Annotated in this window: 50 protein-coding genes (1 of these 50 cut by a window edge); 26 read left to right on the forward strand and 24 right to left on the reverse strand. The window is 59.3% G+C overall.

What is annotated here, in order from left to right; genetic code table 11:
• On the forward strand, positions 1 to 1,014 hold a 1,014-nt coding region (locus G518_RS38805; protein WP_051237431.1), incomplete at its 5' end, for a YadA family autotransporter adhesin.
• Between the two features lie 323 nt (positions 1,015 to 1,337).
• Positions 1,338 to 1,958 carry a Pr6Pr family membrane protein gene (locus tag G518_RS0126420; protein WP_051237432.1) on the forward strand — a complete coding sequence of 207 codons (621 nt, stop codon included), beginning with the start codon at positions 1,338 to 1,340 and terminating at the stop codon, positions 1,956 to 1,958.
• Positions 1,959 to 2,151: 193 nt separating this feature from the next.
• On the opposite strand, the gene G518_RS0126425 is transcribed toward G518_RS0126420, so the two are convergent.
• The gene (locus tag G518_RS0126425) at positions 2,152 to 3,036 is read right to left on the reverse strand and encodes a DMT family transporter (RefSeq protein WP_028605042.1); all 885 of its coding nucleotides are present in this window, start codon (positions 3,034 to 3,036) and stop codon (positions 2,152 to 2,154) included.
• A gap of 159 nt (positions 3,037 to 3,195) precedes the next feature.
• On the opposite strand from G518_RS0126425, the gene G518_RS37125 reads away from it, so the two are divergent.
• The 8 genes from G518_RS37125 to G518_RS37135 all read left to right on the forward strand — a co-directional run bounded on the left by G518_RS37125 (position 3,196) and on the right by G518_RS37135 (position 12,336).
• The gene (locus tag G518_RS37125; RefSeq protein WP_036596290.1) at positions 3,196 to 4,338 is read left to right on the forward strand and encodes a DUF2827 family protein; all 1,143 of its coding nucleotides are present in this window, start codon (positions 3,196 to 3,198) and stop codon (positions 4,336 to 4,338) included.
• Entirely contained in the window at positions 4,335 to 5,447 is a 1,113-nt protein-coding gene (locus G518_RS0126435; RefSeq protein WP_028605043.1) for a DUF2827 domain-containing protein, read from the forward strand. Before G518_RS37125 ends, G518_RS0126435 begins: the two co-directional genes overlap by 4 nt.
• Positions 5,448 to 5,505: 58 nt before the next feature.
• Complete coding sequence (locus G518_RS37130) at positions 5,506 to 6,066, forward strand: hypothetical protein (protein WP_245598139.1); 561 nt, start codon at positions 5,506 to 5,508, stop codon at positions 6,064 to 6,066.
• A gap of 44 nt (positions 6,067 to 6,110) precedes the next feature.
• Positions 6,111 to 7,310, forward strand: coding sequence for an FAD-dependent monooxygenase (locus G518_RS0126445; protein ID WP_036596292.1), 1,200 nt, complete (start codon positions 6,111 to 6,113; stop codon positions 7,308 to 7,310).
• A 113-nt stretch (positions 7,311 to 7,423) separates the two neighbouring features.
• Positions 7,424 to 8,089, forward strand: a complete 666-nt coding sequence (locus G518_RS0126450; RefSeq protein ID WP_028605045.1) for a DUF3348 family protein — start codon at positions 7,424 to 7,426, stop codon at positions 8,087 to 8,089.
• The gene (locus G518_RS0126455; RefSeq protein ID WP_028605046.1) at positions 8,089 to 11,112 is read left to right on the forward strand and encodes a DUF802 domain-containing protein; all 3,024 of its coding nucleotides are present in this window, start codon (positions 8,089 to 8,091) and stop codon (positions 11,110 to 11,112) included. The genes G518_RS0126450 and G518_RS0126455 overlap by 1 nt, the downstream gene beginning before the upstream one ends.
• Before the next feature lie 22 nt (positions 11,113 to 11,134).
• Positions 11,135 to 11,791: an OmpA family protein gene (locus tag G518_RS0126460; protein WP_028605047.1), complete on the forward strand. Its 657-nt coding sequence runs from the start codon at positions 11,135 to 11,137 to the stop codon at positions 11,789 to 11,791.
• Entirely contained in the window at positions 11,788 to 12,336 is a 549-nt protein-coding gene (locus G518_RS37135) for a DUF2894 domain-containing protein (RefSeq protein WP_051237433.1), read from the forward strand. The genes G518_RS0126460 and G518_RS37135 overlap by 4 nt, the downstream gene beginning before the upstream one ends.
• 9 nt (positions 12,337 to 12,345) lie before the next feature.
• Here G518_RS37135 and G518_RS0126470 read toward each other — a convergent pair whose 3' ends face one another.
• The 6 genes from G518_RS0126470 to G518_RS0126495 all read right to left on the reverse strand — a co-directional run bounded on the left by G518_RS0126470 (position 12,346) and on the right by G518_RS0126495 (position 19,902).
• Positions 12,346 to 13,575: a DUF1501 domain-containing protein gene (locus G518_RS0126470; protein ID WP_028605048.1), complete on the reverse strand. Its 1,230-nt coding sequence runs from the start codon at positions 13,573 to 13,575 to the stop codon at positions 12,346 to 12,348.
• Between the two features lie 32 nt (positions 13,576 to 13,607).
• Positions 13,608 to 15,059 (reverse strand): DUF1800 domain-containing protein, encoded by a 1,452-nt coding sequence (locus G518_RS37140; protein ID WP_169458015.1) that lies wholly within the window; start codon positions 15,057 to 15,059, stop codon positions 13,608 to 13,610.
• A 140-nt stretch (positions 15,060 to 15,199) separates the two neighbouring features.
• Positions 15,200 to 15,646, reverse strand: coding sequence for an EF-hand domain-containing protein (locus G518_RS37145; protein WP_051237436.1), 447 nt, complete (start codon positions 15,644 to 15,646; stop codon positions 15,200 to 15,202).
• Positions 15,643 to 16,584: a 5'-nucleotidase gene (locus G518_RS0126485; protein ID WP_028605049.1), complete on the reverse strand. Its 942-nt coding sequence runs from the start codon at positions 16,582 to 16,584 to the stop codon at positions 15,643 to 15,645. The genes G518_RS37145 and G518_RS0126485 overlap by 4 nt, the downstream gene beginning before the upstream one ends.
• 11 nt (positions 16,585 to 16,595) lie before the next feature.
• Complete coding sequence (gene gspF / locus G518_RS0126490; protein ID WP_028605050.1) at positions 16,596 to 17,819, reverse strand: type II secretion system inner membrane protein GspF; 1,224 nt, start codon at positions 17,817 to 17,819, stop codon at positions 16,596 to 16,598.
• A 43-nt stretch (positions 17,820 to 17,862) separates the two neighbouring features.
• Positions 17,863 to 19,902 carry a TonB-dependent copper receptor gene (locus tag G518_RS0126495; protein WP_028605051.1) on the reverse strand — a complete coding sequence of 680 codons (2,040 nt, stop codon included), beginning with the start codon at positions 19,900 to 19,902 and terminating at the stop codon, positions 17,863 to 17,865.
• 537 nt (positions 19,903 to 20,439) lie between these two features.
• On the opposite strand from G518_RS0126495, the gene G518_RS37150 reads away from it, so the two are divergent.
• Complete coding sequence (locus G518_RS37150; RefSeq protein WP_051237437.1) at positions 20,440 to 22,029, forward strand: collagen-like domain-containing protein; 1,590 nt, start codon at positions 20,440 to 20,442, stop codon at positions 22,027 to 22,029.
• 409 nt (positions 22,030 to 22,438) lie between these two features.
• On the opposite strand, the gene G518_RS41615 is transcribed toward G518_RS37150, so the two are convergent.
• From G518_RS41615 to G518_RS0126520, 4 genes are all read right to left on the reverse strand, one after another.
• Positions 22,439 to 22,819 carry a GFA family protein gene (locus G518_RS41615; protein ID WP_028605052.1) on the reverse strand — a complete coding sequence of 127 codons (381 nt, stop codon included), beginning with the start codon at positions 22,817 to 22,819 and terminating at the stop codon, positions 22,439 to 22,441.
• A gap of 70 nt (positions 22,820 to 22,889) precedes the next feature.
• A complete protein-coding gene (locus G518_RS0126510) occupies positions 22,890 to 23,423 on the reverse strand; it encodes a hypothetical protein (protein ID WP_028605053.1) in 534 nt (177 codons plus the stop codon).
• Positions 23,424 to 23,642: 219 nt separating this feature from the next.
• The gene (locus G518_RS37155; RefSeq protein WP_051237439.1) at positions 23,643 to 27,641 is read right to left on the reverse strand and encodes a translocation/assembly module TamB domain-containing protein; all 3,999 of its coding nucleotides are present in this window, start codon (positions 27,639 to 27,641) and stop codon (positions 23,643 to 23,645) included.
• Positions 27,641 to 29,557, reverse strand: a complete 1,917-nt coding sequence (locus tag G518_RS0126520) for an autotransporter assembly complex protein TamA (RefSeq protein ID WP_028605054.1) — start codon at positions 29,555 to 29,557, stop codon at positions 27,641 to 27,643. Before G518_RS0126520 ends, G518_RS37155 begins: the two co-directional genes overlap by 1 nt.
• Positions 29,558 to 29,708: 151 nt before the next feature.
• Here G518_RS0126520 and G518_RS0126525 point away from each other — a divergent pair, with 151 nt between their 5' ends.
• Entirely contained in the window at positions 29,709 to 30,260 is a 552-nt protein-coding gene (locus G518_RS0126525; RefSeq protein WP_028605055.1) for a hemerythrin domain-containing protein, read from the forward strand.
• Between the two features lie 193 nt (positions 30,261 to 30,453).
• Here the strand turns inward: G518_RS0126525 and G518_RS0126530 are convergent, their stop codons facing one another.
• The 4 genes from G518_RS0126530 to kynB all read right to left on the reverse strand — a co-directional run bounded on the left by G518_RS0126530 (position 30,454) and on the right by kynB (position 34,601).
• On the reverse strand, positions 30,454 to 31,641 hold the full coding sequence (locus G518_RS0126530) for a vWA domain-containing protein (RefSeq protein WP_028605056.1): 1,188 nt from the start codon (positions 31,639 to 31,641) through the stop codon (positions 30,454 to 30,456).
• 104 nt (positions 31,642 to 31,745) lie between these two features.
• Positions 31,746 to 32,585 carry a tryptophan 2,3-dioxygenase gene (kynA, locus tag G518_RS0126535; protein ID WP_028605057.1) on the reverse strand — a complete coding sequence of 280 codons (840 nt, stop codon included), beginning with the start codon at positions 32,583 to 32,585 and terminating at the stop codon, positions 31,746 to 31,748.
• A 31-nt stretch (positions 32,586 to 32,616) separates the two neighbouring features.
• Positions 32,617 to 33,945, reverse strand: coding sequence for a kynureninase (gene kynU / locus G518_RS0126540; protein ID WP_028605058.1), 1,329 nt, complete (start codon positions 33,943 to 33,945; stop codon positions 32,617 to 32,619).
• Positions 33,942 to 34,601 (reverse strand): arylformamidase, encoded by a 660-nt coding sequence (kynB, locus tag G518_RS0126545; RefSeq protein ID WP_156909558.1) that lies wholly within the window; start codon positions 34,599 to 34,601, stop codon positions 33,942 to 33,944. The genes kynU and kynB overlap by 4 nt, the downstream gene beginning before the upstream one ends.
• A 157-nt stretch (positions 34,602 to 34,758) precedes the next feature.
• Between kynB and G518_RS0126550 the strand changes: the two genes are divergently transcribed.
• From G518_RS0126550 to G518_RS37160, 3 genes are read left to right on the forward strand one after another with little or no spacing between them, the layout of a single operon-like run.
• Positions 34,759 to 35,076 (forward strand): FeoA family protein, encoded by a 318-nt coding sequence (locus G518_RS0126550; RefSeq protein ID WP_028605060.1) that lies wholly within the window; start codon positions 34,759 to 34,761, stop codon positions 35,074 to 35,076.
• Complete coding sequence (gene feoB, locus G518_RS0126555; RefSeq protein ID WP_028605061.1) at positions 35,073 to 37,007, forward strand: ferrous iron transporter B; 1,935 nt, start codon at positions 35,073 to 35,075, stop codon at positions 37,005 to 37,007. Before G518_RS0126550 ends, feoB begins: the two co-directional genes overlap by 4 nt.
• Positions 37,008 to 37,027: 20 nt before the next feature.
• The gene (locus G518_RS37160; protein ID WP_036596295.1) at positions 37,028 to 37,234 is read left to right on the forward strand and encodes a hypothetical protein; all 207 of its coding nucleotides are present in this window, start codon (positions 37,028 to 37,030) and stop codon (positions 37,232 to 37,234) included.
• Positions 37,235 to 37,261: 27 nt separating this feature from the next.
• Here the strand turns inward: G518_RS37160 and G518_RS0126565 are convergent, their stop codons facing one another.
• The 4 genes from G518_RS0126565 to G518_RS0126580 all read right to left on the reverse strand — a co-directional run bounded on the left by G518_RS0126565 (position 37,262) and on the right by G518_RS0126580 (position 40,629).
• Entirely contained in the window at positions 37,262 to 37,951 is a 690-nt protein-coding gene (locus G518_RS0126565) for a DUF899 domain-containing protein (RefSeq protein ID WP_051237441.1), read from the reverse strand.
• Between the two features lie 125 nt (positions 37,952 to 38,076).
• A complete protein-coding gene (locus G518_RS0126570; protein ID WP_028605063.1) occupies positions 38,077 to 38,385 on the reverse strand; it encodes a YkgJ family cysteine cluster protein in 309 nt (102 codons plus the stop codon).
• 94 nt (positions 38,386 to 38,479) lie between these two features.
• Positions 38,480 to 39,421: an ornithine carbamoyltransferase gene (gene argF, locus G518_RS0126575; RefSeq protein WP_036596297.1), complete on the reverse strand. Its 942-nt coding sequence runs from the start codon at positions 39,419 to 39,421 to the stop codon at positions 38,480 to 38,482.
• A 5-nt stretch (positions 39,422 to 39,426) separates the two neighbouring features.
• Complete coding sequence (locus G518_RS0126580) at positions 39,427 to 40,629, reverse strand: aspartate aminotransferase family protein (RefSeq protein WP_028605065.1); 1,203 nt, start codon at positions 40,627 to 40,629, stop codon at positions 39,427 to 39,429.
• Positions 40,630 to 41,147: 518 nt separating this feature from the next.
• Between G518_RS0126580 and G518_RS0126585 the strand changes: the two genes are divergently transcribed.
• Positions 41,148 to 41,465 carry a DUF3579 domain-containing protein gene (locus G518_RS0126585; protein ID WP_028605066.1) on the forward strand — a complete coding sequence of 106 codons (318 nt, stop codon included), beginning with the start codon at positions 41,148 to 41,150 and terminating at the stop codon, positions 41,463 to 41,465.
• A 209-nt stretch (positions 41,466 to 41,674) separates the two neighbouring features.
• On the opposite strand, the gene rpsT is transcribed toward G518_RS0126585, so the two are convergent.
• A complete protein-coding gene (gene rpsT, locus G518_RS0126590) occupies positions 41,675 to 41,977 on the reverse strand; it encodes a 30S ribosomal protein S20 (protein ID WP_028605067.1) in 303 nt (100 codons plus the stop codon).
• Between the two features lie 293 nt (positions 41,978 to 42,270).
• Between rpsT and murJ the strand changes: the two genes are divergently transcribed.
• Both murJ and G518_RS0126605 read left to right on the forward strand, forming a co-directional pair.
• Positions 42,271 to 43,824, forward strand: coding sequence for a murein biosynthesis integral membrane protein MurJ (gene murJ, locus G518_RS0126595; protein WP_028605068.1), 1,554 nt, complete (start codon positions 42,271 to 42,273; stop codon positions 43,822 to 43,824).
• A gap of 195 nt (positions 43,825 to 44,019) precedes the next feature.
• Positions 44,020 to 44,871, forward strand: a complete 852-nt coding sequence (locus tag G518_RS0126605; protein WP_028605070.1) for a SirB1 family protein — start codon at positions 44,020 to 44,022, stop codon at positions 44,869 to 44,871.
• 75 nt (positions 44,872 to 44,946) lie between these two features.
• On the opposite strand, the gene G518_RS0126610 is transcribed toward G518_RS0126605, so the two are convergent.
• From G518_RS0126610 to purM, 3 genes are all read right to left on the reverse strand, one after another.
• Positions 44,947 to 47,259, reverse strand: coding sequence for an Ig-like domain-containing protein (locus tag G518_RS0126610; RefSeq protein ID WP_028605071.1), 2,313 nt, complete (start codon positions 47,257 to 47,259; stop codon positions 44,947 to 44,949).
• 728 nt (positions 47,260 to 47,987) lie between these two features.
• The gene (locus G518_RS37165) at positions 47,988 to 48,950 is read right to left on the reverse strand and encodes an AI-2E family transporter (RefSeq protein WP_084652382.1); all 963 of its coding nucleotides are present in this window, start codon (positions 48,948 to 48,950) and stop codon (positions 47,988 to 47,990) included.
• 84 nt (positions 48,951 to 49,034) lie between these two features.
• On the reverse strand, positions 49,035 to 50,075 hold the full coding sequence (purM, locus tag G518_RS0126620) for a phosphoribosylformylglycinamidine cyclo-ligase (RefSeq protein ID WP_028605072.1): 1,041 nt from the start codon (positions 50,073 to 50,075) through the stop codon (positions 49,035 to 49,037).
• 105 nt (positions 50,076 to 50,180) lie between these two features.
• On the opposite strand from purM, the gene hda reads away from it, so the two are divergent.
• The 6 genes from hda (at position 50,181) to G518_RS0126655 (ending at position 55,955) form a co-directional block, all read left to right on the forward strand.
• Complete coding sequence (hda, locus tag G518_RS0126625; RefSeq protein ID WP_028605073.1) at positions 50,181 to 50,867, forward strand: DnaA regulatory inactivator Hda; 687 nt, start codon at positions 50,181 to 50,183, stop codon at positions 50,865 to 50,867.
• Positions 50,868 to 51,056: 189 nt separating this feature from the next.
• Positions 51,057 to 51,725, forward strand: coding sequence for a histidinol-phosphatase (locus tag G518_RS0126635; protein ID WP_028605075.1), 669 nt, complete (start codon positions 51,057 to 51,059; stop codon positions 51,723 to 51,725).
• Between the two features lie 2 nt (positions 51,726 to 51,727).
• Positions 51,728 to 53,314 carry a polynucleotide adenylyltransferase PcnB gene (pcnB, locus tag G518_RS0126640; protein ID WP_028605076.1) on the forward strand — a complete coding sequence of 529 codons (1,587 nt, stop codon included), beginning with the start codon at positions 51,728 to 51,730 and terminating at the stop codon, positions 53,312 to 53,314.
• 38 nt (positions 53,315 to 53,352) lie between these two features.
• Positions 53,353 to 53,934 carry a 2-amino-4-hydroxy-6-hydroxymethyldihydropteridine diphosphokinase gene (gene folK / locus G518_RS0126645; protein ID WP_342663784.1) on the forward strand — a complete coding sequence of 194 codons (582 nt, stop codon included), beginning with the start codon at positions 53,353 to 53,355 and terminating at the stop codon, positions 53,932 to 53,934.
• A 305-nt stretch (positions 53,935 to 54,239) separates the two neighbouring features.
• Entirely contained in the window at positions 54,240 to 54,887 is a 648-nt protein-coding gene (locus G518_RS0126650) for a DUF47 domain-containing protein (protein WP_028605078.1), read from the forward strand.
• 57 nt (positions 54,888 to 54,944) lie between these two features.
• The gene (locus G518_RS0126655) at positions 54,945 to 55,955 is read left to right on the forward strand and encodes an inorganic phosphate transporter (RefSeq protein ID WP_028605079.1); all 1,011 of its coding nucleotides are present in this window, start codon (positions 54,945 to 54,947) and stop codon (positions 55,953 to 55,955) included.
• Positions 55,956 to 55,997: 42 nt separating this feature from the next.
• On the opposite strand, the gene G518_RS0126660 is transcribed toward G518_RS0126655, so the two are convergent.
• Entirely contained in the window at positions 55,998 to 56,447 is a 450-nt protein-coding gene (locus tag G518_RS0126660) for an NINE protein (protein ID WP_028605080.1), read from the reverse strand.
• Positions 56,448 to 56,715: 268 nt separating this feature from the next.
• Between G518_RS0126660 and rpsP the strand changes: the two genes are divergently transcribed.
• Entirely contained in the window at positions 56,716 to 56,979 is a 264-nt protein-coding gene (gene rpsP / locus G518_RS0126665) for a 30S ribosomal protein S16 (protein ID WP_028605081.1), read from the forward strand.
• Between the two features lie 13 nt (positions 56,980 to 56,992).
• On the forward strand, positions 56,993 to 57,221 hold the start of the coding sequence (gene rimM / locus G518_RS0126670) for a ribosome maturation factor RimM (RefSeq protein WP_036596299.1). The gene runs 341 nt beyond the window's last position; only the first 229 of its 570 coding nucleotides appear in the window; the start codon lies at positions 56,993 to 56,995; the stop codon falls past the right edge of the window.

Raw genomic sequence — 57,221 nt, forward strand, 5'->3', positions numbered from 1 at the left:
ACGAATAGCTCGGTGGCCAGCTTGAGCACAGGACTCGTCAACACGAATAGTTCGGTGGCTTCGCTGAGTACTGGGCTTGTGGGCACGAACAGTTCCGTGGCCAGCCTCTCGACGTCGCTGGCGCCGTTGACACAGGCTCAGGACGTCGCTGCTAACCGTGGTGCCACCATCTCGGCCACGATTTCGGGTGGGGCGACTTCTACGCTGGGTGTTGTTCAAACTCAGGGTCGCCGGTTCGATAACACCACCCTGTCTACGATCCAGGCGTCTGATTGCCTCGTGGCGAACGGGGTTGACACGACCGCGACTGGAGCTTGCGCCAGCGCAGGCACCATGATCGGGGTAAACGGAGCAACGAGTACTACTGTGGCTGCGGGGGCTACTGCTTATGGTGCGCAGTCGCTGGCTCAAGATACCAATACCACTGCGATCGGCTTCCGGGCTACTGCAACCTATGAAGGTTCAGTGGCGATCGGCTACCAGGCGCAGGCCATAGCCGATCCGGCTACCGCAGTGGGTTGGAACTCCCTGGCTTCTGGCAACAACTCAGTCGCTTTGGGTGCAGCGGCGCAAGCTACGGCTAACAATGCCATGGCACTGGGCGCAGGAGCGCAAGCTACAGGCGCGAATTCGGTTGCCCTGGGTGCCAACTCAGTGGCAGATCAGCCGAATACTGTCTCTGTTGGGTCGCCAGGATCCGAGCGTCGTATCACCAACGTTGCACCCGGTGTGAACAGCACAGATGCCGTCAATGTGTCGCAGCTTAACCAGGTGGCGCGCATTGCGTACTCAGGTGTAGCAATGAGCATGGCTATGGCGGGCACCTACATGCCTACGCTCTATGCTGGTGAAAAAGCTCTGGGGATCGGGCTTGGAAACTACAAGGGCTACGGCGCTGTTGCGGTGAACTTCAAGTCTCTCAGTGAAACCGGCGCTATGTCATGGGGTGTGGGCGTTTCCACTACTGGCAAGGAGTGGGGTGTCAACGTGGGTATTGGCTGGAAGTGGAAGTAACCCATGGGACGACCGGTGAGCTATCTCCTCGCAAGGGGAGGTGGCTGCCGGTTGTCGGGCAAGTTTGAACTGCTATGCAAGCGATTTAGCGGGTGCGCACGTAACCACCTTCATCTCGAATGTCGGAGCGGGGGCTGCGCAGGGGCCTGAAAACGTATGAACGAATTTTGCGCTATCGACCAGACGCGAACACTCGGAGCGTCAGGTATGGGCAAGCGGTCGTCTGCGTGTCCTATGAATTGACGAGTTGAGTGCATCGGTTGCGCCATTTCGGCCACGCGGCCGTTTGATCGCCACCAAGATCGTTGTCTTCCCGAACCATCATGAACCCAACGCCTCTTACCGCCGTTCTCCGCCTGGCCTTCGCCCTCCTTGCACTCGCTGCCATCGGCTGGCAACTGTCGCTGCATGTGGGGCTGAACTACAGCGTACTCAACTTCTTCAGTTACTTCACCAACTTGTCGAACCTGCTGGCCGTGGGTGTCTTGATCGCTGGCGCATGTCGTCAATGGATGCAAGCGCGACCCTCAGCAGCTTTCGAATCACTGCGCGCCGTGACCACAACCTGCATGCTGGTGGTGGGCGTCGTGTTCGCGCTGCTGCTGCGCGACGTGGACCTCGGCGCGCTGAGTCCTTGGGTAAATTCGGTCGTTCACCATGTGATGCCCGTCGTAGTGCTGCTTGACTGGTTGCTGTGGCCGCCGCGCCCGGCTGTAGGCTTGCGGCCCCTGCGCTGGGTAGTCGCGTTTGCGGCGTTGTACCTCGCCTATTCGATGGTGCGCGGCGCTGTTGTTGAGTGGTATCCATACCCTTTCCTGAATCCGGCGAACGTGGGCGGGTACGGCGGCGTGGCTATGTATGCGGTGGGGATCGCGGCCATCGTCGTGGTCTCAGGGTGGGCGCTGCTGGCCTGGGCAAGCCGGCGTGTGCGGGTGGCAATGTAGCGTTGGAATTGCCGAACCGTGTGTAAAGTCCCATCGCTCTGAAAATCCATCAGACCTGCGCGCCATCTTTTTCTCGGATTCGTAGCTTGCCTGCATGACGGCAGCGAACGCGATGCCGAGTTGACAATCCGCGTTAGAGCGACGTCTTGTCCGGCGCCGGTATCTGCGATAGGTATTGCTTAGCGATGGATGGTCAGGGCGCCGGCAACGCGCGGCGAAATGGATTGAACCCCGTGATCAGTGCCGTGGCAATCAGTACCAGCAGGCAGCCCGGCAGCATCCCCGCCGTGACCGGCTCCCCCAGAAACAGCCCACCCCAACTCACGCCGAACAAGGGAATCATGAAGGCCGATGACGTTGCGGCGCTGGCCGAAATCTCGCGCATGAGTCGCATGCTGATCAAGTACATGAAGCCCGACGTCACGATCCCTAAGGTGGCCAGCGCCAGCACTGCGCCGCTCGTTGGGCGCATGGCAGGGATCGATGCGCCCATAGGCAGCATTAACACTGCAGCGGCGGCGACGTGGATGGCGGCTGATGCAGGCAAAGGCTTGTGGGCTATCGTCGCTCGCCTCATAAGGATGGCACCGAAGCCGAAACTGGCTGCCGCAACCGTGCAGGCCAAGGCCGCGAGTACTACGGGACCCGTCACCGCCACAGGCCCAAGCTGCACCAGCAGGGCGACGCCTGCAAAACCCAGGCCGCAGCCGAAGATACGCCGCAGCGTCATTCGCTCCTCGCCAACGATGGCGGCCGCAAAGACACCGAATAACGGTGCGGTTGCGTTTAGCACTGCTGAATAGCCGGATGGCAGCACGAGCCCCGCCCAGTTAAACAGCACGAAAGGTGTGACCACGGTCAACACCGCAGTTGCCGTCAGCATGGGCCAAGCTGCGCGCGGTGGCCAGCGGTGGCGCAATACGGCTATCACGAGGCATAACACGATCGCGGCGAGCAGACAGCGCAGACCGGCCAAGCCGAAAGGCCCGAAAGCAGGTGCGGCAATACGGATTAGCGGGAAAGATGCACCCCACAGGGCCGACAGGGCGACGAGCTGGGCGAAATGTAGTGCCTTCATAGTACGCGCATTCTCGCTGGTGTGTGCGGGCCGAATTGGTCCTGCTGTTCGAAAGCATTCAGATCGGTGGTTCCCATTCGCTTTATGAGCGTGTTCCAAACGTGCTGAAAAGTCACGGTATGCTCTCGCTACCACGAAAGTTTTTTATTAAGAGGCGTGATGCGGATCGGGATTTCGGCCTTCAGCCATAAAAATCAGAATATCTGGTCGAATGGACTGGGCCAGAACGTCATGTTCCTGGTGCAGTCCCTGCGCAAGATTTCATTTGTGCGTGACGTGGTGTTGATCGATGCAGGCAGCGAAGAGGCCTTAAGCGATCAAATCGATCTTGACAAGTTCGGCACCCGGATCATGCGTCAGAAAGACGCTACTGATCGTGTGGATGTCGTGATTGAGCTTGCGGGTGCGCTAGGGGTGCCGTGGCTTGATTTGCAGCGCGCGCGCGGAAAAAAGGTGATTTATCACTGCGTTGGCCAACCTCATTCGAGCATGGTCGACACCGCCATTTTTAACCGCAGCGGTTTCTTCTTGCGGCCGGATCGCTTCGACGAGGTTTGGCTGCTTCCTAAGGACGCTGTCTTCGCGCCCATGATGCGCACCCTCCATAGGTGCCCCGTTCAGGTGGCGCCGTATCTCTGGTCGCCGCACTTTCTGGAGAACCGCATCCGGGAGCTGGAGGCCATCGGTCATGCCTACGGGTTCAAACCGGTTCAACCGGGGGAGGGCTCCATAGGCTGGCGTGTGACGATGTTCGAACCCAACCTGGCGCCCATCAAATCTTCGCTCATTCCCATGCTCGTCTGCGACGTAGCCGAGCGCCGTTGGCCGGGCACGCTTTCCATGATGTATGCGCTCAACACGGGGCATCTGGTCAACCATCCCACCTTGCTGCATCTCGCGAATTCCCTCGATCTGGTCAAGAGTAGTCGCGCCGTGTTCACCGGCCGACACGACATAGCTGGTTTCATGTCACAACACGGCTTGGATGCCGCAGTGGCCCACCAATGGCAAAACGATCAGAACTACAGCTACCTGGACGTGCTTCACGGAGATTACCCGCTCATTCACAATTCGCCGTGGCTGAAGGAGGCCGGATACTACTATCCGGATTTCAATATAGAAGCCGGGGCTGCGCAGCTCGCGCTGGCCAAGGAGCACCATCAGGAATCACTTCCTGATTACCGCGAGCGCTCGCGCCGGGTGTTCAAGGCGGTTGACCCTGACAGCGAAGACAATGCGCGTGGCTACGCCGAGCTGTTGATGTCTCTGGCCAAAGACCGCCCGGAGTGGTTGACAGCATGAATTTGAAACCTCTACGCATTGGCGTCACGCTGCTGGTCCGCGACGGGCAATCCCTGTGGGAAAACGGCATTTTTCAGAACTGCATTTTCCTTGTGCAACTGCTTAGGCAGTGCCCGGGTGTTGTGCAGGCCTACATCGTCTTTGTTGGCGATGGCAGTGCGCAGGCTAAGCGCGAGTTGCTGCAAGACACCGATCTCGCAGCGATGGACTTGAGCGATGCCGCTGGTCAGCTCGATATGGTGATTGAGATGAGCGCTCAGCTTTCCGCCGAGTGGACCATTGCCTTTCGCGAGCGCGGCGGCAAACTGGTGAGCATGTGTGTGGGCAACGATTTCGCCATTGATGCCGAGCGACTGGGTTACGACCTGCCCGCAGGCCGCTTGGTGCCCCACCATCCGAGAGACGCCGTATGGACGTTGCCGGAGTATGAAACAGTGGGTGCGCCCTACTATGCGGCTACTTTTCGCGCGCCGGTTTCCATTCTCCCGCACTTGTGGAGCGCGGAGTTGCTTGAAGCCTCCCTGCGTAGGCGGGGGGATGGTGTTCGGTTTGGGTATGAGCCCGGCCGGCGCCGTTGGCGCTTGGCCATCATGGAGCCCAACCTCAGTATCGTGAAGACTTGCGTTATACCGTTCCTGGTGTGCGAGGCTGCGCATCGGGCGGATGCGGACAAGATCGAATACCTGCACGTTTTCAACACTGAGCAACTCAAATCCAACGCCGTATTCAGCGGAGTGTTTTCAAGCATGAATCTCACACGGCATGAACTGGCCGGCTTCAATGGTCGTCATACCATTGTTGAAGTACTGACCGAACATGCTGATGCGCTTGTCTGCCACCAATGGGAGAACGCCCAGAACTACCTCTATTACGAGGCGCTTCACGGTGGCTATCCGTTGATTCACAATTCGCACCTGATCGCTGATTGCGGTTGGCGTTACCAGGGGTTTGACTGCGAGGAGGGGGGGCGTGTGCTGCTTGAAGCCATAGCCGGGCACGATCACAATCTGCAAGACTATCGCCGCAGAGCAGATATTTTTCTTCGCACTCTTCACCCGCTGCATGAGGCCAACATTCATGCCTATAGCGAGGCGATCAGGCGGGTATAACGGTGGTTAAGAGGGTGGGTATGAGGGAGGTGTGGCCTTTTCTTCGGGAATCCTGTTCATGATGAAGCGACTTATCCGGTTTTTTCAATACCTTGTGCTGGTGTTGAGCGTGCCTTTGGTGGCGCAGGCGCAAGCTGTGTTTGAGAATATTCCTCGGCCTGCTGCGGCGCCGCAAAATGCACTTTCGGTAGCTTCGCAAAACGTGGGTGTCAAAACCTGCCGGCCTGCGCTGGAAAGGCTTTCTGCACTGGCCGTGAACGGTACGCGCGGCAACGATGTGCTGCTCGATTGGGACCGCCAGCGCGTGGACGCCGGCCCTGTGTTTTCTCTGATTGGCCTGGAATACGCCAATGGGGGCGCTGCCATGTCAGTCACTGCAGTTCCTGGGCTCAATGGCGGTTGCTCGGTATCGGCTGAACGCATCTCGTCTGCGCCGTTTTCTTGTCAGGCTGTGGCTCAACAGGAACTGAAAGGCATGACCGCCACCCGCCTGCTGCCTACTTTCACCGTGTTCACTGACGCCAAGGACCCGACCGCCACGGTCTCACTTATCGACGCACCTCCTGGCTGCTTGGTGATTCGCCGCTATGTAGAGTTCAATTGGAAAGCTCCGCGCTAAGAAGGTCCGAACGAATCCGTCATGCCCGCACTGATCTTTGTCAAATGGCGCCCAAGCAACTGCTGATCGCAGGCGGCGGCATTGGTGGCCTGGCCGCTGCTCTGGCCGCAACGCGGGCTGGCTGGGAAGTACGTGTTTTCGAGCGGACGCCGCAGTTCAGTGAAGTGGGGGCGGGCATCCAACTGGGGCCCAATGCCACGCGCATCTTGCAGAGTTGGGGGCTGGGCGATGCGCTAAGCGCTGTAGCGGCCTTTCCTGAACGCCTGCAGGTTCGCAATGCCTTAAGCGGAGAGTTGCTGGGGGGGATGCCTCTGGGTGAACGCATGCGAACACGGTATGGCGCATCCTACGCGACGATTCATCGCGCCGACATCCATGGCTTGCTCGCCACGGCGGTTCAGCAGCAGGCGGAGGTTCACCTCAATCTTGATCAAGGTTTGAGGGAGTTCGCTGACGATGGATGCTCGGTGACCATCACCACAGAGCAAGGCTTGCAAGTGGAGGGTGATGCATTGATCGGTGCCGATGGGGTTTGGAGTGGTACACGCCAGCAATTGCTGGGCGACTCTCCGCCTCGGGTGACCGGTCACCTTGCCTATCGAACCATGTTGAGGCAAACATCGCTGCCTGAGCGGCTTCGCAGTGTTCAGGTGACGGCGTGGCTCGGTCCGCGCCTGCACGTTGTTCAGTATCCAGTCCGGGGTGGTGAATGGATGAACGTGGTGGCCATTGTTCAAGGCGTGCCGCGGGCGGACGCGCCGGGCTGGGATCAAGAGGCCCATGTCTCTGATTTGCAGCGAGCCATGGGTGCCACCTGTGAACCGTTGCAATCTCTCATTGCTGCGGTTCCGGCCGCCTCTGTTAACGAGCATGCCTGGCGCTTGTGGCCCCTGTCTGACCGCGCGCCTGTGTCGGGGCCTGGGCAGATGGCTGGCGGCCTTGTGGGGCTGTTGGGCGATGCGGCCCACCCCATGCGCCCCTATATGGCCCAGGGGGCGGGCATGGCGATTGAAGATGCCGCCGCACTGGAGCGCGCGCTCGCTATGAACGCGGTCGACGTACCCACGCGACTCAGACGATATGCCTTGGAGCGCTGGCAACGCTGTGCTCGTGTGCAGGCGCGCTCCATCCGAAATGGCCAGATTTTTCATTCCACGGGCCTTATTCGTCTGGGGCGTGATGTGTCGATGCGTTTACTGGGAGAACGCCTTCTCGACGTGCCGTGGCTGTATAAGTCCTCCTAGAGCACGCTTTTAGGGTGCTTACGAGCCCTTACCAGCCATTTCCCATATCGTGAACTCGTTCTCAGGGGAGAACTCCGTATCGCGGTAGACTGCTAGGTTTTCTACCGGGCGACATGGCCAAGCAAAAATCAGTGCAGACCAGCCTTACGGGCGCGGCGCTGGTGCGTCTGCTCGAAGCGCTTGCCGACTCGCGTGTACGCGTGCGGGACGCGCGCACGGGGTTTGCCGATGGATTAGTGCAGTGGGTCGGTTGGGCGGATGCCATTGAGTTGTCTGCCGCTCTCGAACGACCGCTTGCAGACCAGGCCTTGAATGAGGCTGACTCTGATGAACGAGCCGAATTCGGGCGCCTTCGTACAAGCTTGGAGCAAGGATTGGCCCGTGCCATGGCGCCTACGGGGCATTCGGTCATGGAAGCTGAGGTGGGCTACGGATCATTGCGCAAACGCTATGTGATGCAGCAACAGACCATGGAAGTGGCCATTGGCACTCTGCGTGAGCGGGTTCGCGCTGTGGTGGCAGAGCGCTCGCCCGAGATGGCTCGGCTGGCGGCGTTGGACGCGGTGATGGACCAGGTGCTGAGTGTTCAGGAGCGGCGGTTGTTAGCCACCGTTCCGGGGCTGTTGGAAAGGCATTACCGGCGCTTGCGGGACGAATATGAGGGCAGTGGCGACTGGGTGAAATTGTTTCACCAGGACATGCACACGGTGTTGCTGGCCGAACTGGATCTTCGATTGCAACCAGTAGAAGGGCTCCTTGATGCCCTGGATGAAGACTGATGACGAAACTGATATTTAGCGCTGCTTTCGTGGCGGGCCTGGCTACCTTGTTCTGGGTGGGCGCTGGCTATGTGGGCGGATACTTGCTGGCGCTCGGCGTCACCTTGTTGATAGCGGCGTTTTTTCTGGCTGGCTCCTGGGAGCTGGTTCATTACCTGCGTGCCACCAAGGCCCTGGCTGAATCGCTGCATGCGCTGAGTGCTTCTCCGGCCAGCCTGGACAGCTGGATGACATCACTGCCCGCCTCGCTACGGGTCGCAGTACGCCAGAGAGTGGAGGGTGTGCGAGCGAGCTTGCCTGCTCCCGTGCTGGCCCCGTATCTCACTGGGCTGTTGGTGCTCCTGGGCATGCTGGGTACTTTTCTTGGCATGGTGGTGACGCTTCACGGTACCGGCGCGGCTCTGCTAGGTGCAGAGGGGTTGCAGGCCATCCGTGACGCGCTGGCTGCTCCTGTGCGCGGTCTGGGGCTGGCCTTTGGCACATCGGTGGCAGGCGTGGGCGCTTCGGCAGCCCTAGGGCTCATGGCGGCAATGGCGCGCCGTGACAGGTTGGAAGTGGGGCAGCAGCTGGATGTGGCCATTGGCAGCATGTTGCGGCCTTTCACGCAGCAGCACCAGCGTGAGGCTTCGCTGCGCCTGATGGAGCAGCAGGCCGGGTTGATGCCAGAGTTGGTAGAGCGCATTAGCGCATGCATGACCGCATTGGAGCGCCAGCAAGCGGCGCTGAGTGAGCGGCTTGGCGCTGAACAATCCAGGTTCCACGCGGAAACTGAATCGGCTTACACGGCCTTGGCCGCCTCGGTCGAACGCACACTCACTGCCACTGCCGCTGAAACCGCTCGTCATGCGGGTGAAGCTATTCAACCTGCTGTGCAAGCTGCGCTGGCCGGGCTGGCCCGTGAAGGCACACAACTACAAGCCGCACAGGCCGAACAGGTTCGCCTCCACCTTGATGGCATGACAGCCCGATTTGGCGATGCCACGACCGCCGTCACCAGCCAGTGGACCAGTGCGCTCGAGACTCATCAGCAAACCAGCGCGGCGATGGGGCGCGCCATGAGTGAAACGCTGGAAGGATTCAGTCAGACTTTCGACGACCGCAGCACCAAGCTGGTCGACGGTCTCGCACAGCGGATGGACCACCAGGCACAGGCCCTTGCTGCACACTGGGGCGAAGCCTTGGCTTTGCAATCGCAGAGCGGTGCGGAGCAAGCGGCCCAGCAGCGGCAAGCGCTGCATTCTGTGGCAAAAGATATGGAGCAAGCCCATTCGGCATTGCAAAGCCACTTCGCGGAGCAGGAGCAATCCCGGCAAACCGCCTGGACGGCCTCGTTGCAAACTCTGGCGAGCACGTTGCGAGACGAATGGCAGCAAGCGGGCGAGCGCAGTGCCGAGCAATGGCAGGGATTGGGCGAAACCCTGGCTCAGACGGGTGCCGGCATCACGCAGCAACTCGAAACCCAGGCGCGCAATACTTTGAGCGAAATTGGTACGCTGATGCAGGCTGCTTCAGATGCACCTCGTGCAGCAGCCGAAGTGATCGGTGAACTGCGTCAGCAATTGGCTGATAGCGTGAAGCGTGACAACGCCATGCTGGAGGAGCGCAGTCGCAGCTTCGCAGAGCAGGAAGAGTCCCGGCAAGCTGCATGGACTGCATCTTTACAAACTCTGGCTACCGCACTGCGAGACGAATGGCAGCAGGCGGGCGAACGCAGTGCTGAGCAGTGGCAAGGCCTGGGCGAAACTCTGGCCCAGACGGGTGCCGGCATCACGCAGCAGCTCGAAACCCAGGCACGCAATACTCTGGGCGAAATCGGCGCGTTGATGCAGGCCGCCTCTGAAGCTCCCCGCGCGGCCGCTGAAGTGATTGGCGAGCTGCGTCAGCAATTGGCTGAGAGCGTAGTACGTGACAACGCGATACTCGAAGAGCGTAATCGGAGTTTTGCTGCGCAAGAACAATCCCGGCAGCTCGCTTGGACCGAATCCTTGCAAACGCTGGCAACCGCGCTGCGAGACGAGTGGCAGCAGGCGGGTGAACGCAGTGCCGAGCAATGGCAAGGGCTGGGTGAAACACTGGCCCAGACGGGCGCCGGCATCACGCAGCAGCTTGAGGCGCAGGCGCGCAATACCTTGGGCGAAATCGGTGCGCTGATGCAGGCGGCCTCGGAGGCCCCTAGAGCAGCCGCCGAGGTGATTGGCGAGATGCGCCAGCATCTGGCAGAAAGTGTGTTGCGTGACAACGCCATGCTGGAAGAGCGCAATCGCAGCTTGGCAGAGCAGGAAGAATCTCGGCAGGTCGCCTGGACTGCATCGTTGCAAGCCCTCGCTACCACGTTGAAAAATGAGTGGCAGCAGGCAGGCGAGCGCAGTACTGAGCAATGGCAAGGGCTGGGGGACATGCTGACAAAAACGGGCGCCGGCATCACGCAGCAGCTCGAAACGCAGGCGCGCCATACCCTGGGCGAAATCAGCGCGCTGATGCAGAGCGCTTCAGAGGCGCCTCGAGCGGCCGCTGAGGTGATTGGCGAGATGCGTCAGCAGTTGAGCGACAGCATGGTGCGCGACAACGCCCTGCTTGAAGAGCGCAGCCAAATTTTGAAAACCCTGTCTACTTTGCTGGAAGCTGTGAACCACGCCGGGGAAGAGCAGCGTGGCGCTATCCAGTCATTGGTGGAAACGACGTCCGGATTGATGGAACGTGCCAACAGTCGTTTTGCTGACACGCTAGACACCCAGCTGCAACGCATAGACACCGCGTCGGCGCAACTCACTGGCAGCGCTGCGGAGGTGGCCAGTTTGGGGGAGGCATTCGGTACAGGCGTGCAACGTTTCGGCGAGACCAACGAACAGCTCATGGTGCAGCTGCAATTGATAGAGACATCACTGTCGAAATCGCTGGCGCGCAGCGATGAACAGCTCGACTACTACGTTGCCCAGGCGCGTGAAGTGATTGAACTCAGCACCGGCGCGCAAAAGCAGATCATCGACGAGCTGCGGCAACTGGCCGTTGCCCGCGAGGTCTAACGTGCATCACTCTGACCAACTTATGCCGAGTGACGATTTGTCGCTCGACTCTGGCGAGGGGTCTGTACCCGTATGGGCGGTGTTCGGCGATCTCATGGCGGGAGCACTGGGCGCCTTTGTGCTCATACTGGTGGCCGCGCTGGGTATGCAGATGGAGCTCACCGAGCGATTGAAGACCGAGCAGCACGCGCGCCAGGAACAAACCCAACGACTTCAAACTTTGGAACAAGCGCTGGCCGCACCACTGGCGGCGGGACGGGTTACCTTGACAGATGGTCGAATCGGAATCAGCGGCAGCGTGCTCTTTGCCTTCAATTCCGACGAGCTGCAGCCGGAGGGCCAGCAATTGCTTCAAAGCTTGGCCACACCGCTGACCAACTATTTGCGTGAACGTGGGGAAATCCTCATGGTGAGCGGCTTCACAGACGACCGGCGTATGCGGCAGTCACGCGATGCCAGCGCTGGGAAGTTTGCCGACAACTGGGAGCTTTCGGCGCAACGCGCGCTCACTGTGACCCGTGCGCTGATTGAAGCAGGCGTGCCGGCGGGCCATGTTTTTGCGGCTGCATTCGGTTCTGAGCAGGCGGTGGCTTCCAATGCGGATGCCGCGGGCCGTGCTCGCAATCGCCGCGTGGAGATGGCTCCCATGGCGCGTCCCAAGCGCGGCCCGGGCTCATGACCTTGTCCGTGCGTGAGGCGTTCATTGCCGCGCTGGCTCGCCGTGTCGATGACCATCAAGGCGCTGCGCGTGCCTTGCTGGAAGCGCGGTTGGCAGCCTTAAGGGCTGAGAGCGTTTCGCAACCTGCTATGTCATCCAGACCGGGTGGCCAGGCGGGCACACGCGGACCTTTGGGGCAGCTGGCAGACGGGATCGCTGCCCGCCACGCCGCGAACGAGCCGCCGGTCACACAGGCTGCCGGGCTTACCTCCGCATCTCCCGCACAACGCGAGCTTGGCACGCTACGCCAGTTTCGCGGTGCGTGGTCTCGTTTGTTTGCCGAGCAGCGCCTGCGTCAAACTCTGGCTCAAGTGCCTCCGCAGGCCGGCCCACTCAATTCGCATCACTTGGTGCATCGCGCGCTGGCCGTGATGCAAGATATCTCGCCCGCCTACCTACAGCGCTTCGTTACCCAAGTTGAGGCGCTGTTGTGGCTGGAGCAGCAGCAGACATCTGTTGGAGGCGTTCCCCAGCGGCTGGATAAGAAGCGAAAGAGCGGGCGATAAGAGGTTTCTTCAGGCGCGCCGCATCAACCCGTTGAGTTGGCTATCCCAGTTGGCCCCCGGCAGCACGCGGGCCAATTGGCTGTCCGGGAGGGCAAAACAAGAGCGTAGAGCTTGCGCCATGACAGCCCGAAAATCGTGGTGCACTGGTAAGTCGCGGTTTTCGTGCAGATTGGAGGGAGACAGGCCTGCCCATTGGCCGTGCCACCGTCCGCCGTTGACTCGGTTACCGAGCAGCCAGATCGCATTGCCGTGGCCGTGGTCTGTACCACGGCTGCCATTTTCAGCCGTGGTACGCCCAAACTCACTGGCTACGATGATGACGTCATTGTCCTGATTGAAATCCCGGCGGAGCTGAACCAGGGCGGCGGAGAGTCTGCGCAGGTTGTTAGCCAGTTGTCCGGTGACGGCGCCCTGATTGGCGTGGGTGTCCCAGCCACCCGCGGACAGGAAACCTATGCGGAGTGAGCGCTCTCGCCGCATCAGTGTTCCAAGATTGAGCGCATCGCCTTCCAGCGCAGCTGCGGGAGCGGCGCCGTTGTCAGCGGCCTGCATTTCACGGCTTAAGTCTTGCGCCGTTTGCAGCCGACTCTCGGCACCTTGGCGGAAAGCAGCTGAGAGCTTGTCCGGGCCGTCGTATAGCGCCATAAACGCTTCACGCGTGCGCTGGTTTTCGAGCACACCAGCACGTTGCGCAGATTTGCCGCGCGCCACCAGTTTGACCGCTTGCGCGCCAGCCAATACGCGCGGGTTGGCTTCCCCGACCCCCAAGGCATGGGCTGAGTTGTTTGATTCGCCAAAGCCGGCTAGCGTATTGAGCCAGCCAGGGGCCTCGCCAGTGCGGCCGGGGCGCGCGGTTTCCCATTGGTATTGGGCTTCGAAATGCGAGCGCGTGGGATCCGGTGAGCCCGCGGCTGGCACGACGGCAAGCACCCCCTCTTGCCATAGAGGAAGGAGTCCAGCCATCGCGGGATGCAACCCAAAGCGGCTGTCCAGGTGGATGGCGGTTTGGTCTGTGCCATCGGGTTGGGCGATGGCGATGTTGGGCCGGACGCGAGCGTACTCGGGATCTGACCAAGGTACGAAAGCGGAGAGACCGTCATAGGCGCCCCTTAGAAAGACGATGACCAGGCGACCATCGCTCTTGGCCGCCGGCATGGTTTGTGCCCATGCGCTGGGAAAGGCAGCTGCGGCCGCGCTTGCGAGCATGGCTCGGCGAAGAGGTGAGTGGTGTGCAGTCATGGCTGGCCTTTGTCAGGAGTTGGAGTGCTGCCTTACTTGGCCATGAAGTCAGGGCTCGCCAGCATCAAGCCTGCGCGGAGTTTTGGGGGCTGCGCGTTGATCCGCTGCATAGTGGCGGGCTGTACGAAGGCTGCCAGGTAGTCCACCGGCGGCTCTTTTCGGGCGATCGCCATGGCGTAGTCAGCGCGGCGGGTGAGTGCTTCTGGAGCTAACCAGGTGGCTGTATCGGATTTGTAGCCATCGGGCGTGGGCCAGCGATGAATGCCTTGGCCGGCACCGTTGAGCGCCCCAAGCGCCAAGCTGATGTCGCGATCATTGTGCGCGCCGCCGGTGGCCGCAAGCACCGAGCAAACATAGTCGTAAGGCGTTTTGAAAAGCTTGTTCGCTGGATCCCAGAATGCGCGCGATGCGACCAGAGTGCGCATTACCGTGCGTAAATCGCCCTGGCTGGTTTGGAAGCTGCGCGCGAGCTGGTCGACCAGGGCCTGCGGTGGTTGATCTGCGACAAACCACTGCGCCAATCGGAGCGCAATACGTTGAGCGGTGGCCGTTTGCTCAGACAGCAGGCGGATGGCAGCGAGGCCTTCCGTTTCGCCCGCAGAAGACGGCGCTGCGGCGAACGTGCGGCCCAGTAAGGTCTTGGCTTGCGTATCGTGCAGGCGAGGCACAAAGCGGAACCCCTCAGGCTGCTGGGGCGCCACCGCCCAACCAGTGAGTATTCGCGCCAGTTCCCGGACATCGCGCTGTGTATAGCCGCCATTCACGCCCAGCGTATGCAGCTCCATCAGTTCGCGCGCGTAGTTCTCGTTCAGACCGCGGCGCTGTTGGCCTAGCGTGGTGCCATCTGCCACGCTTTGAGTTTGATCCAGGTAGTAGAGCATGGCAGGGTGCCGACCGCTGGCGAGCAGCAGTTCGTCGAACCGGCCCAGCACATTGCGGCGTATGGCATGCAGCACATAGTGGCCCACGAAAGGCTTGACGATGCCTTTGTCCGAAGAGACGTTGAGGTGGTTGAACCAGAATTCGGTCAACCGCGCGAGCAAGGGGTTTTCAGTGTCCGGTTGGCTGCAGGAGGCTAAGCGCCAGGAGGCCGCTTGGCGGGCGACCCGGTTGCTGTAGTTTCGAGCAGGGTTGGCGACCGCTGTGACCTCTGGTGCGGGTGAGACCGCGCTGGATGAGGCTTGTTCTTGGGCTCGGATCTCGCGGCGCAGCGCAAGTTCGCTTCTATAGTTGGAGAAGATCTCAGGCAATGGGGCGTTGAATTCAGCATTCGCCACGTCAATCTGCGCCGGGCTATGGCTGGCAGTGGAAGCTCGGTCGATTTCTCCCAGCGCCCACGATCGCGCACCACCGGCCCGTTGCACCTGCTCCACCAAGGCTGGGGTAGGCCCGTAGCCAAGGCGTGAAAGTGCGCGCCAGGCATCTGCATCTGCGCTTTGGGTTTCCGCCGCCGCGCTGCCAAAGATGAGCAGGTACGACGCCATGGCGAAAGCACAAGATCTCAGAGACTTGTGCTGGGCTTTTGTGCCGAAGGAATGATGAGGTGCTGACATAAGCATCGCAGCGGAAACTGATTTCCAATACAACGCGCTGCGGATAGGCGCAGTCGACCGCCTTACAAACTTTACTGAGTGGACACTCGGCTGATGGCGCCTGCCTGGGTGGGTGATTCTTTTTTGCGATTTGCTTCACGCTCCACACGACGTTTTTTTGCCAGGGCGCGAATCTCGTCTTGCGTCACGTAGCCATCACGATTGGCATCTGCCGCATTGAACTGTTCCGCTACGGAGGGCTTGAAACGTGTGATCCAAGCGGTTTCGTCGCGTGACAGGCGGCCATCCCCATTGCTGTCGAGCATGCGAAACCATTTGAGGGCCTGCTCGTCCCCTTTGTCGGTATTGGCACTGGCGGTTGTATCGGCCTTGGCGACTGGCTTCGATGGGCTGGGGGTGGGCTTGCTGACGGTGGGGGCTGATGCAGCCGTTTTTGGCTGGGCAAGCGCCGAACCAGCAGAGGCGACCCATGCGGCCCCTGCGAGGGCAACGGTGAGAGAGACTTTGTTAAAACTCATGCAGGTTTGGTGAGCGCGGGCGCCGGGAGTTCCCGTGCTGCCGTTGGATTTGTAACGCCACTGGTGACATGGCCTGCCGGCACATGGCGTGCCGCATGCTCGATGTGGCCAGCCTGATCGTCGAAGAAGAAGTCTGGCTCGAACTCCCTCAGGAATTCGCCTTTGGGCAGGCCTCCCAGGAACATGGCTTCATCCACCCCTACGCCCCAGGACATGAGTGTGCGGATGGCGCGCTCATGGGCGGGCGCGCTGCGGGCGGTGACCAGGGCGGTGCGAAGACGCATGGCGCCTGAGCTTGATTGTTGTAGACGGTGCAGTGCGGCCAGCAGTGGCTTGAAGGGCCCATCTGGCAATGGCAGCGCAGCTTTGCGCTTTTCGTGCGCCTGAAACGCAGCCAACCCCTTTTTCTGAAACACCTGCTCCGCTTCATCGGCGAACAGCACGGCATCGCCATCGAATGCGATGCGCACTTCATGGGCGTGGTTGGCCATCGCCTGGGCTGAATCCGTCACGACGCGTGCAGCCGGAAATCCAATGTCCAGCGCTTGGCGCACATCGGCTTCGTTGGCTGAGAGGAATAGATGTGCACCCAGTGGGCGCAAATAGCCGAAGGGATCGCGCCCCTGCGTGAATACCCCGCGCTCCAGATGAATACCGGCAGCCCCCGCGCTGCGAAACACGCGCATTCCGCTCACCGGATCATTGCGGGAAAGTATGACTACTTCGACCCGGCGCTGATCTGGCTCGTTGAAAGCCAGGAGCTTGCGTACCAAGGAGAAAGCCACCCCAGGCGTGGCCGGTGCATCAAGTCGTTCGAGTTGCAGGCGCATATACGCCTGCGGATCTCCCGCCTCGAAAAGGCGGTTTTCTTCTTCGAAATCAAATAGCGCCCGTGATGAAATGGCAACGACGAGCTGGTCTTGGAGCGATGCGGCCATGATGTTTGGATTTATTTAACCCACTGGTTGAGCTGCATGATCGGAAGCATGACTGCCAGCACGATCAACATCACCATGATGCCCATCGCCACGATCAAAAGCGGCTCCAGCACGGTGGCCAATTGCATCGCGCGTCGTTGAACCTCAGCTGAGAGTTGATTGGCTGCTCGCTGCAGCATGACAGGTAATTGACCCGTTTGCTCTCCTAGTCGAGCAAACATGGCCAGTAAACCGGGGAAACGCTTTTTCTGAGCCATGGCTGAAGCGAGCGGTGCGCCTTCTCGCACCAGGATCAGAGCGTCTTCTGCATCTGCGCGCATGGCGGTATTGTTCAAGGTTTCGGCGGCCGCCTGCAGTGCTCGCAAAATGGGTACGCCTGCTCCGGCCAGCATGGCCAGCGTGCTGGCAAAGCGTGCGGAGTTGTAGCCGCGCGCCAATCTGCCCACAAGAGGAAGATTGAGCCAGGCTGCATCGAACTTCTGGCGCAGCGCAGGCCTGCCCAGTGCCCACTTGGTGCCGAAGGCGCCCACCACGATGGCCCCCAGCATCCACCAGCCCCAGCCGCGTACGAAATCGCTGATGGCCAGCATCGCCACGGTAAGCCAGGGCAGCGCATGCTTCGTGCCGGCAAACACCGTGGCCACCTGGGGCACGACATAGCTCACAAGAAAGATCACGATCACGATGGCCACGACGGTCACGATAGCGGGGTACAGCGCCGCGCCGATGAGCTTGGCCTTCAGGGCCTGCCGCTCTTCCAGATCGTCGGCCAGGCGCTCCAGCACAGTACCCAGATGGCCGCCTTGTTCGCCAGCCGCGATGACAGCCACATAGACCTGTGAAAACTCGCGCGGGTGTTGCATCATGGCCTTGGCCAGCGGCGAGCCCGCATTGACTTCCGAGCGCAGAGAGGCGATCAGATTGCGTTGTTTTTCATCTTCAGCTTCATCCGCTAGAGCGGTGAGGGAGCGCTCCAGCGGCAAACTGGAGGAGACCAGCCCGGCGAGCTGGCGGGTCCAGATGGCCAGTTCGGTGGAGTTGAATGCCCCGCCGCCGAAGATAGATTTTGAGAGGAGCCCAGGCCCATCAACGCCTCCGGCTACGGGGTCTACGCTGAGCGGCACCAGCGCCTGCCCGCGCAGGAGCGAGCGTGCGGATTTCGCGGTATCGGCCTCAATGACGCCCTTGCGGGTTTTGCCATCGGCTTGAACGGCTTCGAAGGAGTAGGCGGGCATGTAGGGATGTTAGCGGTCTAACAGCCATTGTCTCCCGAGTCGATCAAAGTTCTATGGCAGCCCGCAGCCAGACCGTGCGGCCTGGCTCGTTGATGCGTGTTCCACCAGGGAACCCGAAGCCTGCGTTACCAGCCAGATTGAGGTGTTCTGCGTAGGCTTTGTTAAAAAGGTTGTCTACGCCCAGGAGCAGTTTCAATTTCTGGTTGAGGCGGTATCCGGCGTGGAGGGAAACCACACCGAATCCCCGGCTCGCACTGAAATCTTTGCCCACTTTATTGCCCTGGCCGGCAGCAACCCGATGCTGGGCAGAGACCAGGCGCCACAACGCTCCGGCGCTCCATGGGCCCTCTGCGTAGTTCAAGCCCAGGCGCAACTCGGCTGGCGGAGTCTGGGGCAGGGGGCGACCATCGGTGCGGTTGTTTGCCCAGGTGCCCGCGAGCGTCGCCTGCGCATTCCAAGATGCGCCCATCCGATATTGACCGCCGAGCTCAAATCCAGTGGTGGCCGCATTCACGTTACGAACGGCGGAGCTTTTGGCCGTGTAGTCAAAGAGGATGTAGTCTTGCACCACTCCCAGATAGCCAGACACCCAGAGCTGCCAATCGTCGCCTTTCCAGCGCGCACCCACATCGAGTTGCGTGGTTTTTTCGGGCTGGAGTGCCATGAACGCGTTGCCTTTCTCCAGGGCGCTATTTCCCGGTGCAATCAGCTCCCAGTAGTCTGGGAACCGCTGCACATGTCCCAATCCTGCGTAAACCACGTTGTCACTCGCAAGCTGGTGCTCCCAGCGCAGAAATCCGCTGAGCAATGGGCTGCGGCTTCTGTGGCCATTTGAAGGTGTGTCATATCGCCAGGCCTGTGAATGGTCCAGGCGCACCCCGCTAACCCAACGGGTGCGCGGTGCAGCCTGCCAGTTCACCTCACTGAACCATCCCAGGTTAGAGAGCTTGGCATCAGGTGTCCAAGCCCGTTCCTGGTAAGGCGATGTAGGGGTGCCTCCACGCCATTCGAGAGGGCTGCGTTGGATGTCCACGCCGGTGACTAACTGCCAGTTCTCGGTCGGATCCATCGTGGCGGCCATTCGTGCGCCTGACGTGGTGCGGCGCACGTTTCCGGCCATGGGCATTTTCATACCACCGTTTGCAGGAAAGGGGCGCAAGCTGTAGTTGTCCATCACGTGATTCACCTGGTTGGCGTAAAGCGTCGCTTCCAGCTTGGACAGCCATGGGCGGATCTGCTGCTTCTCGAACCGCAGACCGAAGCTGTTACGACGAAACTGCGAACCGTCCATACCGCGGCCAGCGTACCTGGCTTGACCATCGCCTGCACCCGCACTCAATTCGATCAGCGTGTGGGTGTCGGGCGTGAAGCCCAGGGCGATATCAGCATTCCACTTGTTCCAAGCAGAAGGGATGCGCTGGCCGTTGCCATCGTAGTAATCGCCCGATTGAGAGTGATTGGCCGTACCACGCAGGTACACCATCGTATTGCCAGCCTCCAACGTCGCAGTTTGGTCATTTCGACCGTGAGTGGCGCTGAGCATGCTGCCAGAGAAACGGGCCTCAGGCCTGGTGAATGAGGGAGGAAGGCGGTCGAAACGCACCACGCCGGCTGATGCTCCAGGTCCCCAGATGACGCTTTGAGGGCCCTTGATCACAGTGAGTTGATCAAATGTCTGGGGGGAAATGTAGGAACTTGGCGCATCCATTCGACCGCCGCAGGCTCCCAACAGATAGGTGCCGTTGGTGAGCAGCGGCAGACGCGAGCCGAACTGCCCGCGAAAGACTGGGTCGCTGTTGGAGCCGCCGCTGCGAATGGCTGAAAACCCTGGAATGGTCTTCAAGTAGTCTGCTGCGTCGCTGGCAGGGATTGGCTGACGCGGCTGCCTGAGGTCTGCCACCACCTGTGTTGGCGACTGATCGTGCACCGCCGTAACCACTACTTCCGTCAATGAGGTGGTTGCGCCTTGCGGATCCAGACCTGCCGCTGCGGGCAGTGCAATGAACAGCGCAAAAGAAGTCGTGGTGAGAGAGGTGCAGGAGAGTTTGAGGAATGGGGCTGGGCAGAAGTAGGAAGCAGGCATGCGAACTTGGGTGCCGCCTTGGCTTACGAAGAACTGGTAAACAGGTTTCGGCCGAGGCGAGGTGAGGTGAGGTGAGGTGAGGTGAGGTGAGGTGAGGATGAACGGGAAATCGAATAGAGGTCAGGGAGTGCAGGGCATGTCACCTGAAAGGGCAGCCTTAACCGTGCTTGCGCCAGTAGAGAAAATCTTCCGAGCTCGACGACATGGGCGTAGGTCTGACCGACAAGCGTCGATGATTATATTAGTAATTTAGTATTAAAAAATACTTATGCGGCGGCTACTTTGATTTGGTGATGGACTCAAATGCTTATGCGCTCATTTCTGCATGGCGCGGGAGATGCGGGGCGCCTTAGATGTTCGTGGCGCCGAAATAAAGATTTCCAGAGTGATGCATTTTTATCAAAAAGGACTACATTTCTTGTTGCAAATAATTACGTAAATAGCGTAGTGATGCGTTTCTTCTGAATTCGGGTCGACCGGCTTCCATGAAATCGCCATCTTTAAATCCCTGAGCCCAACTGAAGAAAACGATTTCCTATGAATAAGCAAAGCACTTTCGTCGGCACAGCTCGGCCATTGGCCATAGCCTGCGCCTTGCTGATCAGTGGGGTCGCATCTCAGGCCCAAGTCTCACTGTCCGGCGCCAATGGAGTAGCTGTCAAATCGCCCTCCGGTTCGGTCATCACTGGTTTTTCAAATGACGGTTCGGTGACTATTCCATCCCTGGGAACGACAGGAGGCTACGTCTTCACCGATTCAACCGGCAAGCTGTCGGTAGGCGCTGGTCCGACGGGCCCAGTTGGCGCGACGGGGGCTGTGGGGGCGACTGGGGTCACAGGAGCGTCGGGCGCTGAGGGACCCACAGGTGCGACGGGTGCCACAGGCGTCCTGGGCCCTACAGGCGCGACCGGCGCGACCGGCCAAGTCGGCCCTACAGGTGCGACCGGAGCCACAGGTCTGATCGGGCCGACAGGGCTTACAGGGGCGACTGGCGCCGTAGGCGCCACGGGGCAAACGGGCGCAACAGGCGCAACAGGCGCAACAGGCGCAACAGGCGTAGTGGGTGCCGCCGGACCTACGGGTCCTTCTGGCAGCGTAGGCGCTACAGGGGCCACTGGGACCCCAGGAACACCAGGCACGCCAGGCGCGGCCGGCTCCCTTGGGCCTACAGGCAGCGTGGGCACTCAGGGCCCAACAGGGCCGGCTGGGGCAGTCGGGCCGACGGGTCCAGCCGGAGTGTCTGCGGAAGTCTACGGAAATGGCTCTAGTGGGGCCTTGACGGTTTCATCCAGTGCAAATTGGGATACCAACCCTATAAACAGTACGCTTCAATACACCAGCTTCTCAGTGTCTGCGGGCGTGACGCTTACGGTGCCGAGCGGCCTGATCATTCGAGTCAACGGAGGTGTGAGCATTGCAGGCACGATTGTGGTGGCCGCAAGTCCTTCGGACGACAAAGGAATTGCAGGAACCGAGGCAGGGCTCGATAACGGCAATACTTCAGCGGTTCAAAGCGGCGGCAGGGCAAGGCTGAACACCATGCTCGCGCGCACACTTGTAAACCCAGGCGCTGCGGGCGGCGGCATAGGTCCTTACAGGCTTGCCAACGGAGCACTTGCGAATGCTGCCGGTGGCGGCACGCTTGTCATTGCAGCAAGCGGAGCCATCTCGGTTGGAGCTAGTGGGGTAATCAGGGCGAATGGCGCCAGTTCTGCGCCGATCGTGCCCAATGTCAGCGTGGGCGGCGGCGGCGGCGGCGGCGGGGTGATCGTACTGGCGTCGAGAACTTCCGTCACCAACAATGGAACCCTTCAGGCCACGGGCGGCAAGGGGGCAGACGCTCTCGCTGGCGCAGCGGGAGGATCTGCCTCCGGTGGCGGCGGCGGCGGGTTTGTCAATCTGCTCGCACCTGCCGTTGTGCAAGGCACCACGAGCGTGGGTGGGGGCCCGGCGGGGACGGGGTTGAATACAGCCCACGGATACGGAGCAGGCGGCGGAGGCTCTGCAGGTAACGGAGGAAATTCAGGGGGTGCTTCAAATGCTGCTACAGCCGGTACTGCGGGCGTTGTTCTGACCACTACCGTGGATCCGTCGAACTTGTTCATAGGCTCAGCAGGGTTGCGTTGAAGTGCAGATTTAAGGGAATCGAATGGGCGGCGCAGCAAAGTTTGAAGAGCTGCGTCTCGTGCCTTGGTACACTACGCCCCGTGCCTCCGTAGCTCAGTGGATAGAGCGATCCCCTCCTAGATTTTTTGGGCACCAGATTAGCGAAAGCTGCTGTGTGAATTGAGTCAAATTCGGTGAACCCTCTGGGCTTACAAGCCCGTGGCAACGCCGAGCCAAGCCCCTCACGGGGAAGGTGTAGAGACTAAACGGCTCAGGCCTGCATGAACCCCTAAGGGGTTCAATGGCCAAGACATAGTCCAGCCCACGAACACACGCATGGTGTGGCGGTGAAAACCGAAGTGGGATGAAGGGATAGGTCGCAGGTCCGATTCCTGCCGGGGGCACCATTTTCGAGAACCGCTGTCGATCTTCAAGAAAGGTCTGCGCCGTTCACGAACTTGATCGGTATGTCGGCCAGTTCAACGCCTTCCAGGCAGCGAGCATTGATAGCCCATCCCTCAAACGGGAGCTTACCTTCCGAAGTCTCCTGTGCAGTCGGTGCGCTCGGAATCCGAAACGGCATTATTCCGCAATGGGGGCAGAAGTAATCCTTGGCTGTCCTTGAGTGCCATTCATAGACTGTCAGGTTTTCAAGCGGCGTGAGCATCCGAAGCGCTGACTTGGGAACCCTGTGAATCAGCGCACCCCGGCGTCTACATACTGAACAATTGCAGCTCCTGACATGGTCAAGGTCAGTGTCGACTTCGAAGCGGCACGCACCGCAGTGGCATGAACCCTGAAGAGTATCCATAGGCTGCAAATTCTCGCTTACTTCTCCTCGTTCACGGCTTTAAAGTTAAACGAGCCTTGGTGGGTCTTGGTTACTCGCTCCCCAGCGCGATCGACTGCAAGCTTTTCCGTAGCTCTTTTTCCACCGCTGGAAATTCGCTTTTGGTGGAGTTGAAGTTGAAGACCAGCATCTTGCCCTGGTGGGGCGTGATCAACATGATGTTGTAGATGTCGGAGTCAACGGCGCGCGAGGTCATCTCGAAGAAGATCCACTGCTGGCCCTTCATGTCGATGAGCTTCTTTTCTTTCCAATCTATGCCGGGGACAACGCGCTCGAACACGCTTTCAAATGAAGCCTGTACCTGGGGTAGCTTGTCCTTGGGCAGTTCATTAGGCTTGAGGTCGGCTGCGATGGTAGTGGTGCGCCGGGCATTGCCCACCACGAAGGAGGGAGCGCGGTTGGATGGGTATTTTTGGCTGATCTCATCGGCTGTGAGTGGGGTGAAGCCCGAGGGAGCGTTAAAGGAGACGTTCGTACCGGGAACTGTGAAGGTGGCAGCGTTGACAGCGGTGCCGGCAAGGGCTGATGCCATGGCTAGGCACAGGGTAGCGATCCAGGATTTCATGTTTGGTTGAGCGCATCACGACACGATGGGGACCGAACACCACAGGCCTCTCCCGTCGCTGAGCTAGTTTTTGGATAAAACACCAGTATCTGTACACGTGGCTGCTTTGGAGCGTGGTTGCAGATTTTTACCGCTCAGCGCGTGCGCAGTAGTTCACATAATGGGGCGGCAGCCGCGCCCTGTTGAGTCGACTCCCGCATTCATTTCGAACGATGGTTCTTAGTCGAACGAGAGGGTGTAGATCAGGTCCAGAGCACTGCGCTCGCCTGCTTGGCCGCGGAGTAGCCAGCGTTTGGAAAGCTCAAAGTAGACGAACAGCGTCCCCATTGCGCCAGCCAGGCTATGTTCGTAAGTGGCATAGAGCTTTTCAGAGATACGCTTGCCCAGGGTGACGGAGGCGCCCGCCGTGCCGGTATCTGTATCACCACCGCCGCTGAAGCTGAGCTCGTCCAGCCCGAAGCGGGAGGCGACGCTGCGGCCTTCTCGCCCTCCCATGATGGCAATGGCCGCTTGTTGGAGCAGGGCGGACTCAGCGCCCCCGGAGGGAGCCGAGCGACCCAGAATTAACCAGGCGAGCTTCTCACTATCAGGAAGCTCTGGCTGGGCGTATAGGCGTACGCGTGGGAGCAGAGCTGAGCCAGTGACCTGAACGCCTACGCGTTGATCGGATTGATAGTTAGGGCGCAGGGCCAGGATGTTGAAAACAGGGTCGTTGGCGGGACCAACGAAGCGGATCACGCCGGTATCTATATTCAACTGCTGGCTGTAAGCTCGGAAAGTACCCCCGATGGTGTTTACCGTTCCTGTGACTCTTGGCAATGTGCCCATGGCACCGCTTGCGGTGATCGCGAGTTGGCCGGCAAGGCGGGTATTGAGGCCCAGGCCGCTGACGCGGAAGTCTTCGCCTAGATCGATCTGCACTTCGCCCTTCAGCGTGGCCGTATTTGCTGGCGATGCACCTTGATTTGGAGATTTGGCGGCCACGGGTGTTGCGGTCCACCCGCCGATTCCACGGCCATTGGGGCCTCGGACAATGACGTCCTTCCCAAGTGTGGGCGCCGTTTCCTCGGGCAGCGAAATGCGCGCTTGATCTACTCTTAGTTTGCCGTTGACGGTGCTCTCGCGTCCAGCCACGCTGGCCTGCAATTGACCGGAAACAATGACTTTTCGGTCGGCACGCAAACTCGCGTGAAGCCGGTCGAGCGTGGCGTTCATGTTGGCCTGAACCTGGCCGTTCTGCAGCTTGGCTTCCCCATTGGCGCGCAAGCTTCCTCCGGCCTGATCGGTGCCGCCGCCCCTGAGGCTGAATTCATCGAGGATCAGGCGCTGCCCGTCTAGTCGAGCCCGCAGTCGTCCGCCGCTGAATTCAATGCCATCGACGACCGAGCGCAGGGCCAGATCATCAGCGCCCAGCGTGCCCGAAAGGAGCGGCGTTCCTCGGGTGCCCGCGATGCGTACATTGGCTGCCAGCGAACCCCTTACCCGCCAGCCAGGAGGTGCCAGTTGTGACCAGGCGCCGATGCGTGGCAGTGCGGCTCGCACTTCACCCGACAAAGGAGCGCTCTCAGGCCAGCTCCAGGCCACATCGCCCTCCTGGCTCTTGCTGGAGACGAGTTGAGAGCGCACTTCGCCTGTCGCGACACCCAAGTGCTCGGTGTCCCAGTTCAATTTCAGCGTGATCGCTTGCCCTTCGCTGCGCAGCTGCAGGCGCGCATCTTTCAGACCGGCTGCAATGCGTGTTTGCACTCCGGTATCGGCATCGCGAGTGGTTACGACGAGATCGCCGCGAGTACGTGCCAGTTCAGCTTCGATGCGCATGGTCTCGCCCAACTGGGCATTCCATTGGCCGTCGAAAATCACTTCGCCTGTGACGCCGGATTCAGCCATTTGTGGGCCGGCGAACAGCTCCGCCCACGCCAGCGGCAAGCCAGTAATGCGTCCGCTACTGCTGAGGGTGCCCGCACGCCACTGCAAAGGTTGCCAGGCGACGGTGGTTGGGGACGCCGCTGAAGTTTTGAGCGGGGCCGTCAGCACCAGCTCTCCCGCACCCGCCTTGAATTCTCCACTGCCTTGTGCGCCGGGCGCAGGTGCCCAACTGAAACTCACTGGAACACGGCTCTTGACTTGCCACGGTGCATCAGAGCGACCTTGGCTCAGAGCGGGATCCTGGGCAGAGAGTTCGAGTTGCCGCAATGTCCCTTGCCAACTCGATGCTGCCAGTGTGGCGCCAGCTCGGCTGCGGCCACCTTCAGCGCTGGCGCGCAATTTGAATGTCCGTTTATCTTGCGTCAAGGTGCCGCGCAATTCCAGCTCAGCCTGAGACAGCCGGCCATTCAGATTGAGCAGGGTTTCCTGCAGCCTGGTGGGTGCTGGCGCGGTATTGACGTTCGCGTTGGCATCTGCCCGCCATTGCGCCGCGGGAATTTCAAGCTTTAGCTTCACAGAGGGATCTGTCCATCCGCCTTGCCAACTGCCATTCAATGCCAGTTGCCCGCTCGCTTGTGCCGAGCTCAATTCTGATGGCACGCCGGGGAGTTTTTGAATCCAGCTGAGGGTTTTGGAAAGATCGGATATCTGGGCGTTTACGGCGCCACCGCCGACCCGTTCCGCTACATCGGCGTCGAGTTTGATGAGCGCTCCAGGGGCGCTCAGCTGGATCTGGCCTTTGCCAGAGGGTGCGTTAGGGCGCGCTTCGATCTTGGTGCCAGTCAGTTCGGCATCTGAAGTGCGTACGCGCAGGTTGGCTATACGCAAGAGGCCCTCTTGCCATCGTCCTTGCGCAGCAGCGCTTTGCACGCGCAACGCATAAATATCGCGCGCCAAAGCCTTTGCGGCCGTATCGCCTGAGCGTGTAGCCGGTGTGGCCTGACGATTGGCGCGTGCTTGCAGCGCGACATCGAAATCGATGGCGGTGCCTGCACCCGAAGCCGTGGCGCGGCCATCAATGGGAAAGGGGGCCAGTTTCGTGTGCAACCTGGCAGGGTCGATGCCATTCAGCGAGGTCACGATTTGCCAGTTGCCTGAATCGCTGGAGGCTGTGGATGCGGGCCTTGACCAGGAGCCCGCGCTTTCCAGCGTGCCACCCGCAAGCTCAGCCTTTAGAGCCTCGACAGTCGCCACGCCGTCTTGCCATATCGCTCGCGTATGAAGGCGATCCAATGGCAGGCGCTTGCTATCCCACGGGCCGGGCAGCGCATTCGTGATCTGCGCTGTGACCTGCCATCCAACAGCCTTGCTTTCGGCGGGCTTTTTGGCGGGCGTGGGGGCGATGTCCAACTGGCCCGTCAAGCGGGTTTGCGGGCCAGGGGGCCAGAAGGGGGCGATGTCGAGATCAGAGAATTTAGCTTGTGCTTCGGGCAAGGGGTGTTCGCCCCAGGGCGTGATGCGTGCGGTGGCGTCAGCGCTGGCGGCGGGCGTGCCGGCTTCGGCCGCTTGACCGCGCACGGTCGCTTCGGCGCGCATTTCTGTCAGTGGACCGTGAACGCGCGCATTCACCGAAAGCGGCACACTTTGGCCGCCTTCGGGGGAGGGGCTCAGGAAGGTGCCAGACAAGCGCGCGTCTATATCCGGCGAACCAACCGTTCCCAAACGAACTTCTGCCTGGTAGGTGCCTTGGGCAATGGCAGCGCTGTCTAGGTGAAGCCTATGGTTGGAACCATCAAAGCCATAGCGTCCGGTGACTGCTTCAGCGCTGAAAACCTGCGGATTCACCACTTCCAGCTTACCGGCATTGAAACCGTCTATCTGTACCTTCAGGGGCAGTCCCAGTGCTTGCGGCGGGCCTGAGGAGGGCGCGCCATCGGGCGGGCGTTGATCATCTACACGGATGTGGCGAGCGCTGAGACTGGTGAAACGTATTTGGCCACCAAGCAAAGCCAGCGGATCCCAGGTGTAGCGTGCGTCGTAAACATCGATCTTCAAGCCACCTTGGTGCCAGCGCAGATGACTCACTTCCCCGCCGCGCCGCAACGCGCCCTGCAAACCTTCGATGCCCAGCGCGTCTGGTGGAAGGTAGCGTTGCCCCCAACTCAGCACGCGAGCTAAAGAGCCCTCGCTGCCAGCCCAGTACCAGAAGGCGGCCAAGCTTGACGCCAGTACGAGGAGCAAGGAGGCGAAGGCGTAGCAAAACCGGCGCATCCAACGGCTAGGGCGGGAAGGTGGTGCAGGGGCCGCAGGTGAGGGCGACGCTGCGGGAGAGTTGGCGGTGGGTTCGGTCATCAGAATACGAATCCAACCGAAAGATGCAGGCGCACTTTGCGGGTCTTAAGGCCGTAGGCAAGGTCGAGCTGCATGGGGCCTACCGGCGTTTTCAAACGAACACCTGTGCCAATACCAAAACGAGGGTGCAAGTCTTTCGGCTTTTCTGCGACATCCCCGAAATCGAGAAAAATGGTGTGCTCCAACCCGCTGGGAAGGCCCTCTCGCAGGATTGGGCGTTGCCATTCGATGCTGCCTACGGCCATGTAGCGGCCCGGGCCTATGACATCGTCCGGATAGTCGATGCCGATCGCCCGGTAAGCGTAGCCACGCACGGTGGTGTCTCCGCCGGTACGAAAGAGCAGGGCACTTGGCACACGGGCACCGCTGTTGGCGACGACAGCGCCCCCTTCGGCACGCAGGGAAAGTCGGCTGGCGTTGGCTCCCTCGCCCAGGGGCAGGATTCCCAGCCAGCGAGCCACTCCACGCAAAAAGGGCTTTCTAACCCCTTCGAGTGTGTAGCCACCACCCAACTCAGCCCCTAAGCCATAGCCACGGGAGGGAGATGGCAGGCTGTCAAAATAACGTGCAGTCCATATGTAATTCACCGAAAGCGCTGAGCCGTCGCCGGCGCGTGCGTCAGTCAGTTGCGCCCCATCACGCGCATTGACCTGCGCGCGGTCAAGCTGCACATACAGATTGCGGTCAAACCGATCATCCGAGCGCGAGCGACCAAATCGCAGTTGCTGAGACACGGTGGTCAATTCATTGTCATCCAGCCGGTCAATCTTCGCGATGGCTCCCCAGCGCCAGCCGTTCTCGGCCGGGATGCCTTGCCAATCTGTTTGCAGGTAGGAGTGTGTCTTCTCAATCTGCATCTTGGTGATGGCCCGCCAGCCGATTCCAGGGACTCGGTTGTGACGGTATTCGAGCCCGAGGCGGGGCCCACCATTGGTAGAAAATCCTCCACCCAGCACCACCTTCTGCAACTTGGCTTCGGTGACCTGCACCTGTACCGGTACGGCTTCCGGGTTGTCTTCTGGGTCGATGAAGACGGTAGCTGAGTCGTAGTAACCGCTGGAGGTGAGCCGATACTGCGCGTCATTGAGTTTGCGCTGATCGTAGATGTCGCCAGGTTGCAGACGTGCCAATCTTTGCACGAGTACGGGGTCATAGCGCTGCGTGCCTGTCACCCTCATCGCACCGAGGCGATATAGCGGGCCCGAGTCGAGCTGCACCTGAAGGTGCGCCAAGTCGGCCGCAGGGTCCACATCTGCCAGGCTGTAGCCGATTTTCCCAGCCGGATACCGGCGAGCCACCAGTAGCCGCAGGGCGTCGGTTTTAGCGCTACTCCAGCTATCTTGGGTGAAACGGCGGCCGGAAGGCAGCTTCCAGTCCGAGCGAATCTCATCGCGCTGCTCCACGGTACCTGCATCACTCGATTGCGCAATATCGCCCTGGAAATCGATCACCACCTTTCCGATCACGGTGGGCTCGCCGGGCTCGATATCCATCACGATCGTGGGACGTTCGCCGGGCGCACCCTTGCGCGTGATACGGATGCGTGGGCTGAAATACCCTTGCGTTCCGAGCAGCTCGCGCAGGTTGCGTTCGGAAAGGATCAGCAGGCGTTCGAGTTCTACGCCTTCGAGATCGGAGATGGCCTGGTAGCGCTGCAGTTCGTTGTGGCGCTCTATGAGCTCGCGGACAGAATCGGGCGCAACTACCTCAATCTCGAACGCTTTGACAGCTGGCGCACCGGTGGCACTAGCAGCCTCGCCTTGCTGCGTGGCTCCTCCTGTTGCTGGCGCATTTGCAGACGCGGCAGCAAGCGGAGCTTCAGGCGTTTGTGAGGGCGATGAAACCTGTGGCGTTTGCGCTATGGCGTGACTGCTTGCCAGCCACGCGCCAACGCACAGCGCGCTGACTCCAATCAAGTGCGCCCACCCACGCGTTGGTGGAACGCGATCGCTAAGAGTTAAAAAAAACCGCATCAAACGACAGTGAATGGCGTCCCCACATCCTGAATGGCCCGAAAAGTCACATATTATCGAACGTCAACGCTGCAAAGCTTGTAGGAAATAATGCATGCCTGCTACAACTGGTGTGGTGCCCGGGTTCAATGCACCGGGCGTCGATTTTGATCAACCCTTCGAGATGCTCGAGGCGTGCCACGAACGGGTACAAAGAAGTCTTGGGTTGCTAGGCCGGCTCGTTGAGCACGTCAAAACAAGCGGCCACGATGCCTCTTCGCGTTCTGCGGCCGCCGATGTTCTACGTTATTTCGACATCGCGGCGCCACTTCATCACGAAGATGAAGAGCAGCACCTGTTTCCTGCGCTCTCAGAAAACAATGATGCCGACATGCGCGACATCGTGGCCAGGCTGCGCGCTGATCACGTGCGGTTGAGTGCGCTCTGGGCAAGGCTGCGCATGATTCTTCTCACATGGAGGGATTCTGAGTCTGCGCCAGTGGTCTCAGGTGCTGATCAGGCCTTGATAGATGAGTTCACGCAGATCTATGCAAGCCATATCCCGCTGGAAGAGTCTCTGGCGTACCCTCGCGCCCGTTCGTTGTTCAATGAGGACCGCCTCGCCGAGATAGGGCGTGAAATGGCATTTCGGCGGCGAGGGCGTTGACGAATCGCCTTAGAGCCTGTTCAAGGTCTCCTCGCGGTCCTATTGCGCTCGAAAAACAGCGTCTGCGGCGTTAAAAATACTCGCGATACCACGAGGTATCCCTGCGTTTTTCGCCTTGCATCCACAGTCTTTCGAACACAATAGCCCTCGCGCAGAGACTTTGAACAGGCTCTTAGGGAAACACGCCCTGGCGTTACTTCGACAACATCCGCATCGACTCCTCCAACCCTTTGAGGGTGAGCGGAAACATGCGGTTGCTCATCAATTGCTGGATCACGGCAATGCTCTGGCGATACTGCCAGACGCCCATGGGCTCGGGGTTGATCCAGGCGAACTTGGGGAACGCGTGCGTCAGGCGCTGTAGCCACTCGGCACCCGCCTCTTCATTGTTGTATTCCACGCTGCCGCCGGGCTGCAGGATTTCGTAGGGGCTCATCGTGGCATCGCCTACAAAGATCAGTTTGTAGTCTTTGTTGTACTTTCGGATGATGTCCCAGGTGGGGAATTTTTCCGCGAAGCGCCGTCGATTGTTCTTCCACATGAAGTCATAGACGCAGTTGTGGAAATAATAGAACTCCAGGTGCTTGAACTCTGCCTTCACGGCTGAAAACAGCTCTTCCACGCGCTGGATGTGCTCATCCATGGTGCCGCCCACGTCCATCAGGATCAGCACTTTCACGTTGTTATGCCGCTCTGGCACCATCTTGATGTCGAGCCAGCCGGCATTGGCTGCTGTTGAACGGATGGTGTCGGGCAGGTCCAGCTCCAGCTCGTTGCCTTGGCGTGCAAATTTGCGCAGCCGTCGCAATGCGACCTTGATGTTGCGCGTACCTAGCTCCTGGCTGTCGTCGTAATCCTTGTAAGCGCGTTGGTCCCACACCTTGACCGCACTTTTGTTCCCGCCCTTGCCGCCAATGCGTACCCCTCGTGGGTTGTAGCCCCCATGGCCGAAAGGGCTGGTGCCGCCTGTGCCTATCCACTTGCTGCCGCCCTCATGGCGCTCCTTCTGCTCTTCCAGGCGCTTCTTGAGCGTTTCCATCAGCTCGTCCCAGCCCATTTTTTCGATGGCGGCTTTTTCTTCGGGGGTGAGTTCCTTTTCGAGTATCTGGCGCAGCCAGTCAGCAGGGATTTCCTTGGTGAAATCGGTCAGTTGCTCTACGCCTTTGAAATACGCGGCAAAAGCGCGGTCGAATTTGTCAAAGTGCTTCTCATCCTTGACCAGGGCCGTGCGAGCCAGGTAGTAGAAATCATCGATTGAGCAGGCATCAGGTTGCCTGGGGCCCACGACATCGGCCTGCAGGGCTTCCAAAAGTACCAGAAACTCCTTGACCGAGACCGGTAGCTTGGCGGAGCGCAGGGCGTAGAAAAAATCGATCAGCATGGGAGGGAAACCTAAATGGAGCTTGCGCGAAAGAGCTTCAAAGCCGAATTTTGCTGATTATGAACGCGAACGCTTTTCCCTACCTGCACGTCCGTGACAGGCTCCTAGAGAGCTGTCCGCAGACTCCAAAGCTCCGGAAACAGCACGACATCGAGCATTTTTCGCAGGTAGCTCACTCCGCCTGTTCCCCCGGTGCCTCGCTTGAAACCGATGATCCGCTCCACGGTAGTGACGTGGCGGAAGCGCCAAAGCCGGAAAGCATCTTCGAGGTCGGTGAGCTTTTCGGCGAGCTGATAGAGGTCCCAATGCGCCTCGGGTGCGCGATAAATGGCTAACCAGGCCGCCTCAACCTCTTCGCTGGCCTCATAGGGCTGAGTCCAATCACGCTGCAAGTAGTTGGCCGGTACAGCCAGGCCTTGGCGGGCCAGCAGGCGCAAGGACTCGTCGTAGAGTGAAGGGGCTTCAAAGAATGATTGCACCATCGCCTTGCGTTCCGGATGGTGGGCATGAGGGGCCAGCATGGCAGCGTTCTTGTTGCCCAATGCGAACTCGATGCACCGGTATTGAAAACTCTGGAACCCGCTGGAAGGGCCCAGGAACGGCCTGATTGCGCTGTACTCTGGCGGCGTCATGGTGGCCAGAACATCCCAGGCGCGTACCAGTTGCTCCATGATGCGGCTGGCGCGGGCGAGTTTCTTGAATGCGGGAGGCAGGCGGCTTTCACGCAGGTCGCCCATCGCAGAGCCCAGCTCGGTGAGCAGGAGTTTCATCCAGAGCTCGCTGGTCTGATGCTGAACGATGAAAAGCATTTCATCGTGCGCAGGTGAAAGCGGGCGCTGGGCGCTCAGGATCTGATCAAGGTTCAGGTAGTCGCCATAGCTCATGCTGCGGCTGAAATCGAGTTGCGCCTTCTCGCTATGAACAATGGATTCGGGTGTGGTCATGGGGTGTTTTTCCTTGTCTGCTCAGAACTTCTCAGGTGACAGCCTGCTTTCGGGTGAACTGAGGCAGTGCGTACTCCTTGTTCACGAGCACTTGCTGCAAGCCCTGCACTGCCATGCCCACGTTCTCGTAGGAAAGATAAAGGGGCGTGAAGCCAAATCGCAAGATATCGGGTTGCTGGGCGTCCCCCGCGCGGAAATCTCCGACGATGCCTCGTGCGATCAATGCCTGCACGGTGGCGTACGCGCTATCCGAGGGGAGCGTTCCTTTTGGGCTGAGGCTTACCTGAGAACCGCGCTTGGCGTGTTCGTGAGGCGTGATTAGCTCGAACTGCCCAGGGCATTGGGCTTCAACGAGTTCAATGAAAAGATCCGTCAATGCGAGTGATTTGGAGCGCAGAGCTGCCATGCCGCCGAGCTTGTCAGCCTCTGTGAATACATCCAGCGCGCAATCGAGTGCCGAAAGGCTGATGATGGGCTGCGTGCCGCATTGATAGCGCGTGATGTCCATCGCAGGCTCGTACCCAGGCTTAAACGCAAAGGGCTGAGCATGGCTCCACCATCCGGCGAGAGGTTGCCAGCAGCGCGCTACGTGGCGGGGGTGGACCCAGGCGAAGGCGGGCGCACCCGGGCCGCCGTTCAAATACTTGTAGCCGCAACCCACGGAAAAATCAGCGTCAGCGGCGGTCAGGTCAACCGGTACTGCACCAGCGCTATGGCATAGATCCCAGATCACCAGCACGCCGGCGGCGTGTGCAGCGGCGGTGACGGCCGGCATATCGTGCATGGCGCCAGAGCGATAGTTCACATGCGTGAGCATGAGCACGCCCACATCGGGCTCCAGACAGGTCTGCACTTCGTGCGGCTCGATCAGGCGAAGATTCCATCCACGCTCGCGGCAGAGCGCTTCAGCGATGTAAAGGTCGGTCGGAAAATTACTGCGCTCACTGACGACGGTTCTTCGAGGGGTGCAGGTACTGCCCGCAATGCCCTGCTTCGACTGGCCTTGCCCGGCCTCGTCCTGCTCTACGAGTGTGAGCGCGGCCGAAAGTACTTTGTAGAGATTCACTGAAGTGGTGTCGGTGGCTACTACCTCGCCCGGTCCGGCGCCAATCAGCGGCGCGATGCGATCTCCCACGCGGCGCGGCAGGTCAAACCAGCCGGCGCTGTTCCAGCTGCCGATGAGGTCACGCCCCCATTGCTCGGCCACGACCTGCGCTACCCGAGCAGGCACAGCGCGGGGCAACGCACCCAGCGAATTGCCATCCAGGTAGATCATGCCCTGGGGCAAGTCGAATAGGTTCTTGAGCGGCGCCAGGGGATCGGCGGCGTCGCGGTCTCGGCAGTCGTTTAGAGAAGTCATGTTAATCCTGCTGCGTAAGCGCTTGTAGGGGGGAGTGCACGCAGCACGGCACGCACGGGAGAGGCGTCGGCGCTCATGAGTTTCAGGGGCAAGGCGATCAACTCGTAGTCGCCCTCCGGTACGTCGTCGAGGACCAGGTTTTCCAGTACCCGCAAGCCGCGCCGGCGGATGACCTGGTGGCTCTCCAGCTCTTTGCTGCTGGCTGGATCTATGCTTGCGCTGTCGATGCCGATGAGCAGGACTCCAGCATCCGCCAGGCGCTCCACCGTTTCTGGTGCGAAGGCGGGAAGTTCGCCATCCCACTGGTCGCTCGGCATGCGTTCATAGGCGCGCACGAGAACTCTGGGCGGCAGCTTATGTGCTGCGTGCGCGAGATGTTGCCAAAAGATGAGTGGACGCACGCCTATGGCGTGGATGACGCGGCAGGGGCCCAGGAACGGAGAAAGGTCGAGCGAGCCCACGGCCGCGCCTTGGGGGTCGTAATGAAGTGGCGCATCCGCGTGGGCGCCAATGTGCGGAGAAAGTGTGAGGCTACTGACGTTGACCGGGCAGCCGGGGCCGATTTCGGCACTCCACTGTTGCTCATAGACCGTGTCGCCAGGGAACACGGGCGATGCCGCGTGTACCGGTGGGGAAATATCCCAGAGTGTTTTCATCTTTTCAGGGCATGCCATTCGTTCGTGCTCATAAGGTAGCGGTTTGCGCGCGCAGTGGTGTCGGTTTTTTCCAACGAGACACCATTGAGCTGGATCTAAGACGGCAGGCCTGCGCGGTGCCTAAAATGAGAATGAATAACTAATTGAGTCTCATTTAATGGATTCCGCGTTTTTTGCCTCCAGTGCCTCGCAAGCCGTCGGTGATCTATTGCCTCTGCACGCTCTGTCACGGGGCGAACGCGGTGTGATTGAGCAAATGCGCAAACCCACACAAGACGGTGATCACGAGGTATTGCTGAGGTTGCTGGAAATTGGTTTTTTGCCCGGTGAAATCGTGCGCGTGATTGCACCGAGCCGGCGCGCCTCCGATCCAGTGGCGGTGCGTATCGGTCAGGCGACCTTCGCACTGCGCGTATATGAGGCGGCCTTCATTGAGGTCCGCCTGGTAACCGAAACCGTGGGGAGTCGGGTATGAGCCGCCCATCGCCTGCTGAGCCGAAGCCTGCCCAATCCGTTCCGGAATCGGTAGCGCCGGCCGCGCCGAAATCTCTGCGTATCGCCTTGCTCGGTAATCCCAATTGCGGGAAAACTGCGCTGTTCAATCTGCTGACTGGGAGTCACCAGAAGGTGGCCAACTACGCCGGCGTGACGGTGGAACGTAAGGAAGGTCGTTTGACTACCCGCTCCGGCAGGCAGGTCACGGTGCTGGATTTGCCTGGGGCCTACAGCCTGCACGCGATGAGCGTGGATGAGGAAATTACGCGCGACGTGGTGACTGGCCAACGCGTTGGCGAAGCCCGGCCGGATTTACTCGTCTGCGTGACCGATGCCACCAAGCTGCGCCTTAATCTCCGCCTGGTGCTTGAAGCCAAGCGGATGGGCCTGCCCATGCTGCTGGTGCTCAATATGGCGGACATGGCGGAGCGAAATGGCGTGGTGATTGATACGGCACGGCTGTCGAAGGAGCTGGGGATGCCGGTCGTTCGTACAGTAGGTATCCGCGCCGAAGGAGCCAGTGAATTGCTGGCTCAGCTGGATGTTTTCAAGTTGCCGTTGATCGGTCGTAGTCCGTCGGCACAGAGCGCTTTGCCAGACGCTGATGGAGTCGTACTGACGCAGCGGGAAGTGCAGCGAATACTAGGTGCAGCGGTCAGCATGCCTGTGCATTCGCTGGAGCGTGATGACCGGATTGACGCTGTGGCCCTGCACCCGGTATGGGGCATGCTGCTGTTAGTCGCGCTGCTTTTCCTGATGTTTCAAGCGGTGTTTAGCTGGGCACAGCCGCCTATGGAGTGGATCAAGTCAGGCGTAGAAGGCTTGGCAACTCTTGTACGAAATCAGATGGCTGATGGGCCACTGCGTAGCTTGCTGGTCGACGGCGTATTGGCTGGTGTTGGCAGCGTACTGGTGTTTCTGCCGCAGATTCTGATCTTGTTTCTTTTCATACTGGCTTTGGAAGATTCAGGGTATCTGCCCCGTGCGGCGTTTCTGCTGGATGGGGTGATGGGCAAGGTGGGGCTCTCAGGGCGTTCCTTTATTCCGCTTTTATCGAGTTTCGCGTGCGCCGTCCCCGGCGTGATGGCTACACGAACCATTACGCACTGGCGTGACCGGCTGGTTACCATCATGATCGCGCCGTTGATGACCTGCTCTGCGAGGCTGCCGGTTTACGCGTTGCTGATCGCCGCCTTTATTCCTGCGCGCAAAGTGGCCGGGGTTTTCAATCTGCAGGGGCTGGTGCTGTTCGCACTCTATATCGCGGGCATCCTGGCGGCGCTGGGGTTGGCAGGGGCATATCGCCTGGCAGGTGGTCGGGCAAAGCCTACGCCCTTGATCATGGAATTACCTTCCTATCGCTGGCCCAGCGTTCGCCAATTGGGATTCGGGTTGTGGGAGCGGGCGCGCATTTTCCTGCAGCGGGTGGGTGGCATCATTTTGGCGGTCATGGTGCTGCTGTGGTTTCTCTCCAGCTACCCGGCACCGCCTGCGGGCGCTACTGGTCCAGCCATTGAATACAGCCTGGCTGGCCGCATTGGCCAGGCCCTGCAGTATGTGCTGGCGCCCATAGGCTTTAATTGGCAGATATCCATTGCATTGGTGCCCGGCATGGCGGCGCGCGAGGTGGCTGTGGGGGCCTTGGGTACGGTTTACGCCCTTTCAGCTTCCGGGGATGATGTGGCGCAGCAATTGGAACCGCTGATCGCTCAGGGCTGGAGCATGGCAACAGCGTTTTCGCTGCTGGCCTGGTTCGTCTTTGCACCTCAATGCATCTCGACGCTGGTGGCTGTCAAGCGAGAGACGAACGGCTGGCGCTATCCGCTCATCATGGTGGTTCAATTGTTTGGGCTGGCTTATGCTGCAGCCTTCATTACCTATCGCGTGGCGCTTGCGCTGGGCGCGGGTTAAACCTGAAACGGCAGGAAACGATGCAGCAATGGATTGTGGGCATAGCAGTGGTGCTGGCGGCCGTCTACGCAGTGTGGTCCTTCACGCCTGAGCGTTGGCGCCAGCGTCTGGCCAACCGACTGGGTTGGCAACGGGCTGCGAGTACCGGAGGTTGCCATTCATGCGATGAGTGCGGCAGCTGTCAGGCGCCTGCCGGCCAATCAGACCCACCTCCCAAGCGCGGATAAGCCAGCCTGCCGCATTGAGCCGCTTCCTTAATACTCATCATGGAGCCGCTGCCAACTGTAAGCCGGTTCCTGAGGCCAGCCAGCAGGGGAGTCTTCCCAGTTTTCCTGACGCCCCCAGGGAGTGAGGTCGAGCATCGTGAACGTATTGGTGGGTGTTTCCGCGCCTCGTCCGGCGGTGAACCAGGTCTGGAAAACATCTCCACCCCGTTGGATGAAAACCAGAAAGCCAAAGGGCGTGTTCTGCGCCTTTACCAGATCTTCGTGAAAACTATTGCCCTCGCACGAGACCCAGGGGAACGTCCAACCCATACGTGCCTTGATCGCTTCGATGCGTTCCAGGCTGGTATGCGCTGTCATCACGAATGACGTACGCCGAGCGTGCAGATGCTCCCAGTGATTCATCAAATGGTCACTCACTTGTGAGCATCCAGGACAAATGTGGTTGGCCGTGAGCATGTTGTGATAAATGATGAGCTGGTCGCGTCCTTCGAATAGGTCGATCAGCTTCAATGGCCCGCTAGGGGTATTGAATACATATTCAGTCTCTATGCGCACCATGGGGAGCCGGCGGCGGCGGGCGTTCAACGCATCGCGTGCGCGGGTAAGTTCCTTCTCGGCTTGAAGCAAAACGTCGCGCTCGTGCTGCCATTCAGTGCGCGTCACAACCTGGGGGTAGGCTGGGGCCTGCGCTGTGCCGCTGTCGGATGAGGTGGACATGGACATCTCCTGGAGTAATGTGTACAGCGTACACAATTTGATGATATTACTCAACTCAAGAGATTTTTAGTCACAAATCAGGTGCGCGCCGTCACAGTTGACGAGCCCAATATCTTCTTTTGGTGTTAATCGGCCAGGGCGGTCAGACCGTGGCGTAGGCGAGCCCGGTGGCAGGCCTCGCTGCCTTCCTCGAATTCCTGGCAAGGTGAGGAGCGCCATTCATAGATGCCGCATGCCACCTTCTCGCCAATACGTCCGGTTAGCGCGGAGCAGCGAGCGGGCATATGGTCAGTACCACGCATGCGGCAGGTGCTGTCATTGACGACCACCGCCAGCGCGTCAGGAACGCTTCCACCCTCTGATTGAAGTTCAAAGGCCGAGAAGTCCACACGAAAGTGGGCGCAGCAAGCACCGCAGGATTGGCATGCGCTCATTGTTTGAAGCAGGGCTGCTGCAGGGCTGGGGCGTATGACGCCAACCCGGATGATTCAGCTTCTTACCGAAGGGCTCATCCGGGCGGGGTAAGTATCAGCCTTGAGCCTCGCTTTGACGGCCTAGCAGCAAATACTCCATTAATGCCTTCTGGACGTGCATGCGGTTTTCTGCCTCGTCCCACACTACGGACTGAGGCCCGTCTATGACTTCAGCGGTCACTTCCTCGCCGCGGTGAGCGGGCAGACAGTGCATGAACAGCGCATCCGGTTTGGCGACCCGCATCATCTCGGCGTCTACGCACCAATCAGCAAAGGCTTTCATGCGCTCTGCGTTTTCGGCCTCGTAGCCCATGGACGTCCATACGTCCGTGGTGACCAGGTCGGCCCCGCGACAAGCTTCCAGGGGGTCGCTGAAGAAGCGGTAATTACCTGCTCCTTTACGCGTACCGGCCACTAGCTTTTCATCGACTTCATAGCCGCGCGGGGTACTCACATGAACCTGAAAGCCAAGGATGTCAGCCGCTTGAAGCCAGGTGTTGGCCATGTTGTTGCCATCGCCCACCCAGGCTACCGTTTTGCCAGCGATCGAGCCGCGATGCTCGATGAAGGTGAAAAGATCCGCCATGATCTGGCACGGGTGGTATTCGTTGGTCAGGCCGTTGATGACGGGTACACGTGAATACTCGGCAAAACGCTCTATACGCGCTTGCTCGAAAGTGCGAATCATCACGATGTCGACCATGCGACTGATCACGCGTGCCGTGTCTTCTATGGGCTCTGAGCGCCCCAGTTGGCTGTCGCCGCTGGTCAGGTTGACCACTGATCCACCCAATTGATACATGCCAGCTTCAAAGCTCACGCGGGTGCGCGTGGAGGCTTTTTCAAAAATCATGGCCAGCGTGCGGTCAGCCAGGGTGTGGTGCTTCGCGTACGTCTTGAACTTACCCTTGATTTGCGCCGCGCGCTGAAATACGTATGCGTACTCGTCGGCGTTGAAATCACTGAACTGAAGATAGTGCCTGATGGGTGTGGTCATCGTGTTCAGCCCTGCTCTTGCAAAAAAGCTTCTATCAAAGGCACCAGAATGGCAACGATTTCGTCAGCCTCAGCTTCGGTCAGTATCAGTGGGGGTACCAGGCGGATCACTGAATCTGCAGTGACACTGAGAAGCAAGCCCGCTTCCGCAGCGCGCTCGGTCAGCACACCACAGGGCTTGGTGAGCTCGATGCCCAGCATCAACCCTTGGCCACGAATGTCCTTGATGCCGGCGTTGCCTGCCAGGGCTTTGTCCAACGCTGCCTTCAAGTGGGCTCCCACCTTGGCTGCGTTTTCCATCAGGCCATCTTCTTCCATGATGCGAATGGTCTCTACCCCTGCGCGCATGGCCAAGGGGTTGCCGCCAAAGGTCGTGCCATGGTTGCCGGGCTGGAAGATGTTGGCGGCCTTAGGCCCCGCCACCACGGCGCCTATAGGCATGCCTGATCCCAGCCCCTTGGCCAGCGGCATGACGTCAGGCACGATGCCAGCCCACTGATGTGCGAACCACTTGCCGGTACGGCCCATGCCGCACTGCACTTCGTCGATCATCATCAACCAATCGCGGTCGTCGCAGAGCTGGCGCACCTGTTTGAGGTAATCGACGCGCATGGGGTTGATGCCGCCTTCACCCTGGATGGTCTCGAAAAACACAGCCACTACATTGGGATTGCCCTCAGTGGCTTGCTTCAATGCTTCGATATCGTTGAGGGGAACACGAATGAATCCTTCCACCAATGGCTCGAACCCTTTTTGCACTTTCGGGTTGCCGGTGGCGCTAAGAGTGGCAATGCTGCGGCCGTGAAAGGCTTTTTCGTAGACCACGATCTGTGGATTCGTGATGCCTTTGTCGTGGCCGAACTTGCGGGCGAGCTTGAGAGCCGCTTCGTTGGCTTCCAGGCCGGTGCAGCAAAAGAAGGCATTGGTCATGCCTGACAGCTCGGTCAGTTTCTTGGCCAGCACTTCAGCATTGGGCACATGGTAGTAGTTGCTGCAGTGGATGAGCTTACTGATCTGGTCCTGCAAAGCGGGTACCAGCTTGGGATGGTTGTGCCCGAGCGTATTGACCGCGATACCACCCAGGCCATCGAGGTAGCTCTTGCCGTTGATATCCCAGACGCGACAGCCTTGGCCACGATCCATGGCGATCGGCAGGCGGGCGTAGGTGTTCATGGTGTGCGGCGAGGCGGCTTCGATGTGCTTGGTCACGACTAAAGGCTCCTGGAAATAAAAATCGGGCCAACGAGGCCCGCTGAAGCTGCATTCTAGGGGCTTGGAAAGACAGCTTTATTGCATTGATCGCATCACAGTGCGTCGTTTCCTACAAGCAAGGGCCTCACTGCGCCCCGCTCAAGTGGACTCAAGTGCGGCCAAGCATGAGATCCTTTGCAAGTCTCCGCCAAAACCATCAGCTTATCTAGGAGGCTGTCGGACTTGGAGCGCCGATAGCGAAAATGGGCCCCAGCGAGGACAGTTTTCACGGGATTTGCAGGCCCATAGCCTAGCTATGGGTCAAAAAGACCGTGAAAAATGGACCGCTGCGGCCCATTTGCAGCCGGCGATTTCCAAGTCCGACAGCCTCCTAGTGAGGTAAAACCGTCGGAATGCGAGCCTGTTTTCAGGCTATCCGAAGTTCCTTCGTAGGCGTAGTCTTATATAAGATAGAATTTTGTGCGGTGCAGCAGCCACAAGCGAGTTGCACTTCTTTTTTTCCGCCAGAACCCACGATGGCTATCAATCCTTCCAGCAGCGAAGTCTTTATTCAGGGCGTGACCCGTTCCGGCCGCACGTTTCGCCCCAGCGATTGGGCGGAACGGCTTGCGGGCGTCATGAGCCCTTTTCGTCCCGGGGGCGCTCACCCGGGGAGCCATCTTAGCTACTCGCCCTGGTGTGTCCCCACCGCGCTCAATGGGGTGAAGTGCGTGGTGGTGAATGTTGCTTTGCGCGAGCACGACCCCATGGCCTGGGATTTCGTCATGAACTTTGCGCGAGACAACGAGTTGCAAGTGGCCGAGGCATGCCTTTTGCCGGACAACAATCCCTAGGAGTCTGCGCAACCGACCGTGGATGCCGAGCGCTGATGATGGCGGCTAGGGTCGTCGGAGGCCAAAAAAACTCAAATCCAAATGGTTGAAAGCAAAAAAAAGAGCCGCTAAGCGGCTCTTTTTTTTCTGCTGACAGCGCACCCGTTACAAACGGCGGTAGGCTTGACTGATGTGAATCAGGAAGCCCAACCGGGCTGTTTGCCTGAAATTCAGGCGGTGGCTTGTGCCAGGGTTTTAACCTTGGCGGACAGGCGGCTCTTATCGCGAGACGCCTTGTTTTTGTGGAAGATACCTTTGTCAGCGACGCTGTCGACAACGGATTGCATCAGTGCAAAGGCGCTCTTCGCTTTATCTGTATCACCGGCGAGAACGGCTTTCTCAACGTTCTTGACGGCAGTGCGGTATTTAGAACGCAGCGAAGTGTTCGCAGCGTTCAGACGTACGTCTTGACGGACGCGTTTACGGCCTGATGCCAGGCGGGGGTTCTTTTTCTTGGGCTTTGCAGCGGCCATGAGAGTATTCCTTTAAGTGTCTGTGGATGTTGACAGCAGAACCGAGCATTCTAGCAGGTTTGAATCCTTTGGAGCCACCCGGCGTCACTCGGGCGCCCCTGCCGACGACTAACTGCTGCAAAACCACAGGTTCAAAGACTAAACTCAATGTCTTTCAGACTGAGACGCTGTGAGTGAATCCCTCCTTCCCGCCGGATTGCCTCATACCTTCTCAGCTTACTCCGCGCAATGACCTGAATATTCGTTGTGGGGCCACAAGCGGTCTTCCGGATAGCCGGGGTGAAGCATCTTCCATGAGCCTTTTCAAATCCGCCTCCACCGTTTCCTTGCTAACCCTCGCCTCGCGCGTGACAGGGTTGGCTCGGGATGTCCTGATGGCGTCCGTTTTTGGCGTCAGTGCCATGACAGATGCTTTCTGGGTTGCGTTCCGCTTGCCCAATCTGTTTCGCCGAGTGCTGGGTGAGGGCGCTTTTAGCCAGGCTTTTGTGCCGGTGTTGGCCGCTACGCGCGCCACTGAAGGCGATGTCGGAGCGAAGCTGCTGATCGATCGAGTGGCTTCATTGCTGGCGTTGGTGCTGCTTTTGCTTAGCGTACTGGGAGTGATGGCCGCGCCTGTTCTGGTGTGGGGCATGGCCAGCGGGCTACCTGCGGAGGGCGCGGCGGCTGCGGTGCACATGACGCGCTGGATGTTTCCCTATATTGCCTTCATGTCCTTGGTGGCGTTGGCGGGTGGCGTGCTCAACACCTGGGGGCGCTTCGTCGTGCCAGCTGCTTCGCCGGTTTTGCTCAATCTGGCATGGATTGCTGCGCTGATTGGGTTGGTACCGGTATTTTCACGTTTCGGAATCGAGCCGATTTATGCACTGAGCGCGGGCGTGTTGCTGGGTGGGGTGCTGCAATTGGCGCTGCAGATTCCGTCGCTTCGTAGGCTGGGTTTGCTTCCACGTGTCCGCTGGACCGGCCAGGCACTGCGTGAAGCGTGGCGCGATCCGCAAACGCGCAAGGTTGCGCGACTCATGCTGCCTGCACTCCTAGGCGTGAGCGTGGCTCAGATCTCGCTTCTCATCAACACACAGATCGCATCTCATCTGGCGCCCGGCAGTGTCAGTTGGATTTCCAGCGCTGATCGTTTGATGGAGTTTCCCACCGCACTGCTGGGCGTCGCGCTGGGTGTGGTGTTGATGCCCCAATTGTCCGCAGCACGCGCACGAGATGATGCGTCTCATTATTCGGCCTTGCTGGATTGGGGGTTGAGGCTGGTGGTGCTGTTTGCGGTACCGTGCGCGGCCGCTTTGCTGGTGTTCTCCGAACCTCTGGTAGCGGTGCTGTTTCATTACGGTGCGTTCGGGGCACGAGACGTTCAAATGGTCACCGCAGCCCTGTTGTTCTACGGTGTTGGCCTGCTGGGTATCGTGGCGGTAAAGGTGCTGGCACCGGGGTTTTATGCGCGGCATGACATGCGTACGCCGGCCATGATCGCCGTCGTGGTGCTGGTTTTCACACAGGTGCTGAACGTCATACTGGTGCCGTGGTTGCAGCACGCCGCGCTAACCCTGACGATCAGCCTGGGGGCGTTGTTAAACGCCTTGTGGCTGCTCATCGGCCTGATTCGCCGAGGCAGCTACAAACCCCTGGCGGGTTGGGCTGTTTTTGCTGCACAGGTGCTGGGGTCCACGGCGCTCATGGCGGCTTTTCTACTTTTGGGCGCCGAACGGGTGAATTGGGTCACCACAAATGGCTTGGTCCGCGCTGGATTGCTGACTGCATTCGTTATGGGGGCTGGCTTGATCTACTTCGGAGCCCTGAGGGTTTCAGGATTGAAGCTAAGGCAACTTCTGAGGCGTTAGGTGCTGCCTGCATAGCGCGCCAGCGGGTCTCCTGCCAGCTCTGTTGGGGAGCACCGCGCAAGCTGTCCTGAATCAAATTTGCGCCGTGCCGTGTTATTTTCCAGTACCACTTCCAAGAACACCCGAGGGGACAAGCTGATCATCGCTTCGGTGTGATCCCTTGACGAGCCTCTTCGCTGACTATAAAAAGCGCCCATGGCCTTGAATTTTTCTCTTCCTACACCGCTTGGCTACTTCGCTGCTTTGGTGGAAAGTGATGAGCATTTCCCATTGCTGGAGGCCGTAGCCAGCCTGGCGCAAGACGAATACCCTGAGCTCGACGTTCAGCAAGTGCTCGGTGATGTAGATCAGATGGCTGCGCGGCTGGCGCGGCGTGTGGCGGTCGACGCTCCGCTTCTGGAGCGGGTGCGCGCGCTGAATCAGTTCTTTTTTGGCGACCTGGGATTTTCGGGCAATGTCAACGACTACTACAACCCTGACAACAGTTTCCTGAACGTCGTTTTACATACACGGCGCGGCATCCCGATCTCGCTAGCTGTCCTGTGGATTGAGCTGGCCCAGAGCTTGAAGCTTAAGGCCGAAGGAGTGGGCTTTCCAGGGCATTTCCTGACACAGGTGAGCCTGCCAGTAGGCAAGGTGGTGGTCGATCCGTTCACCGGCCAATCGCTCAATCGCTCCGATTTGCGAGAGCGCATTGCGGAAATTCATCCGAATCTTTCTTTTGAAGAGGGCAGCGAATTGCCGCTTGCGCTGTATCTGCAGGTCAGCCGCCCGCGTCAAATGGTCGCCCGTATGCTGCGCAACCTGCAGGATATTCATCGCACTCAACAAGACTGGCCGCGCTTGCTCACTGTGCAGGAGCGTCTGGTCACGCTGCTTCCAGATGCTTGGGAAGAGGTGCGCGACCGGGGCATGGTGCTCGCTGAGCTGGGAGAGCGGCAGCGCGCCCGGCAGGATTTGTCGGTGTACTTGCGTGAGGCTCCCGATGCGGTTGACCGCGAGACTATCGTGGATAGGCTTGCCGAGCTGGGTGGGCTACTTCCCTGAGTGGCTTTCCAGCAAGAAGAGGGCACCCAGCGAGTGATGCCCTCTCAGGCAGATGCATAGCGTAGGTTCAGATTTTCAGGCGATCCTTCGCCGGCGGCGAAGGAATCCCAAGCCAGTGGCCAACAGGAGTAAACCTGCCCAAGCGCCGCCTACAGGAACGGTAAATATCGGGTAAGAGCCTTCTCCGTTCTCACCGCCACCGGATGATGGCGTATTTTTAACAGTCTCAGCCTGGCCGGTTCCCGAATTTCCAGCCGAATCAGTCTGCGTGGCCGTGACTGTTACGGGACCCTGCGGCAGGGCTTTGACGTCCGTAGGCGGGGCCGTCCAGGTTCCGTTGGGGAGGCAGGCAGCGTTCGCAGCTGTCGCTCCCGAAAGGCCAGCGCCCATCACCACTGTCACGTAGCTGCTGCCCGCTTCACACGTGCCACTGGGTTGGTAGATGCCCTCGTTGTCGACATCAATCACCGGTGCCGTCACCGTCACCACAGGTGGCGTGGTATCGATTTCAGCTGCAGACACTTTCGTAGCTGTGCGAGAGGCATTGCCGACGTTGCCAGCTGCATCGGTCTGGCGGGCAGATATCTGCACTGGTCCGGACGCCAGGCCTCGCGCGTTGATGGCCGAAGCAGTCCACACGCCTGCCGAACCATCGCCGCTCGTGCCAGTGCAAAGCCCGGTTTGGGGCATGCTGCCGATGGTTATGCTCACGCTGCTGTCGCCGAGAGTGCAGGCGCCTGAAATGCTGTAGTTGCCCTGGTTATCGTCATTGATCTGGGCGGGCAGGTTGATAGACACCACGGGCGGGGTCAGGTCTTTTAGAACCAAGCGCATGGCCACTGGATTGGTGGTGTTTCCTGCGTCATCTGTCTGGCTGGCCGTGAGCGTCAAGTTGCCCTCGTTAAAGCTGAACATGTTGCGCGATACAGACCATCGGTTTGCGAGGCACGTAGGCGCAGCGTTGGCCGCATGAGCTGGATTTCCATCGGCGATCGTGGTGTTGACGGCCGTGCCGTTTTCGGAACAGCTACCCGCAAAAGCGTAGCTGTCTGCGTTGGCGGGGGTAATGGGTGGCGCTGTGGTAATGACTACCGCGGGTGCTACCGTGTCCTTGGTAGCTACGGCCGAACCACTGCCGCTGCCCTGAATGGAGTTGATGACGACGAAACCGTCCGGCAGCCCACTCACATTCACGCCCGCGCCCAGTTGCCATGTGCCCCCGCTGTTGCACCCCGGCGTGCCTGCAGGCAATCCACCCATGCTCACCGCGACGTTTCCGGCACCCACGGTGCATCGACCGGAGACCAGGGGTGTATTGCCGTAGCTGCTCGCATTGGCTGCGTTGATGGTAGGCGGAGGATTGACGGAGACCACAGGTGTGCTTGAGGCAGTGTTCTTGGTCACTGTGGTGCTCGCACTCTGGGCATCCTGGCTGGCAAAGAATGTGACGGAGCCGTCCGGGAGATTTGAGCCGGAGGAGGAGGTGTTGATACTTGCGCTATAGGTACCGGCTCCACCGCATGTTTGAAGCACATTCGTGGCCGGGCTGCCGGTGGGATTGCTGCTTACTGACACGTTGCCTCCGCCTACAGTGCACTGGCCTGTCACTGGTACGGCGCTTTGGTTGGCGGTATTGATACTCGGCGCGGCGATAGTCACCGAGCCTGGTGCTGCCGCGCAGTTGGGCATGGTCGCTTCAGCATGGGCTATGGAAACATCTGCATTGATGGCGCCCAACACGTTCAGCCCCAGGCGGAGCCCGTTGACAGTCAGCGTGTTTCCAGAAATCGACTGCTCATTGAGAATGAGCGTAAGACTGGCTATGAGAGGGATGTTGACGCTTAAATTGGTGTTCGGGCTGACGTTGAGCAACTGGCTCACGGCTGGCAGTAGTGGCGTTAGCAGCAAGCCCAAAGTGCCCCCTGCGCTCAAGCCGACGATACTGGTTTTGCCCGCTGCTTGAGGAGAGCCACCCACGCAAGTGAAGTGAGCTTCTGCTGTGATCGAGTCGGCGTGCAAGCTAAGTAAGTTGGCCCGAGGCAAGAGAGGAAGAGCAAGGCCCAGAGCGCTGACGTTCAAACCGAGCACCTGGCCTTCGGAATCAACTTTGTTTCTAGCTAGCGTGCTATCGGCTTTGCCATGAATGTTGCCGGTCTGGACTCTCAGGACATCGAGAGGGCCGGCGTTGACGCCTACATCGGCGCTTAGCAAGCTAGCGAATTGATGGAAATCCGGGGGCGCCGATCGGGCTCCGGTGTCGCCCAGTGGGGCCGACAACCCAACTACTGTCCCCACTGTTGCTGATAGGTTCAAGCCATATCCGCGCCCTTGCGCGTTCGTAGCCGCTGAGGCCTCCCCGGACACCCCAAGTGCCATGACGGCGGTCATTGCGCAGATGAATCTGCTAACCGGGATTCTCATCACTATGGATCGCATCTCATGACTCCGTTCTCTTGTACCGAAAAAAAAAAGAGATTGCGTTCGAGACTTATGAGGATTGACAACTCACACAATTTATTACACGCGATGTGATGCTATACCTTTATTACTATTTTTATATGGAAATTTGTACAGTAATTGGTAGTGGATTACACCCATTGATGTATTTCATGATGGAGGCGCTAAATTCTTGGTTTGCCTGAATGCTGCAGGGCTCTGGATTTCAACAAAAAAGGTGCGGGCAAAAGTGGCGTGGCTAGGCAGAGGCTGGGGTAATGCCGTCAGAATCCATCTGCCTTCCGAAGGCGACGCTGAGGTGCATTTGGTCAAATTTTTAGCAGGGTGCCTGACTGAGCAGCCATCGGGCGCGGGTCAACGCTCCAGCAGGGAGGGGTGTTCGTGCAAAGGCGTATCTACTACCCGCCTTGGCAAGGAATCGGGCAGTTCGGAGCCCGCCGGGTGTGCGGCGTCCTCCATGGGCGTTGCCGTTATGAGGGCTTGGAACGTGGAGACGAGAGTCGACTGCTTGCCAGCGCTACAAAAACCTCGAGAGCACCGGCTTTCTAGGCTTCGACCCTGCGCCTTTTTCAGGGGCGTGCACTACGCACCTGGTGTCTGCACTCGAGCGGGTGGGCGGCCTCGCCACCCTTGCCCTTGTTTCAGACGGGTCGGATTTCTCAGACCCAACCGGACGCTTCCAGTTCTCGCTTGAAATACGCGTAGAACAGCGGTGCCGCCACCAGGCCTGTGGGGCCGAACACAGCCTCCATCACGAACATCACCGCCAACAGCTCCCACACGCCCATATGTGTACGGTGACCGATGACTTTGGCGTTGATGAAGTATTCAGCCTTGTGGATGAGTACCAGGAAAACCAGGCAAGCCATCGCAACCCAGGGTGACACCGAAAGACCCACCAGCGTCAGCACGGCATTACAAATCAGATTCCCAACGATGGGGATCAGTCCGGCTGCGAAGGTCAGCAAAATCAGGGCCATGCTATAGGGCAGGCGGCTGTCCCACAACGGCAGTATGACCAGAAGGAAAATGGCCGTGAGCGAGGCGTTGAACAACGCAATCCAGAACTGGGCCACCACGATCTGACGAAACGTTTCACCGAAACGAGTCAACCGGGCATGCAATTGAGCGGACAACGGGCGCAGAACAATGACGGAAGGCCGTGCCGCCGCCAGCGCTCCAATCAACAACCCGACGAACGCGAACAGCAGCCCGGTGAGCCAGGTTCGTCCTGTCGTGGCGAGTGTGCCCGCCTTACTCGCCAGGTAGGTCGCGATGGCGCGCTGCACGTCGGTGGCTCCGGTGGGTAGTTGCGTGGCGATGTCAACGGGCAAGCGGTCACGAAACTCCAAAACCGTACGCGCCATGAAAGCCAGCAAGTCCCTGTACGTCGTAGGCGCGTCAAGGATGACGCCCCGTGCGCGCGGCAACAGAAGGGCAATGACTATGATGGGAATCAGTGCGACCACTGCGGCCGCCAGTTTGGGTGCGAGGTGATCTGGCGTGCGCAGCAACACACCCAGGCGCGGACTGAACCAGCGAGAAGCAAGAAAGCCCAGACATGCACACAGCAAGCCGGGTAACAAGCCCTGCCACATGATGAGCAGCAGTCCAAACACCATCGCCAAATGGCTGGCCACAATGGCGATCTGTTCGCGGCGCTCGGATTGAGGCGTCAAAGTTTGCAACCTGAAATGAAATGCCTCTCAGGCGACCACCACGGCGGCATCTGCCCCCCGTGGAGCGATCCGGCCAATCTCGAACACCTGTTCGCCGGCCGCGCGCAGGGTCTCGGCGCAGGCGGCGGCTTCATTGGCGGCAATGACGACAACCATGCCAATGCCGTTATTGAAAGTGCGGTTCATCTCGAAATCATCAATACCAGCGGTCTTTTGGAGCCAGGTGAACAACTCGCTGCGGGGCCAGCTGCCATTAACAAGGTGTGCAGCCAAGCCATCTGGCAACACACGCGGAATATTTTCCAGCAGGCCGCCGCCAGTGATATGGGCAAGGGCCTTGATAGGGTGATTGGCAAGCGCAGCCAGCACGTTTTTGACGTAAATCCGGGTGGGCGCCATCACGGCTTGACGGAAGGGCTGACCATCGAGCGTGGCGGGTAGTTGGTCAGCAGCGCGTTCAATGCACTTTCGCACGAGGCTGAAGCCGTTGCTATGCACACCACTTGAAGCCAGTCCCAGCACTACATCGCCTTCTGCGACTTCGCGACCGGTGAGGATCTTCGATTTCTCCACCGCACCGACGCAAAAACCAGCGAGGTCATACTCGCCTGGCGGATACATGCCGGGCATCTCCGCGGTTTCTCCACCGATCAAAGCACAGCCGGCCAATTCGCAGCCCTGGGCAATACCGCCAACCACGGCAGCCGCTGTGTCTACATCCAGCTTGCCGCAAGCGAAATAGTCGAGGAAAAACAGCGGCTCCGCGCCCTGAACCAGCACGTCGTTGACGCTCATGCCCACCAGATCGATGCCTACCGTATCGTGCATGGCCCATTCGAAGGCCAGGCGCAGCTTGGTACCAACGCCATCTGTGCCGCTGACCAATACGGGTTCTTTATAACGTTTGGGCACCTCGAACAGCGCGCCAAAGCCTCCCAGGCCGGAGAGCACGCCCTCGCGAAGAGTGCGTTTGGCCATGGGCTTAATGCGTTCAACCAGAGCGTCGCCAGCGTCAATATCGACGCCAGCATCCTTATACGACAGGGGAGTAGAAGCTGAAAGAGTCATGGGGCAGGTGCGGCATACCGGGCAGCCGCATAAAATTTGGGGAATTTTGAATGATGACACACCCGGAAGACTATATCGCCGCGTTTTTTAGGCGGCACCCCTCACATGAAGCAGATTGCGCTTGATATCGGCTTGCCTCACGAGGCTACGCTAAGCGGTTTCCTGGCCGGTCAGAACCAGGCTGCCTTGCAGTATCTGCAAGCCTGGAGCGGTGGAGTCACGCGCTCGCCTGTGCCCGTTTACCTATGGGGGCCGTCTGGCGTTGGCAAGACCCACTTGTTGCGGGCGATTCGCCACGAGTTGCTTGCGCAGGGGGCCGCGGTAGGGTGGCTGGAGCCCGAAGGGGAGCCGAACGCTCCTTTTAACGAGCAGTGGGATGTCGTTCTCATGGACGATGTGCATCTCTATGGCGCGGAGCAGCAGCACACGGCGTTCAACTGGTTCGTCAACGCCGTCAGCCCGGCGTCTGGCAAGCCGCTCGGCATATTGGCCGCTGGCTTGTTGCCGCCTTCCGATCTTCCGCTGCGAGAGGACTTGCGCACTCGACTGGGTTGGGGGCATGTTTTCGAGCTTCACTTGCTGCAAGAGCAGGAGCGTCGCGCCGTATTGCGGCAGGCCGCGGATGCACGGGGCGTGTTTCTCTCGGATGACGTGATGACCTTCGTTTTGGCGCGCTTCTCGCGGGACCTGGGCAGCCTGATGCAGCTTCTTGATCACCTGGATCGTTATGCGCTGCAGACGAAACGCGCCATCACCATTCCGCTAGTTAAATCGATGCTGGAGAATGATTAGATCGTCAACACGTTCCAAGAAGGCTCGCCGCTGAGCGTTTGAAGTGCAGAATACGGTTTTCCATAGCTTTGCTCTGGGCTGTTAACACGCCCGAAAGTCAGGGGGATCACATTGCCCTCGGGGCGCGACCTTTCCTCGTTCCACGACACTCGCTTTTCGCAAGCACGGCCCCAAAGCGTTCCTTGATTCATGAAACTTGCTCTTTTCGATCTAGATCACACCTTGTTACCCCTGGATTCTGACCATGCCTGGGGAGAATTCACTACCCGTATCGGCTGGACCGATGCGGCCGAATTCAAACACCGCAATGATGAGTTTTACGCTCATTACCAGGCCGGCACGCTCGATGTGCACGACTACGTGCGTTTTGCCACAGACGCCGTTCGCCAGCGTGGATCTGAAGCGGCGGCCCTGGCGCATGCCCGGTTCATGAGCGAAGTCATTGAACCTGTCATCACGCCGCAGGCGCTTGCGCTCGTTCGCCAGCATCAGCAAGACAGCGATGCAGTGGTCATCGTGACCGCCACCAATGAATTCATTACACGCCCCATTGCGCACGCGTTTGGCGTGGACGAGCTGATCGCGGTCAACCTGGCTCGCGGCGATGATGGCTGGATTACCGGGGAAATTGTCGGCGTTCCGTCGTTTCGCGAAGGAAAGGTGGCGCGGGTGGAGCAGTGGCTGGCCGAGCGCGGCCTGGGGTGGGCAGATGCTGAAGTCAGTTTCTACTCTGATTCCACTAACGATCTGCCCTTGCTCGAAAAATCCCAGCATCCCGTGGCCACCAATCCCGCGCCTGCGTTGGCGAAAATCGCCCAGGAGCGCGGGTGGCGCATACTAAACCTATTCCCTGAATAGCAATGATCAAGAAATTCCTAGACAAGCTTATTGGCAAGGCCACTGGCAAGAGCGGCTCCACGGCACGAAAACGCTTGGGTAAACGAGTGGAGGTGGGGCCTCAGGTGCACGCCATCAACCCTGCATTGGTGGATGAGCGAGCCTCCAATGTGGTGCGTACGCTCAAGGAGGCCGGTTACGAAGCCTATATCGTCGGGGGAGCAGTGCGTGATCTGCTGCTGGGCCTCAAGCCCAAGGACTTTGATGTGGCCACCAATGCCACGCCAGAGCAGGTGAAGAGCCTGTTCCGGCGAGCTTTCATCATTGGCAGGCGGTTCCGCATAGTTCATGTGGTGTACGGACGTGGACGCGATCACGAAGTCATCGAGGTCTCTACCTTCCGTGCCAACGTAGACAATGCCGCCGCTGAGGCTGTGAGCGGCAATGAGCGCACGGCTAAAGGGCAGTTAGCCGGTATGACCCACGCAGTGGATGCCAGCGGACGCGTACTGCGAGACAACGTGTGGGGTCCTCAGGATGAAGACGCCGCACGGCGTGATTTCACCGTCAACGCGATGTACTACGACCCGGAAACGCGCGTAGTGGTCGATTACCACAATGGCATTCAAGATGCCCAGAAAAAGCTCCTGCGCATGATTGGCGATGCCGCCACGCGCTACCGCGAAGATCCGGTGCGGATTATTCGTGCGGTGCGCTTTGGCGCCAAGCTCGCCGGGCTGGGCTTCAAGCTGGAGCCCAAAACGGCCAAACCGCTGCTCGAAGCCAAGGCGCTGCTGGCCGATGTACCGCAAAGCCGGCTGTTCGACGAGATGATCAAGCTGATGCAGACTGGCCATTCACTGGCCAGCGTAGATCAATTGCGCAAACTTGGCCTCGCTCGCGGGATCTATCCCCTGCTTGATGTCATTGTGGAGCGGGCTGATCATCCTTTCGTGAAGGCTGCACTGCAAGACACAGATCGCAGGGTGGCTGAGGGCAAGCCCGTGGCACCTTCTTTCCTGCTCGCTTGCGTGCTCTGGGAAGATGTGCTGAGCGGTTGGAACGCGCGTATTGCGCGAAAAGAACTTCCGTTCCCTTCCCTGCAAGCGGCCATCGACGAGGTTTTCGATGACCGCGTAGGCGACGTTTCTGGTCGAGGCAAGCTTGGCGCCGATATGCGCGAGATCTGGATGATGCAGCCGCGGTTTGAAAAACGCAGCGGTCATTCGGCGTTCAGCCTGTCTGAGCAGCCAAGATTTCGCGCCGGCTTTGATTTTCTGCGCTTGCGTGCAGATATAGGCGAAATTGGCGAAGACCTGGCTGACTGGTGGCAGGAATTCAGTTTGGCCAGTGATGGGGCGAGAGAGAGCATGGTGGAAGAGCTGCGCGCCGAGCAGCAACGCTCTAAACGCCAACAACCGCGCGTTCATCGAGTTCCCAAGGGATCAATTCAAAACACTGCGGAATCCTCCCAGGCGCCGGCCAGTGCAGGCGATACAGAGAGCGATGACGGTGGAGCCGGGCCAGCCAAGAAGCGCCGCCGCCGCCGTCGTAAGCCTTCAGCTGGCGAGGCGGGTGCCGACAGTGCTGGCGGTAATGACCCTTCCTGAGAAGGCAAGTTGTTGAAATTAAATAGAATTTTCCCGAATTGATCCAGAGGCGTGTCTCCCAGGCTTATCCCCGCCGAGCCGATGTGATCGAGTCGGCGCGACTCGGAAGCGAAGGCACGCCAATGCCCTTCGAGGCAGGGGCAAAGCCGCATCAAAGAATCCCCATTACCGCCTACGTGGCGCTTGGTGCCAACCTGGGCGATGCGAAGAACGCTGTCTTGATGGCAATGAACAGCCTGGGCAGCCTGCCATACACCCAGGAGACTGCACGTTCCAGCCTTTACCGCACGGCTCCTATCGATTCTTCGGGCCCTGAATACATCAATGCGGTTGCTGAAATCTCCACTTGCCTGACCGCGCCTGATTTGCTGCGTGAACTGCAGATGTTGGAGCTGGCGGCCGGCCGTGAGCGCCCGTATCGCAATGCTCCGCGCACTCTTGATCTTGATCTGCTTGTCTATGGCGAGGCGTGCATCCAGAGCCCGCTGCTCACGTTGCCCCACCCGCGGATGAACGAGCGTGAGTTTGTCCTCGTTCCGTTGGCCGAAATCGCGCCGACACGCGTGGGCGCGCAGTTGCTCGCGGCTGTGGCAGGGCAGGGCATTGAGCGTATTGACTAAATAGGCCTTGGTTCCATAAAAGCTATTCAGGTCTGCACATGCAATTCGCCCATAAGCTTCCGATATCCCTGCCGACTGTGTTGATTTACCTGGATCAACTGCTTAAGCTTGATTTCCGGTGAGCAGGGCTGAGCGCGGTGGGGTGGTGTCCTTCTTCTTTCGCGGTTCCTTGAACCTGAACACGTTCCTGGATCATGAACATTAGGGTTTGTTCGGAATTCGCGGTTGGCGTGCTTTAAACTCAGTAGTCGCTAAAGTTTCACTTTAGTGACATCCCAATGTCATGAAATGCCGGAGTCTTCGCCATGCTGTTCAGCAAGCTATTGCCCAAGGAGGGCAATTTTTTTGAGCTTTTTAACCAGCATGCGGATCGCATCGTCGAAGCGGCGAAGGCGTTTTCGCTGCTGGTTACGCACTACGGCGACGATCGCCTGCGAGAGCAATATCTACAAGAGGTAGACAGTGCAGAGCGCGCTGCCGATCGTGTGACCCATGAGGTCAACCGCCTGATCCACACCACCTTCATCACGCCTATCGATCGTGAGCAGATTCATATTCTGATCAACCTGATGGACGACGTGGCTGACTTGCTGCAGGACTCGGCTGAGACCATGACCCTGTACGACATCCGCCACATGACCGAGGCGATCAAACGTCTGACCGATCTGTCGGTCAAATGTTGCGAACGTCTGCGTTATGCCGTGAGCCTGCTCCCCAAGATCGCGGAGCCTGCCACGGCCGAAGCCGCGCTCAAGACGTGCGAGGAGATCGATCAGCTCGAATCAGACGCCGATCGCGTGATGCGCAGTGCCATGAGTGCGCTGTTTCGCAACGAACCGGACGTTCGGGAGGTCATTAAGCTGAAAGCGATTTATGAGCTTCTGGAGACCGTGACCGACAAATGCGAAGACGTTGCCAACCAGATCGAAGGCATCGTCCTTGAGAATTCTTGACATGCTGAACTTCAGCCTTCACCGCGAATTTCACCTCATCCGAAAGTTCTGAGAATCATGCAAACCGCACAAGCTGCGCTTTGGGTTGTCATTTTGCTTGTCGCGCTGGCAATCGTATTTGACTTCATGAACGGCTTCCACGACGCCGCCAATTCCATCGCCACCGTGGTGTCCACTGGTGTATTGCGTCCTGCGCAAGCGGTGGTGTTCGCCGCTTTTTTCAATGTCATTGCCATCTTCGTATTTCACCTTTCGGTGGCAGCTACGGTCGGTAAAGGCATTGTTCTGCCCGATGTGGTGGACGTGAACGTAGTGTTTGGCGCGCTGGTGGGTGCCATTGCATGGAATTTGATTACCTGGTACTACGGTATCCCCAGCAGTTCCTCGCATGCCTTGATCGGCGGGATTGTGGGCGCGGCGCTCGCCAAGGCAGGCCCCAGTGTTTTGGTCGCAGCGGGCATTTTGAAGACCGTGGCGTTCATCTTCATCTCGCCGCTACTCGGATTTTTGCTCGGATCCCTCATGATGGTGTTGGTGGCCTGGGTGTGTCGCCGCTCCCGTCCCAACAAGGTAGACCGATGGTTCCGCCGCATGCAATTGGTTTCGGCCGGGGCCTACAGTCTTGGCCATGGAGGCAATGATGCTCAAAAAACCATCGGCCTGATATGGATGTTGCTGATCGCTAGCGGTTACACGGCCGCCAGCGACGCAGCGCCGCCTACCTGGACCATTGTGGTCTGCTACGTGGCTATTGGTCTGGGAACCATGTTTGGGGGATGGCGCATCGTCAAAACCATGGGGCAAAAGATCACCAAATTGAAGCCCGTGGGCGGCTTTTGCGCGGAGACTGGCGGAGCGTTGACACTGTTTTTCGCTACCGCACTGGGCATTCCAGTCTCGACCACGCACACCATTACAGGTGCCATCGTCGGCGTAGGCTCCACTCAGCGTGCCAGCGCGGTGCGCTGGGGCGTCGCTGGGAACATCGTATGGGCGTGGGTACTGACCATTCCTGCCAGCGCTTTGGTGGCCGCTGTGGCCTACTGGTTCAGCACATTGATATTTTGATTCGTCGAGGTCGCTTTGCCGCGACCTCGACAACCAAAAGAATCACTGCGAGATCTTGCGGGCTTCCTCTATTTGATATTCAAAGTAGCGCTGGAAGCTAAACGCTATCGATGCCATCAGCACGGATGTGCCAATCATTAGCGACAGGGCGATAGCAATGATCGTGAACCAGTTCGTGCGACCAGGCTCAGCGTCGAGCGGTAATTGTGGATTGAACCGGGCGTTCCACTTTTCGGGCGTCATGAGGCCGTAGACGATCGCTGTCAGGGCGCACGCTGCGAAGGTGAAGCCAAACACCGGCAGAAGTAACCAAGTCCATTGATCATCCTGGCCGAACTGTCTTAAGCGGGAAATTCCGTAAATCCCGATGGCTGTGGGAATTGGCAGCAACCAGCCCAGCCAATCACCAAAGCCGCGCAGATAAAAGCGATGTAGCCCAAGCGGGCCCCCGAGAAAAGTCAGCCAGGTAGCAAAAGTCTTATTTTTTTTCATTCAATTGGATTCGACAGGGGTGTGAAAAGCCGGGTGGGAGAGGTTTTTGTTGCGAAAAGGCACCGTCTTGGCGGTGCGCGGCGACGAGGCAAGGCTTGAGAAAGCCGCCGCAGCTTTTTGAAGCTCTATAATAATCGGCTTTCTCAGTGTGTCGCTGGCCGGGTGGCTATGTCGCGTGTCTCAGCACTGGAAATCAACTGGGTTTACCTGCTATTTCATCCCGGAATAGTAAGGAGGCCCGGGTTCACCACCCACAGGACATTCAATCATGGTCGTTATTCGTCTCGCACGCGGCGGTTCTAAAGCTCGCCCTTTCTTCAGCATCGTTGTTGCCGACAAGCGCGTTCGTCGCGATGGTCGCTTCATTGAGCGCATTGGTTTCTACAACCCCACAGCCGTCGGTGGTGCTGAGGGCCTGCGTATTGCGCAGGACCGTCTCACTTACTGGAAGAGCGTTGGCGCACAAGCTTCGCCTACCGTGGAGCGCCTGATCAATCAGGGCGCTAAAGCAGCCGCTCCTGTCGCTGCCTGAGCGTATTGCTCTCATGATTCTTCCTGGGCTTGAACCGGCTGAGTTGCCGGCAGACGCGGTCGAAATAGGCCGTATTCTGGATGCCTGGGGGGTCAAGGGCTGGTTCAAAATCCAGCCCTATAGCGCCTCTCCTGAGGCGCTTTTTTCTTCCAAGCGCTGGTTTCTTCAGCCTTCCGAAAGAGCTGGTCGTGCATCCTTCACAGGGACTGTGCGCCTGTCGATCAAGGAAGCCAAGGATCATG

Source organism: Ottowia thiooxydans DSM 14619 (assembly GCF_000422885.1).
GTDB classification, from domain to species: Bacteria; Pseudomonadota; Gammaproteobacteria; order Burkholderiales; family Burkholderiaceae_C; genus Ottowia; species Ottowia thiooxydans.

Coding starts and splice junctions, on each gene's coding strand:
- G518_RS0126650 (WP_028605078.1), top strand. CDS start 54,240: ATGCTGTTCAGCAAGCTATTGCCCAAGGAGGGCAATTTTTTTGAGCTT.
- G518_RS0126660 (WP_028605080.1), bottom strand. CDS start 56,447: ATGAAAAAAAATAAGACTTTTGCTACCTGGCTGACTTTTCTCGGGGGC.
- G518_RS37130 (WP_245598139.1), top strand. CDS start 5,506: ATGATGAAGCGACTTATCCGGTTTTTTCAATACCTTGTGCTGGTGTTG.
- gspF (WP_028605050.1), bottom strand. CDS start 17,819: ATGCCCGCCTACTCCTTCGAAGCCGTTCAAGCCGATGGCAAAACCCGC.
- G518_RS37165 (WP_084652382.1), bottom strand. CDS start 48,950: ATGGTGTTTGGACTGCTGCTCATCATGTGGCAGGGCTTGTTACCCGGC.
- G518_RS37140 (WP_169458015.1), bottom strand. CDS start 15,059: ATGGCGTCGTACCTGCTCATCTTTGGCAGCGCGGCGGCGGAAACCCAA.
- G518_RS0126565 (WP_051237441.1), bottom strand. CDS start 37,951: ATGTCCACCTCATCCGACAGCGGCACAGCGCAGGCCCCAGCCTACCCC.
- G518_RS0126445 (WP_036596292.1), top strand. CDS start 6,111: ATGGCGCCCAAGCAACTGCTGATCGCAGGCGGCGGCATTGGTGGCCTG.
- G518_RS0126510 (WP_028605053.1), bottom strand. CDS start 23,423: ATGAAATCCTGGATCGCTACCCTGTGCCTAGCCATGGCATCAGCCCTT.
- purM (WP_028605072.1), bottom strand. CDS start 50,075: ATGACTCTTTCAGCTTCTACTCCCCTGTCGTATAAGGATGCTGGCGTC.
- G518_RS0126550 (WP_028605060.1), top strand. CDS start 34,759: ATGGATTCCGCGTTTTTTGCCTCCAGTGCCTCGCAAGCCGTCGGTGAT.
- G518_RS0126605 (WP_028605070.1), top strand. CDS start 44,020: ATGGCCTTGAATTTTTCTCTTCCTACACCGCTTGGCTACTTCGCTGCT.
- G518_RS0126585 (WP_028605066.1), top strand. CDS start 41,148: ATGGCTATCAATCCTTCCAGCAGCGAAGTCTTTATTCAGGGCGTGACC.
- G518_RS0126655 (WP_028605079.1), top strand. CDS start 54,945: ATGCAAACCGCACAAGCTGCGCTTTGGGTTGTCATTTTGCTTGTCGCG.
- G518_RS37160 (WP_036596295.1), top strand. CDS start 37,028: ATGCAGCAATGGATTGTGGGCATAGCAGTGGTGCTGGCGGCCGTCTAC.
- rpsP (WP_028605081.1), top strand. CDS start 56,716: ATGGTCGTTATTCGTCTCGCACGCGGCGGTTCTAAAGCTCGCCCTTTC.
- feoB (WP_028605061.1), top strand. CDS start 35,073: ATGAGCCGCCCATCGCCTGCTGAGCCGAAGCCTGCCCAATCCGTTCCG.
- G518_RS0126530 (WP_028605056.1), bottom strand. CDS start 31,641: ATGCTGATCGATTTTTTCTACGCCCTGCGCTCCGCCAAGCTACCGGTC.
- G518_RS0126425 (WP_028605042.1), bottom strand. CDS start 3,036: ATGAAGGCACTACATTTCGCCCAGCTCGTCGCCCTGTCGGCCCTGTGG.
- G518_RS37135 (WP_051237433.1), top strand. CDS start 11,788: ATGACCTTGTCCGTGCGTGAGGCGTTCATTGCCGCGCTGGCTCGCCGT.
- murJ (WP_028605068.1), top strand. CDS start 42,271: ATGAGCCTTTTCAAATCCGCCTCCACCGTTTCCTTGCTAACCCTCGCC.
- kynB (WP_156909558.1), bottom strand. CDS start 34,601: ATGAAAACACTCTGGGATATTTCCCCACCGGTACACGCGGCATCGCCC.
- G518_RS0126485 (WP_028605049.1), bottom strand. CDS start 16,584: ATGGCCGCATCGCTCCAAGACCAGCTCGTCGTTGCCATTTCATCACGG.
- G518_RS0126570 (WP_028605063.1), bottom strand. CDS start 38,385: ATGAGCGCATGCCAATCCTGCGGTGCTTGCTGCGCCCACTTTCGTGTG.
- G518_RS37150 (WP_051237437.1), top strand. CDS start 20,440: ATGAATAAGCAAAGCACTTTCGTCGGCACAGCTCGGCCATTGGCCATA.
- pcnB (WP_028605076.1), top strand. CDS start 51,728: ATGATCAAGAAATTCCTAGACAAGCTTATTGGCAAGGCCACTGGCAAG.
- G518_RS0126635 (WP_028605075.1), top strand. CDS start 51,057: ATGAAACTTGCTCTTTTCGATCTAGATCACACCTTGTTACCCCTGGAT.
- kynA (WP_028605057.1), bottom strand. CDS start 32,585: ATGACCACACCCGAATCCATTGTTCATAGCGAGAAGGCGCAACTCGAT.
- G518_RS0126455 (WP_028605046.1), top strand. CDS start 8,089: ATGACGAAACTGATATTTAGCGCTGCTTTCGTGGCGGGCCTGGCTACC.
- G518_RS37145 (WP_051237436.1), bottom strand. CDS start 15,646: ATGAGTTTTAACAAAGTCTCTCTCACCGTTGCCCTCGCAGGGGCCGCA.
- hda (WP_028605073.1), top strand. CDS start 50,181: ATGAAGCAGATTGCGCTTGATATCGGCTTGCCTCACGAGGCTACGCTA.
- G518_RS0126495 (WP_028605051.1), bottom strand. CDS start 19,902: ATGCCTGCTTCCTACTTCTGCCCAGCCCCATTCCTCAAACTCTCCTGC.
- G518_RS0126435 (WP_028605043.1), top strand. CDS start 4,335: ATGAATTTGAAACCTCTACGCATTGGCGTCACGCTGCTGGTCCGCGAC.
- G518_RS0126460 (WP_028605047.1), top strand. CDS start 11,135: ATGCCGAGTGACGATTTGTCGCTCGACTCTGGCGAGGGGTCTGTACCC.
- G518_RS41615 (WP_028605052.1), bottom strand. CDS start 22,819: ATGGATACTCTTCAGGGTTCATGCCACTGCGGTGCGTGCCGCTTCGAA.
- G518_RS37125 (WP_036596290.1), top strand. CDS start 3,196: ATGCGGATCGGGATTTCGGCCTTCAGCCATAAAAATCAGAATATCTGG.
- G518_RS0126525 (WP_028605055.1), top strand. CDS start 29,709: ATGCCTGCTACAACTGGTGTGGTGCCCGGGTTCAATGCACCGGGCGTC.
- kynU (WP_028605058.1), bottom strand. CDS start 33,945: ATGACTTCTCTAAACGACTGCCGAGACCGCGACGCCGCCGATCCCCTG.
- G518_RS0126470 (WP_028605048.1), bottom strand. CDS start 13,575: ATGACTGCACACCACTCACCTCTTCGCCGAGCCATGCTCGCAAGCGCG.
- G518_RS37155 (WP_051237439.1), bottom strand. CDS start 27,641: ATGACCGAACCCACCGCCAACTCTCCCGCAGCGTCGCCCTCACCTGCG.
- G518_RS0126610 (WP_028605071.1), bottom strand. CDS start 47,259: ATGACCGCCGTCATGGCACTTGGGGTGTCCGGGGAGGCCTCAGCGGCT.
- G518_RS0126420 (WP_051237432.1), top strand. CDS start 1,338: ATGAACCCAACGCCTCTTACCGCCGTTCTCCGCCTGGCCTTCGCCCTC.
- G518_RS0126450 (WP_028605045.1), top strand. CDS start 7,424: ATGGCCAAGCAAAAATCAGTGCAGACCAGCCTTACGGGCGCGGCGCTG.
- rpsT (WP_028605067.1), bottom strand. CDS start 41,977: ATGGCCGCTGCAAAGCCCAAGAAAAAGAACCCCCGCCTGGCATCAGGC.
- argF (WP_036596297.1), bottom strand. CDS start 39,421: ATGACCACACCCATCAGGCACTATCTTCAGTTCAGTGATTTCAACGCC.